Consider the following 54,384-nt stretch of genomic DNA (forward strand, 5'->3'; position numbering starts at 1 on the left):
CCGGGTCCGGGGTTGCAGGCGTCGCAACCACAGCCTCGCTCGACACCCTCGGATGGACAACCTCCATAGCAATGACACCTAGATCCCGATTACGACTTCGGGCGATCCTTAAGCGCCAGATCATCGGCATTCACCACTGGGTCTCGCCGAAGCACCTATTGCGTTACGCGGCCGAGATGACGTGGCGCTTCAACCACCGCGACCTAAGCCACACTGACCGCATGGACACGATCTTCGGCGGCATGGAAGGCCGGCTGCGCTACAAGGCGCTGATCGCGTGAGTGCCGGGGATCGCAAGACAGAGCCGCCGTTCGGGCTCGACATGGATTTCGGGGAGGCGCTTGAGCGCTTCATCGGCACGAGGCCGAACGAGGTTGAGAAGAGCGTTGAACGTGCTAAACAAAAAATGCCGCCGCAGGATGCACCCCCGCGACGGCCAGCACGTCAGCGACGTGCGCCCCTAAAGGGGCAGCCTAAGCAGCGCTAGCAGCAGCGCCAGTACCCGTTCACATGCTCCAGCCGATTGAACCGGATGCGGGTGTGGGGACGGACGTAATGACAAACGCGATAAGGCATCGTGCCCTCCATGGTGAAGGCACGTTGCGCCGATGCGCGAGACGCACTAAGGTAGCACCCTGGTGAGGGTACTTAGCGCGCCTCGCCTCCTGACAGCCGGCAGTGCCACATCCACACCGGCAGTCACCTGAACGGCCCGGCTTTGGCGACTGGTACTCGCCTCTGTCCGGGCCGTGTCGTTCAGGACGGCTCGCAACCATAGCGACTCTCCACACGCCACACAAGGCACTGCGTTTCGCCATCCGTGGGAACGTGATATCGTCTCTCCAATCTATGGAGAGGGCGATGAGCGCCGAGTTCGTCCGAGCACTAGAGACCGAAATAGCCAAGCTTCGAGAGACGCTGGAACGCGACATTCGGTTCTTGCGCCTTCGGGAGTTGGAGCGCGTTCGGGATTTGTACGCACCTCCCAAAGATGGAGAAATGCCATCTTTGGCTGAGTTTGGAACGAAGGGTGAAAGGCTACGAACGAAGCCGCCGGTGCGGCAGGCTTCACCGGAACGCACAAGAGCTATTGAGACAGCGCGCCTCTTTGTGACGAACCGCGCGGGTCCGGTCCCAACTGCCGACATCTATGAGCATCTCACCGGGCTTGGGATCACGATCCGTGGCGAAAATCCGGTGAACAACCTCAGCGCCATGCTGTCCAATTCAGGGGCCTTCAAGGCGAACGGTCGAGCAGGTTGGACCTTACGCCAGCCAGACGATGCGGAAACGCCTGATGAGGAAGAAGAGGAAGAGGATCAGGACAGTTTAGAACGGCGCGCTCTCGAACAAGCGGAGCGTAGCGTCGAGATCCTGAAAGAAGATTTGGACGATGAACTTCCGCCGCCCTCGTCTCCACGGCCTCCACCTCCGCCTCCAGCAGAGCGTCGGGCGTCATCCTCACGCGGAGGCTACGATCTAGACGACGACATTCCCTTCTAGAACGGCCTAGCGCCGGGCGTTTTCGTGCGCGATGCTGCCGCGCATGGCGAAGCGGATTGTTCGATGGAAAGACGAGTGGCGACGGCGCGGGCCCGGCGTTCCTCGCGATGTCGCGGTATGGATCGACGTAGGCGCTTTGGACGCCGCGTAGCGATTGGATAAGGGCTACCACCTACCTCTCGGCGCCCCGGCGTCTCGCCATAAGTACGTCGCGTTCGGCACGTAGTTCGCGACGACGCGAGAGTGGGTCGGAATGCCGGTTGTCGGAATGACCGGCAACGCTGCGGACTTTACCAATGGCCGCCATCGCTTCGCATGGATGCGGGATCACGGCGTTGAGGCGTTGCCAATCGCTTGTGAACCCGGCGAGGCTGATGATTTGCGACGGCGATTTGGGACCGCCGCGCGCGTCTGAAGACTGTGTGTGCTCGTGTCAGACCGGCGCGTGATCGCACGAAACGACATCGACAACGTCACTTAGGAACGTGTCGATTTTGGCCGTCGCCCGGTTCGGCCATGGGGCCATTTTCGGCTCCTTGCCACGGGCTTCATATCTGACCTCGGTAGCATCAAGCTTAAGGATACGCCGAACCTGACCATTTGCAGTTACGTAGCACTTGTCCTCAGCAAGATCTGATCTCTGTACGGCCATACGGCCCTCCCTGCCGCGCCGTTCTGGCGCGAGGTGCGCCATTTAGACGGCCGGTCAGGCCGGGTCAAGCACGTATATAGGTCACTCTAGGCCTGCACGGGTGCGATGGACAAGTATTCCAGACTTCGCCGCGCAATCTGAGCTTGAGGAAGACTTCTCGAACACTTACTGACCGTATCGGTAAGAAACGGCGACGCTCCTACGCGACCCGCCGCATCACCAACGACGCATTCGTCCCCCCGAACCCAAACGAGTTCGACAGCACGACATCCACCTGCTTCCGCTTCGCCTCGAACGGCACCAGATCGATCTTGGTGTCGACCGAGGGGTTGTCGAGGTTGAGCGTCGGCGGAATGACGTTGTCGCGCAGGACGAGGATCGAAAAGATCGCCTCGACCGAGCCGGCGGCGCCGAGCAGGTGGCCCACCGAGCTCTTGGTGGACGACATGGTGGCGGTTGCGGCGGCGTCGCCCAGAAGGCGCTCCACGGCCTTCAGCTCCAGCTCGTCGCCCATGGGCGTCGAGGTGCCGTGGGCGTTGATGTAGCCGATCTCGGACGGGGAGATCCCGGCCCGCTTCACCGCGGCGCTCATGCAGCGGAAGGCGCCGTCGCCGTCCGGCGAGGGGGAGGTGATGTGGTAGGCGTCGCCCGAGAGGCCGTAGCCCACCACCTCGGCGTAGATCTTCGCGCCGCGGGCCTTGGCGTGCTCGTATTCCTCCAGCACCACGATGCCGGCGCCCTCGCCCATGAGGAAGCCGTCGCGGTCGCGGTCGTAGGGGCGCGAGGCCTTTTCCGGCGTGTCGTTGAAGCCCGTGGTCAGCGCCCGGCAGGCGGAAAAACCCGCGATCGAGAGGCGGTTCACCGGCGATTCGGCGCCGCCCGCCACCATAACGTCGGCGTCGCCGAGCGCGATCAGGCGGCTCGCGTCGCCGATCGCGTGGGCGCCCGTGGAGCAGGCCGTCACCACGGCGTTGTTCGGACCTTTCAGGCCGTACGCGATCGAGACCTGGCCGGAGGCGAGGTTGATGATCCGGCCCGGGATGAAGAACGGCGAGATCCGGCGGGGCCCCTTCTCGTGCAGGGTCACGGAGGCGTCGTAGATGCCGCCGATGCCGCCGATGCCGGAGCCGATCAACACGCCGGTGGCGCACTGGTCCTCGTGGCTCTTCGGCGCCCAGCCGGCATCCTTCAGCGCCTCGTCGGCCGCCGCCATCGCGTAGACGATGAACGGATCGACCTTGCGCTGCTCCTTCACCTCCATCACGAGGTCGGGGTTGAAGGTGCCGTCGGTGCCGTCGCCGAAGGGGACCTGCGCGGCGATCCGGCAGGGCAGGTCGGCGGATTCGAAGCCGCGGATCGGGCCGGCGCCGCTGTCGCCCGCGATCAGCCGGCTCCAGGTGTGCTCCACCCCGCAGCCCAGCGGCGTGACCATCCCCAGACCCGTGACCACCACCCGCCGCATCGCACTCGTCCCGTCTTGGATCGCGCATCCGGGCCGCCGGAGCGCATCGTCTATAACGGCCGGAGGCGGATTCGGTCCCGGCTCCGAGCCTTCAAACGCATGACGGCGCGGGGGCTGTTCCGCCTCACCCGCGCCGCGTGACTCGAAAAATCCCGGCGCTATCAGGCGGCGGAGTTCTTCTCCAGGAACTTCACGGCGTCGCCGACCGTCTGGATGGTCTCGGCCGCGTCGTCCGGGATCTCGACGTTGAACTCCTCCTCGAAGGCCATCACCAGCTCGACCGTGTCGAGGCTGTCGGCACCGAGGTCGTCGATGAAGTTGGCGCTCTCGACCACCTTCTCGGGCTCGACGCCCAGGTGCTCGACGACGATCTTCTTCACGCGCTCAGCGATATCGCTCATCGGTCTTCCGTCCTCGTCCTTTAAGTCTGTCAGTCTTCTCGGGGTGGTGCGTTGACCGCGTCGCGCCCTTGCGGGCTTGTTGAGCGGCCGGTGTCCGATTGCGCGTGCTTCTGACGGTGAACCGGCAAGGTGCACCGAGATGCCCCCACCGGGAGGCCCTTGGACTGAAAACCCGCTGAACCGTCAACCCCCTGCGCGGCTGCGGGGGGTTGGTAGCACAGGGCTCCCGCCCTGGCGAGGGGCCGTTCAGAAACCCTTCACGGGTGTGGCGTTTGCGTGCCGGAGCACTTGATTCGCGCCGGTCCAAAGGCCGCCCGGACCAGTATAGTGGCCCTAGTACATCGCCATGCCGCCATTCACGTGCAGCGTGTGGCCGGTGACATAGCCGGCCTCCGCGGAGGCGAGATAGAGGCAGGCGGCGGCGACCTCCGCGCCCTCGCCGAGTCGGCCGGCCGGCACCCGGGCCAGGATGCCCTCGCGCTGCTTCTCGTTGAGCGCGTCGGTCATCGGCGAGGTGATGAAGCCGGGCGCGATGCAGTTGACCGTGATCCCGCGGGAGGCGACCTCGGCGGCGAGCGCCTTGGTCAGGCCGACGAGGCCGGCCTTGGCGGCGGCGTAGTTGCCCTGACCGGGATTGCCGGTCGAGCCCACCACCGAGCCGATATTGACGATCCGCCCGAAGCGGCGGCGCATCATGCCCTTCACGGCGGCCCGCGACAGGCGGAAGGCGGCGGTGAGATTGACCGAGAGCACCTGCTCCCATTCCTCGTCCTTCATCCGCATGAACAGGTTGTCCCGGGTGATGCCGGCATTGTTCACGAGGATGTCGAGCGGGCCGATCGCGGCCTCGGCGGCCGGGACGAGGCCCTCCACGGAGTCCTTGTCGGAGAGGTCGGCGACCACCGGGCTCGCCCGCTCGCCGAGGTCTGACGCCAGCGCCTCCAGGGCCGCCTGCCGGGTCCCCGAGAGGGCGACGGCGGCACCCTGCGCGTGCAGGGTCCGGGCGATCGCCTGCCCGAGGCCGCCGGTGGCGCCGGTGACGAGGGCCTTCCGGCCGGTGAGATCGAACATGCGGGGCTCCTCTGAAATAGATTGGGTTTCAAAAGGCCGGAGCCTTTTGCGGGTGCAGGGCGGAGCCCTGCGAAGATCCGTCAGGGCTCCGCCCCGACACCCCGCCAAAGGGCTGAAACCCTTTGGAAACCCGTTACAGCGCGAAGGCCGCGACGTCCGCGGGCGTGCCGATCGCGGTGGCCGAAGCCTGCGGCGCGATCCGCTTGACGAGGCCGGTGAGCACCTTGCCGGCGCCAAGCTCATAAAACTTGTCGACGCCCGCCTCCGCCATCGCGGCGACGCTCTCGCGCCAGCGCACCGTGCCGGTGACCTGCTCGACCAGGGCCTTGCGGATCGCCTCCGGCTCGGAGACCGGCGCGGCCGCGATGTTGGCATAGAGAGTGACCCGCGGCGCCTTCAAGGGCACGGCGGCGAGCGCGCGGGCCATGGCCTCGGCGGCGGGGGCCATCAGCCGGCAATGGAACGGCGCCGAGACGTTGAGCATCACGGCGCGCTTGATCCCGCGGCCGGTGGCGAGGCCGATGGCCCGCTCCACGGCGGCCCGGTCGCCCGAGAGCACCACCTGTCCGCCGCCATTGTCGTTGGCGACATCGCAGACCGCGCCGCCGCCGGCCTCCTCGGCGAGGGATCGCGCCGTTTCGAGATCGGTGCCGATCAAAGCCGCCATCGCTCCGGCACCGGGCGACACCGCTTCCTGCATGGCCGCTCCGCGCAGGCGCAGGAGCTTCGCGGCATCGGCGATGGTCAGGCTGCCGGCGGCGGCGAGCGCCGCATATTCGCCCAGCGAATGGCCGGCCACGCAGGCGACGTCGCGGGCGAGGTCCAGGCCGCGCTCGGCCTCCAGCACCCGCAGCACCGCGAGGCTCGCCGCCATCAGCGCCGGCTGGGCGTTGGTGGTGAGGGTCAGTTCCTCGACCGGCCCCTCGAACATCAGCCGCGACAGGTTCTGGCTCAAGGCGGCATCGACCTCGTCGAGCACGGCCTTGGCCTGCGGGAAGGCCGCCGCGAGGTCCCGCGCCATGCCGACCGCCTGGCTGCCCTGGCCGGGGAAGATGAGTGCGCGCATATCCGGTCTTGATCGCTCCGCGGCGCGCGAACGCCGCCCATGTCGGCTGAACCTGTGGAATGGCGGGCGGACTGGCACCCGTCGCCGCGGGTGTCAACAATGCGCCGCACCATGCCGCGGCCGGGGAACGGGGCGTGCGCCCTGCGCAAGCCGCTGTGCTTGTTGCACAACGGCATCCGGTGTAGGGTGGGCTCATACCCGACATCACCCGTCGCTCAAGCCCAAGGAGCCGCCCCGCATGGCGCGCGTCACCGTCGAAGATTGCATCGAGAAGGTCGAGAACCGGTTCGAGCTGGTCCTGCTGGCGAGCCACCGCGCCCGCCTCCTCGCCGCCGGTGCCCCGCTCACCGTCGACCGCGACCGCGACAAGAACCCCGTCGTGGCCCTGCGCGAGATCGGCGACGAGACGATCACGGCCGACGACCTCAAGGAGCAGCTGATCCACTCGATGCAGAAATACGTCGAGGTGGACGAGCCGGAGGCCGAGACCGTGCCGCTGCTGTCGAGCTCGCCGGCCGCCGCCGCGGTGGCGCCGCAATCCTCCAGCGACGATTCGGCGGTCCAGTTCGACCGCATGAGCGAAGAGGACCTGCTGCGCGGCCTGGAAAACCTCGCCCCGCCGGTCGAGACCGACGACGAGGGCGAGTGAGCCGGACACAGTGGGCCTGGACGCGCACGACCTGACCGCAACCGGACCCGGCGGAGACGCCGGGTTCTCTCGTTCCGATGCCGAGACCGTCGCACCGGGTGGTTTTCCGCCCCCGGGGGCTGGCGCGGGCGCGGCGGTTGCGGAACAATCGCGCGTGAACCCGACCCCGCGTCCCACCCAGGAGCCGACCCCGTCCCGGCGGATGATGCGCCAGTACGAGCTGGTCGAGCGGGTCAAGCGCTACAACCCCACCGCCGACGAGGCGCTGCTCAACCGCGCCTACGTCTACGCCATGCAGGCGCACGGCACGCAGAAGCGCGCCTCGGGCGATCCGTTCTTCGCGCACCCGCTCGAAGTCGCCGCGATCCTCACGGATCTCCACCTCGACGACGCCACGATCGTGGCCGCGGTCCTGCACGACACCGTGGAGGACACCGAGGCGACGCTCGAAGAGATCCGCCGGCTGTTCGGGCCGGAGATCGGCGCGCTGGTCGACGGCCTGACCAAGCTCAAGCGCCTCGACCTCGTCTCCAAACAGGCGGCCCAGGGCGAGAACTTCCGCAAGCTGCTGCTGGCGGTCGCGGCGGATGTGCGCGTCCTTCTGGTCAAGCTCGCCGACCGCCTGCACAACATGCGTACCCTCCAGCACATGCGGGAGGACAAGCGCCACCGCATCGCGCAGGAGACGCTGGACATCTACGCGCCGCTCGCCGGCCGGATGGGCATGCAGGAGCTGCGCGAGGAGCTGGAGGATCTGGCCTTCCGCAACCTGGAGCCGGAGGTCTACGCCACCATCACCCAGCGGCTCGCCCGGCTCACCGCCAAGTCCGAGAGCGTGGTCGAGACCATCGCGCAGGTGCTCACCGAGAAGCTCGGCGCGCAGGGAATCACCGCCGAGGTCAGCGGCCGGCAGAAGCGGCCGTTCTCGATCTGGTCGAAGATGGAGCGCAAGTCGGTCGCCTTCGAGCAGCTCTCCGACATCTTCGGCTTCCGGGTGGTCGTCGACACCGTGCAGGAGTGCTACGCGGCGCTCGGCATCGTCCACACCAGCTGGCCGATGGTCCCGGGACGGTACAAGGACTACATCTCGACCCCGAAACAGAACGATTATCGCTCGATCCACACCACGGTGATCGGCCCCCAGAGCCAGCGCGTCGAGTTGCAGATCCGCACCCGCGCCATGGACGACATCGCCGAATACGGCATCGCCGCGCACGCGCAGTACAAGGAGTTGGGTCGCCGCGAGGGCGAGGGCAGCGTCCATCCAAGGCTCGCGGCCGAGAGCGGCGCCTACCAGTGGCTGCGCCGGACCATCGAGCTGCTCGCCGAGGGCGACAGCCCGGAGGAATTCCTGGAGCACACCAAGCTGGAGCTGTTCCAGGATCAGGTGTTCTGCTTCACCCCCAAGGGCCGGCTGATCGCCCTGCCGCGGGGGGCGACGCCGATCGACTTCGCCTACGCGGTCCACACCGACGTCGGCAACAGTGCGGTGGGCGCGAAGATCAACGGCCGGATGGCGCCCCTGCTGCACGAACTCGCCAACGGCGACGAGGTCGAGATCATGCGCTCGGACGGCGCCTCGCCGCCGGCCGCCTGGGAATCCCTGGTGGTGACCGGCAAGGCGCGGGCGGCGATCCGGCGGGCGACCCGGGCCGCGGTGCGCCGGCAATATGCCGGCCTCGGCCGCCAGATCCTGGACCGGGCCTTCGAGCGCGCCGCCAAGACCTTCTCGGAGGACAAGCTGCGCGGCGCCCTGCCGCGGCTCGCCCGCGCCAGCACCGAGGACGTGTTCGCCGCGGTCGGGCGCGGCGAGATGTTCTCAGGCGATGTGGTCCGGGCCGTCTATCCGGATCACCGGGACGAGCGCCGGCCGGCTGCCGCGCCGGGACCGACCGGCGGCGCCGGCCGGCTCGTCCGCTCGGCCGACCAGACGATGCGGCTGACCTTCCCGGGGGCGGAGGGCAAGGAGGGCGACACCGAAGGTCGCAGCGACGCGATCCCGATCCGCGGCCTCGCGGGCGATCTGCCGGTGACCTTCGCGCCGAACGGCGGCGCCGTCCCGGGCGACCGGATCGTCGGCATCCTGACCCCCGAAGTCGGCGTCACGGTCTACCCGATCCAGTCCGCGGCGCTCGCCGCCTTCGACAACGAGCCGGAACGCTGGCTCGATGTCCGGTGGGACACCGAAGCGCTCGGCGGCGAGCGCTTCCCCGCCCGGCTGGCGCTCAAGTCGATCAACGAGCCCGGCGTGTTCGCCCAGATCGCCCAGGTGATCGCCGACCATGACGGCAACATCGACAACATCTCGATGAAGCGGCGCACGCAGGATTTCACCGACATTACCATCGACCTGTCGGTCTGGGACCTGCAGCATCTCAATGCGATCATCGCGGAATTGCGCGGCAAGCGCGCGGTCAACAGCGTGGAGCGGGTGAACGGTTGAATCCGCCCGGCCGGCCGCGCATCTCAAGTTTACGCATCCGGCGCCGACAAATCTTATGAGGACAGTCGGCAACCTCACCAAGACAGGCAGATCCCGCTCTTCAGCCTGGCATCACCGCTCTTATCGGCAACAACCAAGCCGTAAAGCTTGACACGGGCGCGTTTGAGACGAATGGTCAAACCGCCCGGGCGACGGTCACCGGAGAACGACCGCGCTTTTTGCCCCGGATTGCAGAGCATAGCGACGATCGACCGAGCCGACCCGTCCCTGGCCCCGGGCTACGGTCGGAGCTTGGCCGTTCCTGAAGACGATTTCCCGTCCTCCCGAATGTTTCAGGATTTGAACTGTTCATGACAGCAACTCAGCGCAGCGCCATCTTTATCGACGGCGCCAACCTCTACGCGACCACCAAAGCCCTCGGATTCGACATCGATTACAAGAAACTCCTTAAGGAATTCCAATCCAGAGAGAATCTTCTTCGCGCATTTTACTATACTGCAATGATCGAGGACCAGGAATACTCCTCGATCCGCCCATTGATCGACTGGCTGGACTATAACGGCTACCGCGTCGTGACCAAGCCGGTGAAGGAATTCACCGATTCCATGGGCCGGCGGAAGTACAAGGGCAATATGGACATCGAGCTGGCGATCGACGCCCTGGAGCTCAGCGCCCATATCGATCACATGATCCTGTTCTCGGGCGACGGCGACTTCCGCTCGCTGGTCGAGGCGATGCAGCGGCGCGGCGTCAAGGTGACGGTGATCTCCACGATCCAGACCCAGCCGTCGATGATCTCCGACGAGTTGCGGCGGCAGGCCGACGAATTCGTCGATCTGGCGAGCCTCGCGGGACGGATCGGGCGCGAGCCGAGCGAGCGGCCGGCGCGAGCCGCGGGCGACTCGTCGAGCCGCTACCGCGGCGAGGGCCGCCCGAGCCCGAGCCTGGAGAACCGCTACGGCATCCGCCAGCCGGAGGCCGAGGAGGAGTAGGGCTTCAGGCGGCTGTTCGGTCGAGCCAGTCGAGGACCTGCCGGGCGCTCCGGTCCGGCGGGAAGACCGGATAGAACAGGTGCGTGACCACGCCGTCGTCGATCACCAGGGTGAGGCGGCGCAGCAGCACCTGCCCGCCGGCCTCGAAGGCCGGCAGGCGCGCCGCCATCGCGAAGGCGCGATGCGGATCGGATAGCAGCGGGAAGGGCAGGCGCAGCCGCTCGGCGGCCTCCCGCTGGTAGGCGCTGGTCTGGGTCGAGAGACCGTAGATCTGCGTGACGCCGCGGGCTGTCAGCTCGGCATGGTGATCGCGGAAGTCGCAGGCCTGCGGCGTGCAGCCCCGGGCTCCGGGAATCGCATCCCAGTCGGGCGTGAGACCCGGCTTTCCCGGTTCCCCGGTGCGGGGATAGGCATAGACCACGGTGCGGCCCGTGAGCCGGGCGAGCGAGATCGTGCTGCCATCGGTGGCGGTCAGCGCCACGTCGGGCAGACGCATGCCACGCAGGTGATCGGCCGCGCCGTCATCCGCGGGGACGGGGAGGTCGGCGGGTAGGACATCGTGATGTGCGGACATGGACGACTCCCCTGATGGAGCGAACCTAGATCGATCCGTAGCGAAGGTGAATCGCCTGTCGATCGTTGGGATGCCCCATGCCGGCGCACGATCGCAGCAGCGTGCCACGATTGTTCAATCTGCAATGCAAAAGCATTACCCTCCCGAACGGGGAGCGGGAGGGCACGATCACGATCGCGAAGGCCGATCCCCAGGCCGCGGAGGATCCGGCGCTCGGCCCGTTCCTGACCCTTCTGGAGCAGGACATCGCGGGGCGGCGGCAGGCCATCAAGGCGGTCTCGGATGATCTGTATCGGCACGCCGTCGCCCTGGTCGACGGCGTCGAGGTCGACCTGGACAGCGTGCTTCCGAGTGACGAGGGGTGAGCGACGCAGCACTGATCGTCAACGGATGGGCGATCTACGCGCATCCGCTGTTGCTCGACGCTCTGGAAGGCTTCGTCGCTGAGGTCGAAGCGGCCAGGACGAAGGATCCGGACGGGTACCGGAAGAAGCGGAGCGCGAAGCTGCTTGCGGCCGCCCTGAAGCTCGCCTTCGAACTTATCCCCGCGGATCCGGCCCGAACCGAGTACCGTCAGGGCGACACGCTCGGGGGTGGGCACAGGCATCGGTTTCGCGTCAAGTTTCGCCAGCAGTATCGGCTCGCCGTCCGCTACAGGGACGCGGACGGGCGCAAAATGATCGTGCTGGCCTGGGTGAATGACGAACAGACGCTTCGGGCCTATGGAAGCCGAACGGACGCCTATACGGTCTTCCGGAAGATGCTGCGTTCCGGGAACCCGCCCGACGACTGGGCTGGCCTGCTGAAAGAAGCCAGCGACGCGGCGGCGCGCCTCCGTCTCGGCGGCGTCCGCTCCTCCCGAACCTGATCGGCCAGTCGAACTCCTACCCCCGGTCCCGCAGCAGCCGGGCCCGGTCGCGCTGCCAGTCGCGCTCCTTGGCGGCCTCGCGCTTGTCGTGGGCCTGCTTGCCCTTGCCGAGGCCCAGCTCGACCTTCGCGCGCCCCTTGTCGTTGAAGTAGATCTTGAGCGGGATCACCGTGTAGCCCTGGCGCTGGGTCGCGCCGATCAGCTTGTCGATCTGGCGGCGATGCAGCAGCAGGCGGCGCGGGCGCTTGGTGTCGTGGTTGAAGCGGTTCGCCTCCAGATATTCCGGGATGTAGGCGTTGAACAGCATCAGGTCGTTGCCGGAGGGGCCGGCATAGGATTCGCCGATCGTCGCCTTGCCGCCGCGCAGGGACTTCACCTCGGTGCCGGTCAGCGCGATGCCGGCCTCGAGGGTGTCCTCGATCGTGTAATGGTAACGCGCGGCGCGGTTGTCGGCGACGATGCGCCGGCCGGGCTCCGGTTTCGGGGCCATTCTTCGTGACTCTCTTCAGCCTTCCAGCAGGCCGGCATGCCGCAGGGCGTCGTCCACGATGCGGCGCGTCGCCTCGGAGACCGGAACCATCGGCAGCCGCAGCTCCTCGGCGATATGGCCGAGCCGGGCCAGCGCGTACTTGACCGGCGCCGGGTTGGCCTCGGCGAACAGGCCGCTCTGGAGCGGGAACAGCCGGTCCTGGAGGGTCAGCGCCTTGGCGTAATCGCCCGCGAGCGAAGCCTCCTGCAGGTCGGCGCAGAGCCGGGGGGCGACGTTCGCCACCACCGAGATGCAGCCGTGGCCACCCTGGGCATTGTAGCCGAGCGCCGTCGCATCTTCGCCCGAAAGCTGGATGAAGCTCTCCCCCATGGCCTGTCGCTGCTGGCTGACGCGGTCGATCTTGGCGGTCGCGTCCTTCACGCCGGCGATGTTCTTCAGTTCGAAGAGCCGGGCCATCGTCTCGACGCTCATGTCGACGACGGAACGCGGCGGGATGTTGTAGATGATGATCGGAATGCCGATTGCATCGTTGACGGCCTTGAAGTGGGCGTAGAGGCCCTCTTGCGTCGGCTTGTTGTAGTACGGCGTCACCACCAGGACGGCGTCGGCGCCGGCGCGCTCGGCGTGCCGCGCCCGCTCGATCGCCTCCGCGGTGGAATTGGACCCCGCGCCCGCCACGACCGGCACGCGCCCGCCCGCCTCGTCGATGCAGGCCTCGACCACCCGGTCATGCTCGGCATGGGTCAGGGTCGGGCTCTCGCCGGTGGTGCCGGTCGGCACGAGGCCGTGGCTGCCCTGCTCGATCTGCCAGCGCACGAGTTTGCGGAAGGCGGCCTCGTCGAAGGCGCCGTCGCGGAACGGCGTCACAAGCGCGGTGAGCGAGCCCCGCAGGCGGCTCCCGGTCATCTCGGTCATCTCAGGCGTCCCAACGGAGTCCGGCGGTCTCGGCGCCGCGCGTGGTCCGCACCTTACGGGCGCGGACGGGCAGACATAGGCGGTCGCGCCACGGCGCGCAAACAGATCGTCGCGACGGTTAACGCGATCTTTATGGTCGCCGCCCGATCCTCGGCCTTTCCCGCCCCGGTGACCAGCAGGGGGACCCCGTGATCCGATCCGCGGCCACGACGCCCGCCCCGAAGCGGACCTCCCTCGCCGCCGCCGTGCTGATCGCCACGGTCGGCGTGGCGCTCGCCGGTCCGGACGCGCCGGCGACGCAGCCGACCCCGCCGGCGAGCGACGCCGCCCTCTCCACCGCGCGGATCCGCGGCGCCGAAAAAGCCGTCGATCCGGTCGCCGCCGACGCCCTGAAGCTCGATCCGGTCCACGCCTCCGACGACAAGGGCGAGGATTCCGCCCGGGCGTTGCCGGCGGCGGCCTCGGCCTACGCGTCGGCCGATCCGGACGCCCCCGTGGCCTTCCCGACGCCCGACGCCGCCGTCGCCCCGGCGGCTCCGGTTCCCGAAGTGCCCGACCCCGCGCGGCCGAAAATCTCCGGCGACACCGATCCGACGCTGCTGCGCGGCGCCATCGATCTCTACCGCAAGGGCCGGGTCGCGGACGGCGACCGGATGCGCGACGGCTTCACAGACCCGGCCGCGAAGGCGCTGCTCGAATGGGTGGCGATCCGCGCGGGCGCCGGGATCGGCTTCAACCGCACGGTCGCGTTTGCCCGGGCCAATCCGGACTGGCCGGCGGGTCCCCTGCTGCGCCGCCGGGCCGAGGAGGCCTTGCTCTCCGAGCGCAAGCCCCCCGCCACGGTGCGGGCCTTCTTCGCCACGGCGAAGCCCGCGAGCGCGCCGGGCAAGTTCGCCCTGGCCCTGGCGCTCCGCGCCGACGGCTACGAGGCGGATGCCGCCGAGATGATCCGCGACCTCTGGCGCAGCGAGAGCTTCGGGCGCAGCCTGGAGGCCAAGGTGCTCGACGCCTTCCCGGAGGCGCTCACCCGGGTCGATCACCGCTACCGGATGGAGCGGGCGCTCCTGAAGGACGATTGGGAGAGCGCGGGCCGGGCGGCCGGCTATGCGGGGGGCTCCTATGCGAGCCTCGTGCGCGCCCGCCGGGCGGTGGAGGACAAGTCCTCCGGGGCCGCCGCGGCGCTCGCTGCCGTGCCGCCGTCGCTGCGGGGCGACGCCTCCTACATCTTCTCCCGGGCGCAGTATTTCCGCCGGGCCGACAAGCCCGAGGAGGCGGCCGCCGTGCTCGCGTCGGCGCCGAGCAACCCGGACGTTCTGGTCGATGGCGACGAGTGGTGGGTCGAGCGCCGGATCGTGGCGCGCAAGCTCCTCGACCTCGGCGACGCCAGGACCGCCTACAAGGTGGCCAGCGCCCAGGCGGCGCGCACGCCGGAGAAGCGGATCGAGGCCGAGTTCCACGCCGGCTGGATCGCCCTGCGCTTCACCGGTGATCCGGCCGCCGCCGCGCAGCATTTCGCCCAGATGGCCACGATCGCCGAGAGCCCGATCTCGGTGGCGCGGGCCGCCTACTGGCAGGGCCGGGCGGCCGAAGCCCTCGGCCAGAAGGATGAGGCGAAGCGCTTCTACGAGAAGGCCGCCCTGCAGCCGATCGCCTATTACGGACAGGTCGCGCGGGCGCATCTCGGCCAGACCAGCCTGCCCCTGCGGGCGCCCGCGGAGCTCGAAGGGGCCGAGCGGCAGGCCTTCGAGGGCCGGCTCTACATCCGGGCCCTGCGCCTGCTGGGCGAGGCCGGGATCAAGGATCTCGCCCTGCCGCTCTATATCGACGCCGCCCGGGACCTCACCGACCCGCGCGAATTGCAGGCGCTCGGCGACCTCGCCACCGACATGAAGGATCCCCGCGCCCTGGTGGCGATCGGCAAGCTCGCGGTGCAGCGCGGCCTGCCCCTCGACGCCCATGCCTATCCGACGATCGGGATCCCGGATTACGAGACCTTCACGGCGGTGCCGCAGGTGGAGCGGGCCATGGTCTACGCCATCGCCCGGCAGGAGAGCCAGTTCGATCCCCGGGCGCAATCGGGCGTCGGCGCACGGGGCCTGATGCAGATGATGCCGGCCACCGCCCAGCGCACCGCTCGCCGGGTCTCGGCCTCGTTCGACCTCGACCGCCTGACCAGCGATCCCGCCTATTGCGCCAAGCTGGGGCAGGCCCATCTCGGCGAGCTGATGGAGGATTGGCGCGGCTCCTACGTGCTGGCCTTCGCGTCCTACAATGCGGGCGGCGGCAACGTGAAGAAGTGGATCGACGCCTACGGCGACCCGCGCAAGCCGGGCGTCGACGTGATCGATTGGGTGGAGCGCATCCCCTTCACCGAGACGCGCAACTACGTGCAGCGGGTGATGGAGAACCTGCAGGTCTATCGCTCCCGGCTCGACAGCCGCAGCGCCCTGCTGATCGACGGCGATCTCCATCGCGGGGCGCGGTAGCTTCGACGGCGCGGCATAGCTTTTGGTTGTGTCCCCAGCGCGAGGCTCCCTAGAAGATGGTCCCGTTGACCGGCCCGGGCGGGCCATCGCTGCCGAAAGGATCGCCATGCTGCGTTCGAGACTGGGTTTCGCCGTCCTGCTGAGCACCGCGCTCGCGGCCGCCGCGCCGGCCCTGGCCCAGGAGGCCTCCACCGCCGAGCAGACGATCGACGCGATGAACACGCTGTTCGGCAAGCATCCGGGCGCGCGGGCCAATCACGCCAAGGGCGTGGTCGCCGAGGGCAGCTTCACCCCGTCGCCGGAGGCCGCGGTGATCAGCAAGGCGTCCCTGTTCCAGGGGCCGGCCGTGCCGGTGACGATCCGCTTCTCCGACGCCACCGGCGTGCCGACCATCGCGGACGGCGCGGCCAACGCCAACCCGCACGGCCTGGCGCTCAAGTTCAAGCTCGCCGACGGCTCCGAGATGGATGTCGTCACCAATGCGCTGAAATACTTCCCGGTCGCCACCGGCGAGGAATTCCGCGACCTCCTGAAGGCGGTCGCCGACAGCGGGCCGGACGCGGCCCATCCAACCGCGCTGGAGCGCTTCGCCGCGTCCCACCCGGCCGCCGCGACCGCGGGCGGGACCGCCAAGACCCCGTCGAGCCTCGCGCGGCAGACCTATAACGGCGTCAACGCCTTCATCCTCGTGGACAAGGACGGCAAGCGTCAGCCGTTCCGCTACCGGATCGAACCGGTGCAGGGCGAGGAGATCCTGTCGCCCGAGGACGCGGCCAAGCGCGATCCGGATTTCCTGATGGGTGAGATCGGGCCGCACGTCGCCAAGGAGCCGGCGCAGTTCCGCGTCCTGGCGCAGCTCGCTCAAGCCGGCGACCCGACCAACGACGCCACCAAGCCCTGGCCCGACGACCGCAAGACCGTCGATCTCGGTACGCTGACCGTGTCGAAGGTGGTGCCGGACAGCGTTGAGGCCGAGAAGGCGCTGCTGTTCATGCCGAACAACCTCACCGACGGGATCGAGGTCTCGGACGATCCGCTGATCGACGCCCGGGTCCAGGCCTACGCGGTCTCGTTCAGCCGGCGTTCGCAGTAGCCGACCGGGTCAGCGGGTGGTGCCGGCGGCGGGGGCCGACGACGGCTTTGTCCCGCCGGTCTGCGCCTTGTCGGAGCCCGTGCGGGCTCCGTCCCGGGTGGCGCCCGTTCCAGTCAATCCGCCGGCGCCCATGCTGGTCGTGGGCGGGCCGTCCCTGCGGTCGGCGGCGGAGCCCGCACCCTTGCCCTCCGCGGCATAAGCGGCGCCCGCGGCGCAGGCGACGATCCCGGCGAGCAGGAGGGTGCGTGTCAGGCGTCTCACGGGACCTCCGCGGTTCATCGGCGAGGCGGGCTTGCGGAACCAACCGGACGGGTCCGTGAGCGTTCCCAAGCGCCGGCCGCTCTGGGATCCCAAAGGGCTGTGCCCCAGCCCTTTTAAGGTGTTTGGGCTAGCTGCGAAAATCGCAAGTCGTGGCTCTAACATCCTGAAAGAGCACCGCCTTTTCCCCTCCCCCTTGTGGGGAGGGGCCAGGGGTGGGGGTGGTGCAGGATGAGGCGCAGCGGTGCCGTCTGCACCACCCCCACCTCCAACTCCTCCCCACAAGGGGGAGGAGAGTGCGCTTGGCCCCTGTCTCGTTGCTTCCGCAAACACCTTAAAAGGGCTGGGCTGTGCCCTTTGGCGGGGTGTCGGGGCAGAGCCCGACAGCGGGCGAAGCCCGACAGCGGGCAGAGCCCGACAGCATGGCTCCGCCCTGCACCCGCGAAAGGGCTCGCCCTTTCGAAACCCGGATTGTTTCGAGCCTTCCGGCCCCAATGCCATCAGCTTGCGTCGCGCAGCCCCGCCGCGGCGTGACGGCCGCGGCGCTCGGCCGGGTCCTGAAAGACGCCCGACCACAGGCCGAGGCGCCGCCCCCAGGCCCGGTCGGCGGCGGCCGCATAGAGGGGCGCAGCGTCGCGCGCGGGCACGGCGAGACCCTGAGCGACCATCCAGGCGCCGAGATCCTCGTCACCGATCCGGCACAGGGCCACGACCGCCTCCCCGCCGCCCCGCGGCTCGCAGGCGACCGCCGCGCCGCCGATATGGCTGGCCAGCGCCCGGGCGGCCGCCCGGCCGCAGGCGTAGATCCGGTCCTGCGCGTCCGAGCAGGTCTGGTCGGCATCCGGCGCGACGATGCCGGACAGGCTGACCTGACGCGCACCGACACGGAGGGTCCCGCCATCGATCACCTGGGCGGGGCCCTGCAGGACCTCGCCCGCCCGGGCGGGTGCGTGCCAGGCGAGGCCGCCGGCCAGGAGCGCCGCCAGCAGCGGCAGGCGCGACCGGCCGGCTTTGTCGTCCGGGCAGAGGAGGGTGCCGGCGATGCCGGCTGCACAGGCGAGGAGGGCACCGAGGATCAGCGACATGGTGACAGGTCTCCGGAAGGGGTATGCCCCCTTGTGCCGAAGCCTCACCCCGCCACCCTGACGGCGCCTGTCAGCCTCCCGTCAGGTCGAACGCGCTACCGCGTGCCCGCATGAACACCCGCCGCGCCGCCTGTCTCTGCCTGCTCGGCCTCCTCGCCGGCGCACCCGCATCCGCCTCCGAGGACGCCGACCGCGCCCGCCAAGCCCTGGAAAAGGGCGAGATCCGCCCCCTCGACGAGATCCTGCGCGCGGCGCAGGCCGCAGTGCCGGGCGACGTCGTGTCGGTCGATCTCAAGCACGACGACGGGCGTTGGCGCTACAAGCTGCGCATCCTCGGCGCCGACGGGAAGCGCCGGACCGTGAAGGTCGATGCCGGCTCGGCGAAGGTCCTGGACGATGACGACGATGATTGAGCCGGGCAGGGGAATCGCGTGCGCGTCCTGATCGTCGAGGACGAGCCCCGCATCGCCGCCGACATCCGCGCGGGGCTGGAGCGGTCGGGCTACGTCGCCGACGTGGTCACGGACGGCGCGGCGGCGTGGTTCCGCGCCGAGACCGAGCCCTACGACGCCATGGTGCTCGACCTCGGCCTGCCGCGCCTCGACGGGCTCGGTGTGCTGCGGCGGCTGCGGGCCGCCGACATCGCCCTGCCGGTGCTGATCCTCACGGCGCGCGACGGCTGGCGCGAGCGGGTCGAGGGCATCGATGCCGGGGCCGACGACTACCTCGTCAAGCCGTTCCGCATGGAGGAGCTGGTGGCGCGGCTCCGGGCGATCCTGCGGCGCACCGCCGGCCACGCCTCGCCGGTGCTCCGGGCCGGCGCCGTGGAGCTCGACACCCGCACCCGGGCGGTCAGCGTCGACGGCCGACCGATCGATCTGACCGCCCTCGAATACCGGCTCCTGTCGTTCCTGCTGCACCGGCCGGGGCAGGTCGTGCCGGCGGGCGAGCTGCTCGACCACCTCCACGGGGTCGGCACGGAGCGCGAGGCCAACGCCCTGGAAGCCCTTCTGACCCGCCTGCGGCGCAAGCTCGGACCGGGGGTGATCGAGACAAGGCGCGGCCAGGGCTACTGCGTTCCGGCGCCGGACGGCCCGTGAGGCGCCATTCGCTGCGCCTCCGGCTCGGCCTCGCGGCGGCGGCGCTGATCGCCCTGGCGCTCGTGCTCGCCGGGATCGGGCTGACCGTGATCCTCGACCGGGTGCTCGACGCCCGCACCGCCGACGGCCTCGACCGGACCGCCAAGCTGATCGCCGGACGGGTCAGCCTCGCGCCGGACGGGAGCCCGATCCTCTCCCGGGAGCCCCCGGACCCGCGCTTCGCCACGCCCTATGGCGGCCTGTACTGGCAGGTAGAGGCGGGATCGCACATCCTGCGGTCGCGCTCGCTCTGGGACAAGAGTCTGGATCCGGACAAGGCTGTCGCGTCGGGCACCGTCGACACGACGGGGCCGGATGGCGGCCGGCTCATCGCGGTGGTCCAGCCCCTCACGATCGGGCCGGGCGGCGCCGAGACCGAGCTGCGGGTGATCGTCGCGGAGGACCGGCGCAACCTCGCGGCGAGCCGGACGACCTTCCTGCGCCTGCTCGTCCCGGCGCTCGTGGCCCTGTTCGGCGTGCTGACGCTGGCGATGACGCTGTTCGTGCGCCGGGCTCTGGCGCCGTTCCGGGTGCTGCAGGCGGATCTCCTGGCGGTCCATGCCGGGACGCGGACCCGGCTGCCGGAGCACTTTCCCGACGAGGTCCGGCCCCTCGTCCACGACCTCAACCGGCTGCTCGACGCGCAGGAGCGCGCACTGGTCCGCGCCCGGGATGCGGCCGCCGACATGGCCCACGGGCTCAAGACGCCGCTCGCCGTGCTCGACGCCCTGGCGCGCCGGTCCGAACCCGCCGACCCGGCCCTCTCGGCCGAGATCGCCGAGCAGGCGCGGGCGATGGGCGGCCAGGTGGAGCGGGCGCTCACCCGGGCGCGGATCGCCGCCTCCGGCGACCTGCGGCGGCGGTCCTGCCGGGTCGCCCCGGTGGCGGAGCGCTTGGTCGCCACCATGTGCCGGCTGCCGGAGGGGGATTCCCTCGACTGGGCAATCTCGGTCCCGGAGACGCTGGCCTATCCGGGCGAGGAGGGCGAGCTGATGGAGGTTCTGGGCAACCTCCTCGACAATGCCCGCAAATGGGCTCACCGGCGGGTCCGGATCACCGGCGCGGCGGCGGGTGATCAAAGCCTCGCCGTCGAGGATGACGGCCCCGGCATGAGCCCGGCGGCCATCGCCGGCATCGGCCGCGGCCAGCGTTGGGACGAGACCCGGCCGGGCACGGGATTCGGCATCGCCATCGCCCGGGACGTGGCCGAGGCCGCGGGGGCGCAGCTGGAATTCGGGCGCTCGGCGCTGGGGGGCCTGCGGGCGGCGTTGCGCTGGCCGGGCGGGTAGGGCGGCCCTCGACCGCTCACCGCCGCGGCTTCGCCCGGCCTTCAACCGGCCGGCTGAGGCGCATGAGCAGCGCGCTCAAGGTCCGGGCGCAGGCCCGGGTCGTGCGGCCCTGCGTGGCGATGGTCAGGTCCGGGTGCTCCGGCGCCTCGTAGGGTGCCGAGATCCCGGTGAAGCCCGGGATCCGGCCGGCGCGGGCCAGCCGGTACAGGCCCTTCGGGTCGCGGGCCTCGCACAGGCCGAGCGGGGTGTCGACGAACACCTCCACGAACGGGATGTCGCCCGCGATCCGCCGGGCCAGCGCCCGGTCGGCGCGATAGGGGGAGATCAGCGAGACGATCACCACCGAGCCCGCCTCGGCCATCAGCCGCGCCACCTCGGCGGTGCGCCGGACATTCTCGGACCGGTCCTGCGCCGTGAAGGTCAGGTCGGCGTTCAGCCCGTGGCGGAGGTTGTCGCCGTCGAGGACCGCACTGTGCCGGCCGCCCGCAACGAGCGTCCGGTCGGCCGCCGCCGCGAGGGTCGACTTGCCGGCCCCCGACAGGCCGGTCAGCCACGCGATGACCGGCCCCTGGCCGAGGCGCGCCCACCGTTCCTCCCGCGCCTGCAGGGGGTGCCACGTCACGCGGCTCGAAGGCGCGCCGGTCGGGATCTTCTGCAAGACGCACATATCCACCGCCTGGGGCATCGTCCGCGGGCGCGGCTGCCGGTGATCGAACATCGCGAGGGAGGGCCGGGCCGCGTCAGGGCACGCGCCAGGCCGGGTATCCGGCGGCATCGCCGAGGCGCTCCTTGAACTCCTCCAGGAGGTAGGCCGCCCGCCGACGCCAGGCGGGGGGCGGCCGGAAGGCGACGTGATCCATCGCCGCCTGCACCATCGCGGCGACCAGGGCCTCCGTCTCCGGGGTGACAGGCCCGGCGGCGAGCTCGTTCGGGGGGGCGGCCGGCGCGGCCTCGACGACCGCATCCCAAGGCCGGCCCCAGCAGACGGCGGCGAAGCGTTCGTTGGCACCCGCGTAGCGCGCCGCGACCCGGGCCAGACCCTCCGGCGCATCGCCGCGGAACCGTTCCGCGTCGAATCCCCGCGCCCAGGCCCAGCGATCGAGGACATGGCCGAGCTGCCGCGGATGCCCGATCACCTGCCGGTGCACGCCGAGCCGGTACAGGCGGCGCGCGGCCTCGACGGCGAGCGGCCCCGAACTCCGGTTGGTCCGGTATTCGAGATCGGCCGGGGTCAGCAGCGGCGCGAGGCGGTCGCGCAGGCCGAGATCCCCGATCAGCCGCGCGAGCAGCGGCGCGTCCGACCGGCGGTCGCGGAACGGCACCGCGGTCACGCGGCCCTGGGACGCCCGGCGCCAACGCTCCAGCAGGCCCCCGTAATCGTAGCGTCCGGACGTCCCCTCGACGGCCAGGAAGCCGCGGAAGGTGCGGCCCTCGAAGACGACCTGCGTCCGCAGCGCGTAGGCCGAGGCCAGCTGCTCCCCCTGCGGCTTGACGACCAGCGCCGTCTCCAGGGCGAAGCCATGCCGCGCGCAGATCCCGGCCAGGATCTCCGGCACCCGCCAGCGCGCCCGCTGGACGGCAAAATCCTCGTAGGAGAGGATCAGAATGTCCGCCCGGGTCGTGGCGAGGGCCTCGTCGAGCCGCGCGAGGCCGGCGCGGCGCTCCGCCTCGGGACGTCGCCGGTCGAGCCCCTGGCCGAGCCGGTGGTGATTGACGTCGAGGCTCTCGGGCGCGCCCGGCGGCATCAGCTTCGGGTAGCAGATCCCGACCGCGTCGAGGCGGGGACGCAGCCGCGCCAGCACCTCCTGGAACGCGGTGGAGCCGGTCCGCGGCATCCCGATATGGATGATTGCGCGTCGCACGTGTCCTGTCGACCCTGCTGGAATCTAAGACTTCGGCCGATGTCGGCACGGCAGGGCGCAGTCCACGCGCGAGCGCGGACGGGCTTATCCGGAACGACAGCCGATTAGATCCGTAATCACGGTCCGATCACGGGAACGCGACCAGAAATAGCCAAGCTCCGTTTCTGGTCTATTTCAGATGAAGCCACGAACGAATATCGGTTGCACGGCGCGGCGCCGCGGATACGCGCAGGCTGAGAGGCGGGATGTCCGATCGCGGACGCCGGCGGCCGTCCCGTGGAACAGCGCCCTAGCGGCCGCCCTCGGCGCCGTCGCGGCGGAGCAGGAACACGCCCTGCGCGCCGAACAGGTTCCAGACCCACCAGGGCATCGAGAACCGCATCGGCCGGCCGCGGGCGTTGAGCGCCGTGGCGTGCTCGATCCGGGCACCGATCAGGCGGCAGAGCCCGACGAAGTCGCGGATCGTGCAATGGTGGATGTTGGGCGTCTCCCACCACGCATCCGGCATGATCTCGGTGATCGGCATGCGCCCGCGCAGGGCGAGTTCCGACCGGACCCGCCAATGGCCGAAATTCGGAAACGAGATGATCACCTGCCGGCCGATCCGCAGCAGGTGCTCCAGCACCACCCGGGGGTTGCGGGTCGCCTGGATGGTCTGGGACAGGACCACCACGTCGAAGGCGCCGTCCGGATAATTGGCGAGGTCGGTGTCGGCGTCGCCCTGGATCACCGAGAGGCCCCGGGCGAGGCAGGCATTCACGCCCTCGCGCGACAGCTCGATCCCGCGCCCGTCGATGCCGCGCCGGTCGCGCAGGAGCGCCAGCAGCGAGCCGTCGCCGCAGCCGATGTCGAGGACGCGGGCGCCCGCCGGGACGAGGCCGAGCACGACGAGGTGGTCGACCCGCGGCGCGCCGTTCTCCCCGGCATGGGGGAGGGCATCCGCGCTCTCCCAGGGCGCGCCGTGGTCGATCTTGCCCAGGAAGAGTTTGTCCGCCGAACCGCTCATAGGCCGCGCGCCCGGGCTGCCGCGTCGATGAAGCCGCGGGCGGCGGAGAACATCGCCGGCTCGTCGAGCAGGAAGGCGTCGTGGCCCTTGTCGCTCTCGACCTCCACGAAGGCGACCGGCGCCGCGGCGGCGTTGAGCGCGTGGACGATCGCCCGGGACTCCCGGGTCGGGAACAGCCAGTCCGAGGTGAAGGAGATCACGCAGAAGCGGGTCCTGGTGCCCCGGAACGCGTTGGCGAGCACGCCGCCATGGTCCTCGGCCAGGTCGAAATAATCCATCGCCCGGGTGAGATAGAGATAGGCGTTGGCGTCGAACCGCTCGACGAAGCTCAGGCCCTGGTGGCGCAGGTAGCTCTCGATCTGGAAATCGGCGTTGAACGAGAAGGTCGGCGCCGAGCCGCCCTGGAAGCGGCGGCCGAACTTCCGGTGGAGCGCCGGCTCGGAGAGATAGGTGATGTGCGCGCCCATCCGGGCGACGCCGAGTCCCTTGGCGGGGCGCGTGCCCTCCTCGAGATAGCGCCCATCCGCCCAGGCGGGATCCGCCATGATCGCCTGACGGCCGACCTCGTGGAAGGCGATGTTCTGCGCCGAATGGCGGGGGCCCGTGGCGATCGGCATCGCGGCGAAGACGCGCTCGGGATAGAGCGCCGCCCATTGCAGCACCTGCATCCCGCCCATCGAGCCGCCGATGCACAGGAACAGATCCTGGACGCCGAGATGCTCCAGCAGCATCGCCTGCGCCCGAACCATGTCGCGGATCGTCACCAGCGGGAAGTTCAGCCCGTAGGGCCGGCCCGTCGCCGGGTCGATCGAGGCCGGGCCGGTGGAGCCCATGCACGAGCCGATGACGTTCGAGCAGACGACGAAGTAGCGGTCCGTGTCGATCGGCTTGCCGGGGCCGACCAGGGTCTCCCACCAGCCGGGCTTGCCGGTCACCGGATGGGTGTGGGCGAAGTACTGGTCGCCGGTGAGCGCATGGCAGATCAGCACCGCGTTCGAGCGCGCGGCGTTGAGGGTGCCGGCGGTCTGGTAGGCGATCTGGAAGGGCGCGAGTTCGACGCCCGCATCGGTCAGCAGCGGCCGGTCCGCACCGAATCGGGCGACCGGGCTCTTCGGGTCGAGCGCCTGCGAGCGCTCGGAGGCGCGTCGGGCCGGCTCGTCGATCGGGTCCGGCCGGAGGGCCGTGTCCGGTTGGGTGTCCATGGCGGGTCTTGACGACCGTGTTTCCGGGCAGGCCCGAGCCGGGAGAGCACGGTTTCGCCTGACGCGCCGCCCTCGCCCGATGCGGCCAGCGAGGCTTGGGAGGTAATGCGCGGGGCGGCGAGCGTCAACGCGCGCCGCCGGTGCAGCTTGACCGGCCGCCGGCTTCCCAGTCGGACAGAGCGGCTGTCCAAACGGTCCCGGCCGGCCGGTCCGCCGGCGCCGACGCCAGGGCCCGCTTGGCCCGCATCCAGGCGGGCTCGACCATGCAGGACGCGCCGTCCCGGACGATGTCGAAAAACTGGCTCATGTTCCTCTCCGTTCGGTGATGACGGAGGTCTAGATCACGTCCGCAAGCGCGACGGTGCGGCCGAGCACGTGCTGCTCGGTTCTACGTGATGGGCGCAGCCATCAGCGCCAGCCCCAGGGCCGGCAGCGCGACCGCGAGGGCGGCCCGGGCATCGAGCCGGTCGGCCCCGACCCCCGCCCACCAGTGCCGGCTCGCCGCGCTCTCGATCAGGATCCCGGCCAGCACGAGGGCGCAGCCGGCCAGCGCCTGTAGCGAAACCATGACAACCTCATCCTCCACCGCCGGTCCGTGCCCGGCCGTCGAATCCGGTGGGCAAGTCGGTCCGGTGCCTGACGGTTCCTCAGCGGATCGCCGCCGCGCAGGCGGCGAAGATCAGGGCCGCCCCGGCCGCGGTGATGCAGCCATTGGCCCAGGGCGCGGCCTCCGCGCGCCGCAGGCGGCAATCCGCGGCGACCGAGGTGAGGATCCCGATCAGGAACAGGCTGCAGGGGATCAGGTCACCGGCCATTCTCGATCCATTCACGCACACGCAGGGCGCGGCGCGCCCGTTGCGCCCTGTCTCCGGATTCAACAGGCCGAAACGTGGCGCGTGCCCCGCGGCATTTGCGCGTCGCCGGTTTTGCCGCGGCCGGCGCGGGCGGATCGTCGCCGTCAGAGCTGGGCCTGGGCCGGCGCCGTGCCGAAATCCTCCGGCCCCATGTCGAGCAGGTCGTTCGGCGTCTCGGTCCGGTCGTAGGCTTGGCTGGCCGCGGCCTCGATCGCCGCCTGGTTGCGGGCGAACAGGTCGAGGGGCGCCACGTCGGCCCCCGCGCCGAAGCGCTGGCGCAGCACCGGGATCGGCACGTCGATCCCGATCACGCGCTCGCCGTTGGTCATGGCGAAGCGGATCAGGGTGTCGTCGGCGGGCAGGATGTGGGCGCCGCCGTCCAAGTAGCGTGTGAGGGGCATGGCTTCCGTCCTTCGCGGTCGGGTGAGACCGGAAGAGGTAGGGCGGTGCGGGCCTGCGGGGATGGAGCCGCCATCCTGCCGCCGCGAGCAGGCCCGGGTTCACCGGCAAAGGAAATGTTGTAGACGGGCGCGAACAATCCTCCGCACCGCGCAGATCGAGTCGCCCCGCAATGTCCGCCCCGCAGCCCGCCCGCCCGGAACCGCGCCCCGGTGTCCTGGCGATCGACACCTACGTGCCCGGCAAGAGCGGGCGGCCCGGCGGCGGCAAGGTCTACAAGCTCTCCTCCAACGAGACGCCGCTCGGCCCGAGCCCGGCGGCTTTGGCCGCGCTCCACGAGGCGAGCGCCAAGCTCGAGACCTACCCGGACGGGCGCGCCACCGTCTTGCGCGCGGCAATCGCCAAGCGCTACGGGCTCGACCCCGAGCGGATCGTCTGCGGCGCGGGCTCGGACGAGCTGCTCTCGCTGCTGGCCTACGCGTATGGCGGGCCGGGGACCGAGGGCATCTACTCGGAGCACGGATTCCTGGTCTACCGGATCGCCATCCTGGCCTCGGGCGCCGAGCCGGTGGTGGCGCCCGAGCGGGACTTCACCACCGATGTCGACGCGATCCTCGCCCGGGTCACGGAGCGGACCCGGATCGTCTACGTCACCAACCCCAGCAACCCGACCGGCACCTACCTGCCCTTCGACGAGATCCGCCGCCTGCATGCCGGCCTGCCGCCGCAGGTGCTGCTGGTGATCGACGGCGCCTATGCCGAGTACGTCCGGGCGAACGACTACTCGGCCGGGCTGGAACTCGCGCTCGAATCCGAGAACGTCGTGATGACCCGGACCTTCTCGAAGATCCACGGGCTGGCCGCCGTGCGGATCGGCTGGATGGTGGCGCCGGCCCATGTCGTGGATGCGGTCAACCGGATCCGGGGCCCGTTCAACGTCTCGGGGCCGGCGATCGCCGCCGGCTCGGCCGCCATCGCCGACGAGGCCCACATGGCGGCGGCCGCCGCCCACAACGCGGAGTGGCTGCCCAAGCTCATCGAGGGCGCCCGCGCGCTCGGCCTCACGGTCACGCCGAGCGTGGCGAATTTCCTGCTGATCCACTTCCCCGACGAACCCGGCCGCTCGGCCGCGGATGCGGACGCGTTCCTCACCGAGCGTGGGCTCATCACCCGCCGGGTCGCCGCCTACGGGCTGCCGAACGCCTTGCGGGTGACGGTGGCGAGCGCCGAGGCGAACACCGCTTTCCTTGCGGCTTTGCGCGATTTCGTACGAGGCGCAAATGCCTGAGCCCTTGCCTGAGACCAAAGCCCCGCCCCTCGGCCGCCTCACCATCGTCGGTCTTGGGCTGATCGGCTCGTCGATCGCCCGGGCGGCCCGGCGCTACGGCCTCGCCCGCACGATCGTGGCTTTGGACCGGGACGAAGCCGTGCGCGAGCGCGTCCGCGAACTCGGCATCGCCGACGTGGTCACCGGCGACCCGGCGGAGGGCGCGGCCGACGCCGACCTCGTCATCCTGTGCGTGCCGGTGGGTGCCATCGGGGCGGCGGCGGCCGAGATGATGCCGCATCTCAAGCGCGGCGCGATCGTGTCGGATGTCGGCTCGGTGAAGGGCGCCGTGGTGGCGGCGATCCGGCCGCACCTGCCCGAGGGCGTCGCCCTGGTCCCCGGCCACCCGGTCGCCGGGACCGAGTTCTCGGGGCCGGATGCCGGCTTCGCGACCCTGTTCCAGGGCCGCTGGTGCATCCTGACCCCGCCCGAGGGCACCGACCCGGCGGCGATCGAGACCGTCCGCGCCCTCTGGGTCGGGATGGGCGCCAATGTCGAGACGATGAGCGCCGAGCACCACGACCACGTGCTCGCCATCACCAGCCACCTGCCGCACCTGATCGCCTACAACATCGTGGGCACCGCGGCGGAGCTGGAGGAGGCGACGCAATCCGAGGTGATCAAGTTCTCGGCGAGCGGATTTCGCGATTTCACCCGCATCGCCGCCTCGGACCCGACCATGTGGCGCGACATCTTCCTCAACAACCGTGACGCGGTGCTGGAGATGCTCGGCCGGTTCAACGAGGATCTCTCGGCGCTCGCCAAGGCGGTGCGCTGGGGCGACGGCGAGGCGCTGCACGCGATGTTCACCCGCACCCGGGCGATCCGGCGCAGCATCGTGGCCTCGGGTCAGGAGACCGCGGCGCCGGATTTCGGCCGGCCGCGGCCGCCGGAGGAATAGGGGGCTGGCCGCCTCGCGGATTCACACCTCACCCGTCGCAGAAGAGGAGCAATTGGCTCCGCGCATCTCCCTCCCCCGCAGAGGGGGAGGGAGGGCGCCTCACTCCGTCACACAAGCGGGAGAGGGTGCCCGCAGCCTCACGCCGGCGGGCGGTTGACCAGCACCGGCTGTGCCGCCGTCCGCTCCGGGAACAGGGCACGCAGGGCTTCGAGCTTCGGCGCATCGTTGGCGGCGATGTACGGGTGCCCGGGGTGCAGGGCCATGAAGTCCTGGTGGTAGGCTTCCGCCGGGTAGAAGGCGGCACCCGGCTCGATCCGGGTGGCGACCGGGCGCGCGTAGGTTTTCGCCGCGTCGAGCTGGGCGATGTAGGCCTTGGCGATCCGGGCCTGCTCGGCATCCTGCGGGAACAGGGCCGAGCGGTACTGGTGCCCGGTATCGGGGCCCTGGCGATCGACCTGCGTCGGGTCGAGGGCGACCGAGAAGAAGATCCGCAGCAGCTCGTCGTAGCGGATCTGGGCCGGATCGTAGGTGACCGCCACGGCCTCGGCATGGCCGGTCGCGCCGCTGCTGACCGTCCGGTAATCGGCGTCGGCCCGGGTGCCGCCGGCATAGCCCGAGACCGCGCTTGTCACCCCGCGGACGTGCTGGAACACCCCCTGCACGCCCCAGAAGCAGCCACCCGCGAACACCGCCACGTGCGCGCCCGGCGCCTCGGCCGAGTGGGTCGCGGGCTCCGGCAGGCGGCGGGGCGCCTCCTCGGCCAGCGCCGGCAGGCGCGGCAGCAGGATTGCGGTCGCGAGGCCGAGCCCGAGGACTGCCCCGAGGATCGGGCGGATCGTATCGCGAAGAGCCATGCTGTCCTCCTGGCGGATGCTGCAAGACCTTTCGCCCTCGGGCGCGATCCGGTTACGCGCGCGGCAGGCCGCATTGCGGCGGCGGCCGCATGGGTCTAGGCACCCGGCAAACCTTTAATCTGCGCGCAGGACCCGTCCCGTGACCATCGCCCCCGAGCCCAACTCCTTCCGCACCGGCCCCGACGAGCGCGGCCGCTTCGGCATCTTCGGCGGCCGGTTCGTGGCCGAGACGCTGATGCCGCTGATCCTCGAACTGGAGGCGGCCTACGAGGCGGCCAAGAAGGATCCGACCTTCCAGGCCGAGATGGAGTCCTACGGCACCCACTATATCGGCCGGCCGAGCCCGCTCTACTACGCCGAGCGCCTCACCGAGCACCTGCGCGCCAAGACGCCGGCCGGGCAGGGGGCCAAGGTCTATTTCAAGCGCGAGGAGCTGAACCATACCGGCTCCCACAAGGTGAACAACGTGCTGGGCCAGATCCTGCTGGCCCGCCGCATGGGCAAGCCGCGGATCATCGCCGAGACCGGCGCCGGCCAGCACGGCGTCGCCACCGCGACGCTCTGCGCGCGCTTCGGCCTCAAATGCGTTGTCTACATGGGCGCGGTCGACGTCGCCCGGCAGGCGCCCAACGTGTTCCGCATGAAGATGCTCGGCGCCGAGGTGGTCCCGGTGGAATCCGGCACCAAGACCCTCAAGGACGCCATGAACGAAGCCCTGCGGGACTGGGTCACCAACGTCGCCGACACGTTCTACTGCATCGGCACGGTGGCGGGGCCGCACCCGTACCCGGCGATGGTGCGCGACTTCCAGTCGGTGATCGGCCGGGAGACCCGCGAGCAGATGATCGCGCAGGAGGGCCGGATCCCGGATTCGCTGATCGCCTGCATCGGCGGCGGCTCGAACGCCATGGGGCTGTTCCACCCGTTCCTGGACGACCGCGAGGTCGAGATCTTCGGGGTCGAGGCGGCGGGCCACGGGGTCGAGAGCGGCCTGCACGCGGCCTCGCTCACCGGCGGCAAGCCGGGCGTGCTGCACGGCAACCGCACCTACCTGCTGATGGACGGCGACGGCCAGATCGCCGACGCGCACTCGATCTCGGCGGGCCTCGACTATCCGGGCATCGGGCCGGAGCACGCGTGGCTCCACGAGATGGGCCGGGTCACCTACCTGTCGGCGACCGATTCCGAGACGCTGGAGGCGTTCAAGCTCTGCTCGATGCTGGAGGGGATCATCCCCGCCCTGGAGCCGGCCCACGCCCTCGCCAAGGTTCTGGAACTCGCGCCCCAGCGCCCGGCCGAGCACCTGATGGTGATGAACCTGTCGGGCCGCGGCGACAAGGATATCCCGCAGGTCGCGGAGATTTTCGGGACGAAGCTCTGAGGAGGTCTCAGCCCTCGGCCTGCCTGTTGCGCGATCGAAGGCCGGGCCTCACCCGGCCTCGATATCGGTGAGCGGAAAATCGTTGCCCTTGCAGAGCAGCGGGACTTGGTGGGCGCGGGCACACGCGTAGGCGAAACAGTCGCCGAAGTTGAGGCTGGCGGGATGCCGGCCCTTCCCGAAACGGTCGTAGGCGTCGAGGGCTCCGTCGGCCGCTTCGGGCGGGACGGCCAGGATCCGAATGCCGGCGTGGTCGAGATAGGCGCGCACGGCGTCGCGGGCATCCGGAACCGTGAGGTCGAGGTGGCGCGCCACCGCCACGGCGGTCTCCCAGACGGCCAGGGGCGAGGTCATGCGGCGGCGTGCCTGCTGCAAACGGGCCACGAGGGTGTGGGCGTCAGGCTCGTCGATCAGAATGGCCGTGAGGGCCGAGGCGTCCACGAACATCGGGATCTGCGTCACCCGCGCTCGTAGAGCCTGTCGATAAACGCCTTATCGACAGGCTTCGGATTCGGTCCGGCTCGTTGATGGAGCGCGCGGACGAAATCCGACGTCCACGCGACCAGATCCTGTTTGCCGGTCTGGCGCACGATCTCGTTCTGGAGTGCGCGCCGGACTGCGTCCGTCTTGCTTGTGCCCAGCAGGGTCATGAGTTGGGTCGCGAGCGCATCGACCTGCGGATCCTTGACGTAGAGCGGCACCCATAGACCTCTGGAATATCCCGGATATCCCTATGGTATATCTTCGGTCGCGGCAAGGCGGAAGGTCGAAGCCTTGGTACGGCGGATCCACGCCTTCGGCCGCCTCACCGCACCGTCACCTGATCCTTGATCCGTTCGTAGACGGCCCGGCTGAGTACCCGCTTCGACAGGAGCTGATCCACCGACGCGTAGGGGCGCTTGGCGACGATCGCCCGGCCGATGGCGCCCCCGCCCCGCAGGCGGTTGAGATCGGCCACCGAGGCGGTGTTCAGGTCGACCACCGCCAGGGCCCGGGGCCCGGCACTGTCCTCCGCCCTGTCGATCTCGGCCTGTCCGGCCGCCTCCTGTCGCTGTGGCTGAGCCGGATCGGCCGGGAAGGCGAGGGCGTCTGACGGCAGCTGCACCGGGGCGGCGGGCGCTGCGGCCGTCTGAGGCGGAGCGGCGGCCTGGGGTGGGGCGTTGCTCCCCGGGTCAGATCCGGCCGCCGGGTCCGGGGCGGGCGGCGGCGGGGCCGGCTGGACGACGGCCGGCGACTCGGCCACCTGAGCGGGCGGGGGCGCGGCGGTGGACACCGGCGCGGGAGGCGGGCTCGGCAACAGGAATTGCACCACCGCGGCGAGGATGCCGGCGATGATGAGGAGAATAGAAATTCTGAGGATTGCAGGTCCGCTGAGCACGCACCACTCGACGAGGTCTACGCCACTATAATGCTACAGTTTATGCTTTCGTCGCGTATCGGCCAACCGGTCGGCGTTCTTCCCCACGGGATGACGCCGCGATGACGGAGCGGACGGCCCGCCCGGGAGCACGCCTCGGCGCCCTGCGCCACCTGCCGACCCTGGTCCGGGAGATCGCGGCCGCGAGCCCGCTCCTGCTCGCCGCGAGCCTGTCCTTGCGGCTCCTGGCGGCCTGCCTGCCGGTCCTGTCCCTGTACCTCGCCAAGCTGATCCTCGACGGGATCGTGGCCGAGCATGCCCGGCCGGCCCCGGATCCGGGGCTCGCCGCGTGGTTCGCCGATCCGGGCCGGGCGCGGCTCGCGGGGCTGGTGGCGGCCGAACTCGGGCTCGCCCTGGCCTCGGATCTCGCCGACCGCCTCACGAGCCTCACCGAGACCCTGATCGGCGACCTCTACGCCAACGCGGCCTCCTTGCGGCTGATGGCCCATGCCGCGGCCCTCGACCTCGCGCAGTTCGAGGACAGTGCGCAGCAGGACCGGCTGGAGCGGGCGCGCCGGCAGGTCAGCGGCCGCACCGGCCTCATCGGCACGGTGCTCTGGCAGTTCCAGTCGGTGGTCACCCTGGCTTCCCTGGCGGCCGGCGTCGCGGCCTTCACGCCGTGGCTGATGGTCCTGATCGCCGCCGCCCTGGTGCCGGCCGTGCTCAACGAGTGGCACTTCACCCAGGCCGGCTACCGCCTCGCGTGGTTCCGCAGCCCGGAGCGGCGCCGCCTCGACTACCTGCGCTACGTGGGCGCCAGCGTCGAGACCGCCAAGGAGGTCAAGCTCTTCGGCCTGTCGGGCTACGTGACCGGCCTCTACGCGCAGGTGGCCGGGCGGCTGCTCGCGGAGAGCCGGAGCCTCGCCGTCGCCCGCGCCCGCTGGGGCTTCGTCTTCGCGAGCCTCGGGACGCTCGCCTATTACGGCGCCTACGCGGTGATCGTCTGGCGGACCGTGGCGGGCGCGTTCTCGGTCGGCGACCTCGCCTTCCTGGCCGGCGCCTTCCAGCGCCTGCACGGCGGCATCAAGGAGATGCTGCTCGGCTTCACCCAGATCACGAACCAGGCGCAGTATCTCGACGATTTCTATTCGTTTTTCGAGATCCGGCCGCAGATCCGGACGCCCGCTCACCCGCGTCCTGTGCCGAGTCCGATCCGGGAGGGGCTGGTCTTCGAGGATGTGGGCTACCGCTATCCCGGCACGGACACCTGGGCGCTGCGCCATCTCTCCTTCGCGGTGCGGGCCGGCGAGACGGTGGCGCTGGTCGGCGGCAACGGCGCCGGCAAGACCACGATCGTCAAGCTGATGACCCGGCTCTACGACCCCCACGAGGGCCGCGTGCTCCTCGACGGCGTGCCGCTGCCGGATTACGACCTCGATGACCTGCGGGCGCGGATCGGCGCGATCTTCCAGGATTTCGTCCGGTTCGACCTCACCGCCGGGGAGAACGTCGCGGTCGGCCGGATCGGGGCCGCCGCGGATGCGGACCGCATCGCCGCCGCCGCCTCGCGGGGCCTTGCCGCGCCGGTGATCGAGCGCCTGCCGGAGCGCTACGCCCAGCCGCTCGGCAAGCGCTTTGCCGGCGGCCTCGACCTTTCGGGGGGCGAGTGGCAGAAGATCGCCCTGTCCCGGGCCTACATGCGCGCGGCCGAGATCCTGATCCTCGACGAGCCGACCGCCGCCCTCGACGCCCGGGCCGAGCACGACGTGTTCGCGCGGTTCCGGGACCTCTCGGCGGGGCGCGCCACGGTGCTGATCTCGCACCGCTTCTCTACGGTGCGGATGGCCGACCGCATCCTGGTGCTGGAGGCCGGCCGGGTCCTGGAGGAGGGGAGCCACGCCGCCCTGATGGCCCGGGGTGGCCGCTACGCCGAGTTGTTCACCCTCCAGGCCGAGGGCTACCGGTAGTCCCCAGGATTGCCCGATTCCCGGAGCCTGCTATCTGCGGCGGACTGAGAGCCTCTCGCAGAACTTCCGCTGCGCTGTCGCGGCCAGAGGGAGAACGCCCGGTGCCCGGGCCTTTTGTGAGGCGCTCCGAACCGAGGTCATCCATGCGCCTGCGCCTCCATCGACTGCTGACGGCCGGCCTCCTCGTCTCCGCCTGGAGCGCGCAGGCGGCCCCCGTCGTCTCCGAGCCGCCCGGCCCCGCGCCCGGGGCCCCGAGCCAAGCTCCGGCGCCCGCTCCGGCGCCCGGGATCGTGCTCGCCAACCACCGGGCCGTCTACGACCTGTCGCTCGACGAGGGCGGCAGCAGCCGTTCGGTCGAGAGCGCCCGCGGGCGGATCGTCATCGACTTCCGGGGCGATGCCTGCCGCGGCTACACGATGCTGACCCGGCAGGTGACGGAGCTGTCCTCCGGCGAGACCGGGTCCCGCCTGTCCGACATGCGCAGCACCACCTTCGAGGGCGGGCAGGGCCGCGAGTTCCGGTTCAAGACGACGACGCTGACCAACAACCAGCCCGCCGCACCGGTGGACGGGACCGCCACCGAGCAGGGGAACGCCGTCACCGTGAAGCTCAAGGGGGGCGCCAAGCCCTTCACCGTCGAGGGACCGGTGCTGTTCCCGAGTGAGCATATGCGCCGCCTGATCGAGGCCGCGCGGGCCGGCCAGTCGACCCTCTCGGTCAAGGTCTTCGACGGGTCCGACGACGGCAGGAAGGTCTACGACACCTTCGCGGTGATCGGCCACACGGAGACGGCCCCGGCGCCGGCCTCCGGCTCCACCCGGGACAAGCCCCTGCGCGAGGGCGCGATCGCCGGCATGCCGCACTGGCCGGTCCGCCTGAGCTACTACACGGAGGGTGCCGGCGAGCGCACGCCGATCTACACCCTCGGCTTCGACCTCTACGAGAACGGGGTCAGCGGCGCGCTCAAGCTCGATTACGGCGACTTCGCCATCCTGGGCGACATGACCGCCCTCGACATCGACGCCACAGCGGGGAAGGGCGACAAGGAGGCGGCCAAAGACGCGGGCAAGGGCTGCACGCCCTGAGGACGGATCGAGGACGGGTCCGCGGCACTCCCTCCCCCCCTTCGCGGGGGAGGGGTTTGCGCGAAGCCCTGCCTCACGCCCATTCGTCGTCCGGCCGCGGCGACAGGCGGTGCCACGCCGCGGCGATCCGCTCCGGCTTCACGTCGAGCCCCTGTGCACAGGCGAGGAGCACGTTCTCGTCGCCCATCACGTGGTCGAGGACGCCGACCAGAAAGCCCGGCTCCCGGACGCTGGCGCGCAGCGTCTCGAGGTCGAGACCGGTCGCCGCCAGGAACGGCAGGAGTCGGTCCTCCTCCCCCGTGATCCACAGCAGAACGTCGAGGGCCAGCCGCTCCGCGGCCTCATCCCCTTGAAGAGGTTTGCCATTCATCAACATGTGAACGCTACAAAGGTGATGGAGGGGCTTCACCGCCCGCTAATCATGATCGGCGCGCACCGGGACATCGGATCATGAAGAAGACGGTGCTGATCGTCGAGGACAACGAGTTGAACATGAAGCTGTTCAACGACCTCCTGGAGGCGAACGGCTACGCGACGCTCAAGACCGCCCACGGCATCGAGGCGATCGAGCTGGCGCGCGCCCACCATCCCGACCTGATCCTGATGGACATCCAGCTTCCGGAGGTCTCGGGCCTCGAAGTCACCAAGTGGCTCAAGGAGGATGACGACCTCAAGTCCATCCCGGTCATCGCCATCACGGCCTTCGCCATGAAGGGCGACGAGGAGCGGATCCGCGAAGGCGGCTGCGAGGCCTATCTCTCGAAGCCGATCTCGGTCGCGAAGTTTTTGGCAACGGTTCGCGCCTATCTTGAGCCGCGGTGAGTTCCGAGGGGCACACCGTTGAGGCGGTCCCCCGCGCGATCCGGGGGGCCGCCTGAACCGTCTGTCCCGATGCGCGGCCGTATCGCGACCCGCCCGTCCCGGGCCGCCCTGCCGCGCGTCAGCGAGGAACCATGTCGGCCCGCGTCCTGATCGTCGACGACCTGTTCCCGAACGTGAAGCTTCTGGAAACGAAGCTCGGGCTGGAATATTTCGACACCCTCGCCGCCATGAACGGCCGGGACGCCATCGCGATCTGCGAGAAGGGCCTGTGCGACCTCGTCCTGCTCGACGTGATGATGCCCGGCATGGACGGGTTCGAGGTCTGCCGCCATCTCAAGGGCAACCCGGTCACGGCCCATATCCCCGTGGTGATGGTCACGGCCCTCGACCAGCCCTCGGACCGGCTGCGGGGCCTCGACGCGGGCGCCGACGACTTCCTGACCAAGCCGGTGGACGACACCGCCCTGTTCACCCGGGTGCGCAGCCTCGTGCGGCTCAAGGCGGTCACCGACGAGTTGCGTCAGCGGGCGCTGGCGTCGCGCGAGTTCGGGATCGGCGATCCCCTGGCGCGCGCCGCCGCCGAGACCGGCCTCGACGCCCGGATCCTGCTGATCGAGGACCGCCCCGGCTCGGCCGAGCGCTTGGCCGGCGCCCTGCGCCAGCACCATGCGGTGACGATCGAGCCGGATCCCCAGGCCGCCCTGGTGCTGGCCGCCGAGGGGGCGTTCGACCTCGCCCTGGTGAGCCTCGACCTCGACGGGTTCGACGGCCTGCGCCTGTGCAGCCAGCTCCGGTCGCTGGACCGGACCCGGGCCATGCCGCTGATCATGCTGGCGGAGGCGCATGACCGCGCCCGGGTGGTGCGCGGGCTCGATTTCGGCGTCCACGACTTCCTGATGCGCCCGGTCGACCGCAACGAGCTGATGGCCCGGGCGCGCACCCAGGTGAAGCGCAGGCGCTTCACCGACGCCCTCCGGGGGGCGATGCAGGCCTCCCTGCAGCTTGCCGTGACCGACGCGCTCACCGGGCTGCACAACCGGCGCTACCTCGACAACCATCTCGGCGCGCTGTTCGCGGAGCCCGGTGCCCGGCATTCGGCGCTGGCCACCCTCATCCTCGACATCGACCATTTCAAGCGGATCAACGACGGTTACGGCCACGAGGCCGGGGACGAGGTGCTGCGCGGCTTCGCCGACCGGGTCCGCCAGCACACGCGCCCGGTCGACATCGTGGCACGCTACGGCGGCGAGGAGGTGGTGGTGATCCTGCCGGAGGCCGGCCTCGCCGAGGCGCAGGCGATCGCCGAGCGCATCCGCGAGCGGGTCGAGGCGGTGCCGTTCCCGGTGCAGCGCGCGACCCGCTCCATCGGCGTGACGGTCTCGATCGGCGTCGCCGTGCGGCACCCGGACGACGCGGATCCCGGCGCCATGCTCCGGCGGGCCGATCTCGCCCTCTACCGGGCCAAGGCGGCGGGGCGGAACCGCGTCGAGCACCAGGCCGCCTGACGCCGTATCCCGCGGGCGATTCCGGCCGTCCGTCCCCGGGCCGGGCTCAGCTCAGATCCTCCCAGCCAACCTTCGTCACCGCCCGCGCCGCCTTCAGCCGCGCCACGGCGGCGAGGGTCCAGGCCCGGTCTTCGCCCCGGTGCGAGCCGAGGCAGCGCAGGCTGCCGCCCTCCGCCCCCTGAACCAGCGTGCTGGCCTTCACCGCGAGGCCCAGCGCGTCCAGCTCGGCCAGCAGAGCCGCCGGGTCGGCATCCGGGCCGAATTCCAGGGTCATCGTGCCGTAGCTGCGCCGGCGCAGGATCGCCTCGAGCCGGCGCAGGGCCTGGAGCGTGATGAGCCCCGCCAGGGTGGCGGCGAGGCCGATCGGCCATGCGCCGCTGCCGAAGCAGAGCCCGATCACCGTGGTGAGCCACAGGGTCGCCGCCGTGGTGACCCCGCGCACGATGTTGCCCTGCTTCAGGATCGTGCCGGCGCCGATGAAGCCGATGCCGCCGAGCACGCCCTGCGCCAGCCGCATCAGGTCGAGCCGGGTGAGGCCGCCCCCGGAGCCGGCATTCTGCGCCAGCAGCCAGTCGGCGAGCAGCATCGCGGTGCAGGCCGAGAGGCAGATCAGCACCAGGGTCCGCAGGCCGGCCGGATGGCCGAGCTCCTCCCGGTCCCAGCCGAGCACGAAGGCCGCCAGGAAGCTCAGGCCGAGACGGACCGCGACCGTGTCCAGGGTGGGATCGCCGCTCATCGCGCCCATCCCGCACAAGTTGTAGTTTTCGGACAGAGCGCAAGTTCCGCACAAGTTCCGGTGGTGTGGTGAACAGGTTTGGACCCGTCGAAGAGCAGCCGGCGCCCGGCGGATCGGTGAAAAGTCTGTCGCATGACCGCGACGTATGGCGTCCCGCTTCGCCAGGAAGCTCGGATCCGGCAGATGAACGCGAATTTAATGTCCGGTCGCGCACACAGCATCGAGACACGCGTTATCGAGCGCCGTATGCATTGACTGCACGGCGAGGAGCGGAAAACCGAATGGACATGCAGGTGCCGGCACGATCCGGCCGCGATACGAGCGTGCTGGAGCATCGCCGGCTGTGCAAGATCGCCTCCTCGCCGCACGCCTATGTCCGCGGCACCACGGCGCGCTTCTACGAGCTGCTCGCCCGGATGCCGGCCGGGACCCTGCCCGAGGGGCCGCCGGTCTGGATCTGCGGCGACGCGCATCTCGGCAATCTCGGCGCGGTGGCCGACGCAGACGGGCGGATCGGAATCCAGATCCGCGACCTCGACCAGACCGTGGTGGCGAACCCGGCCTTCGATCTGGTGCGGCTGGCGCTGTCCCTGGTCACCGCGGCGCTGAACGCGACGCTGCCCGGCATCGTCACCGCCCGGATGATGGACGCGATGGCGATCGGTTACGCCGAGGGGATCGCCGATCCCGCGGGCGCCGAGCGCGACGTCGCCGAATCCGACATCGTCGCCACCACGAAGCGTCGGGCGCTCGGCCGGCGCTGGCGCCACCTGTCCAACGAGCGCCTGAAGGGCAAGACCGACCGCCTCCCGCGGGGGCGCCGGTTCTTCGACCTCGAGCCGGAGGAGCAGGATTCCGTGACGGCGCTGTTCCGGGATCCGGCGGTGCGCCGGCTCGTCCTGGCGCTCGGCAGCGGCGCGGAGGATGCCGAGATCCGGCTCCTCGATGCCGCCTACTGGATCAAGGGCTGCAGCTCGCTCGGCCGCCTGCGCTACGCCGGCCTCGTCGAGATCCGCGGCGCCGCGCACCCGCACCGCGCGCTCCTCGACGTCAAGGAGGCGGTGCCGCACCTCGCGCCGGCCGCCGGCGGCGCGGCCATGCCGGCCGACCCTGCCGAGCGCGTGGTGGCGGGCGCCCGGGCGCTGTCGCCGCATCTCGGCGAACGGATGGTCGCGGGCCACGTGCTCGGCAAACCCGTCACGGTCCGCGAGCTGATGCCGCAGGATCTCAAGATCGACGCCGAGCAGTTCTCCCGGCGGGAGGCGGTCCGCGTCGCCGGCCACCTCGCCGCGATCCTCGGCCGGGCCCATGGCCGGCAGATGGACGAGGCCACCCGGCGGGGCTGGATCGACACGGTGCGCGCCCCCGGCCCGGGCCCCGACGCGCCCGGCTGGCTGTGGTCGGTCGTCACCGAGCTGATGGGCGCCCACCAGCGCGGCTATCTGGAGCATTGCTACCGGATCGCCCGCGAGGACCTGTCGCACGGCTAAGCCGGCCCGGCCCCGGCCAACAGGCCGGTTGACACCAATCCCGCCATCGCCAACACCTCGCGCCCGCCGCGCCTCCGCGCGGCGGATCCCGGGAAGACCTGTGACACGATGGCGGTGACGCGCACCTATCTCGACTTCGAGAAGCCCGTGGCCGAGCTGGAGGCCAAGCTCGAGGAACTGCGCGCCGTGGGCGAGCGCGACGGCGCGGTGTCGATCTCCGAGGAGGTCGGCCGGCTGGAGGCCAAGGCCGGGCAGGCGCTGGCCGAGATCTACGCGAACCTCACCCCCTGGCAGAAGACCCAGGTGGCCCGCCACCCGCAGCGGCCGCATTTCGTCGATTATTGCGGCGGGCTCATCACAGAGTTCACCCCGCTCGCGGGCGATCGCAGCTTCGGCGAGGACGCCGCGATCCTCGGCGGCTTCGGCCGGTTCCGCGGACGGCCGGTGCTGGTGCTCGGCCAGGAGAAGGGCGCCACCACCGAGGCGCGGCTCCGGCACAATTTCGGCATGGCCCGGCCCGAGGGCTACCGCAAGGCGGTCCGGCTGATGGAGACCGCGGATCGATTCGGCCTGCCGGTCCTCGCCTTCGTGGATACGGCCGGGGCCTATCCGGGGATCGAGGCGGAGGAGCGCGGCCAGGCCGAGGCCATCGCCCGCTCCACCGAGGCGTGCCTCGCGCTCGGCGTGCCCAACGTCGCCGTGGTGATCGGCGAGGGCGGCTCGGGCGGCGCGATCGCGCTCGCCACCGCCAACCGGGTGCTGATGCTGGAACACGCGATCTACGGGGTGATCTCGCCGGAGGGCGCCGCCTCGATCCTGTGGCGCGACCAGGGCCGCGCCGCGGACGCCGCCACCGCCATGAAGATCACCGCCCAGGACCTCCTGCGGCTCGGCGTCATCGATGCGATCATCCCGGAGGCCACCGGCGGGGCGCATCGCGACCGCGAGGCGGCGATTCGCGCGGCCGGCGACGCGATCGCCGAATCGCTCGCCCTGTTCGAAGGCCTCGGCCCCGACGAGATCCGCGACCGGCGCGCGGACAAGTTCCTGGCGATCGGCCGCACCCTGTGAGCGAGCCCGGAGCGACGGGGGGGCTGTTCGGCGCGATCGGGCGGCTCCTCGGCCGGCGCGACGCGCGGGAACCGGGCCCGCACAACCACATCTCCCTGGGCTGCAACTGCCAGATGGCGCACGTGCTAAAGACCCTGGACCTGCGCCAGTGGTCGGGCCCGCTCGACTGGATCTTCTCGATGCCCGGCATGGCCCGGGACTGCCTCGCGGACGATTTTTCCGCCCTCCTCGACCGGGACCAGCTGGAGAGCATCCCGGAGGCGGAGCGGCGCGGCCCGGACATCTGGCGCGGCCGGCACCGGCTCTACCGGGAGCGGCACGGGCTCGAATGCGTGTTCAACCACCACGATCCGGCGGCGAACGCGGCGGATTACGCCTTCCTCTCCGAGGGCGTGCGGCGGATCCGGGCGGCGCTGGACACGCCGGGCACTGACAACCGGCTGTGGATGATGACCCATCTCCACACGCCCCGGGACGTGATCGAGGCGGTCGATGATCGGCTTCAGGCCCGGGCGAGCCGCAACCACCTGACCTTCCTGCAGCTCGAGACCGGGCACCCGCGGATGGCAGTCGTGGAGGCCGTCGATCTGCGGCCGACGCTGCGCTGGCTCACCGTGCAGACGCCCTCCGAGCCGGTCGGCCTGCGGCTGGCCGACCCGGCCGACGACGCGGCGCTCGTGGAGATCATCCGCGCGGAGGCGGGGCGGCGGCCGGCGCTGTTCGGGTGAACGGGGCGGGCGGCGTCAATGCGTGGCGCGCGACAGGGCGACGATTGCGCCCACGATGACGATCGTCTGGAAGCCGATCGATCCGATCACCCCCTTCATGATGTCGAACGCGGCCTCGGCCAGATCCGTCTTCGTCACGCGATTCGTGAGGTCGGCATCGCGGCTTTCGCGGATCGCGGTGGTGATCGCCTCGGCCTGATCCTCGGACAGGCCCGTGGCCTTGAGCCTGCGCACGAGCGCATGTGTATCAAGCGAGAGAGCCGTCATGGATGACGTCGGCGGTCCCAGGCATAGGGCTTCGTTCGGCCAATCCCGATCGGTGGCCGCCGATAAGGTGGCGCCTACGCCCGTCGAAGGCAACCGGCTCACGGTCCTGCGCCGCCCCCGCGCATCCGCTCCGCCAGGAAATCCACCAGCACCCGCACCCGGGCCGGCATGGCGGGGCCGCCGACGAACACCGCGTGGATCGCCTCGCGGTCCTGCGGGTTGAACGGCTCCAGAAGTGGCACCAGCCGGCCTGCCGCGAGATCGTCGGCGACGTGGAAGGTCCCGACCCGGGTGATGCCAACGCCGCGCAGGGCGAGCTGCACCAGGGTCTCGCCGTTGTTGGCCGCGAGGGAGCCGGTGACCGGCAGGACGAAATCGCGGCCGGCCTCGCGGAACGGCCAGCCGGGCTCGCTCCGGCGGAAGGTGAAACCCAGGCAATTGTGGTCGGCGAGGTCGGCCGGCCGGCGCGGTGTGCCGGCCCGGGCGAGATAATCCGGTGCGGCCACCACCGTCCGGCCGGTCTCGCCGAGGCGGCGGGCGGTGAGCGGGCTGTCGGCCAGCGGCCCGAACCGGACGCCGACATCGGCCCGGCCGCCGAGCACGTCGACGATCTCGTCGCTGAGGTCGATCTCGACGGTGATGCCGGGATAACGCGCGACGAAATCGGCGAGCAGCGGCACGATCACGAGCCGCCCATGCGCCGTGGCGGCGCTGACCCGGACCCGCCCGCGCGGGCAGCCCCGGTCGGCGAGCGCGGCTTCAGTCTCGGCGAGATCCGCCAGGATGCGGCGCGCCGCCCGCCCGTAGGTCTCGCCCTCGGCGGTGAGACGCAGGGTCCGGGTGGTCCGCACGAGGAGCTGCACCCCAAGCCGTCCCTCGATCCGGGCGACGATCCGGCTGACCGCCGAGGGCGTCAGGCCGAGCCGGCGCGCGGCGCCCGACAGGCTGCCCGCCTCCGCCGCCGCCACGAACACCGCCATGTCGCCGGCGCGGTCGGTCTTGTCGCGCAGCATTTGTGTTTCCTGCGCACAGATCCTTCTCCGCTCCGCAGGCTACTGCCCCAACGTCGAATCAGACAACTGCGTTTCCGGAACAACCGGAGACCAGAGCCATGGCGCTCAACCCACCCCTGCTGGCCCTCGCGATCGGCGCCTTCGGCATCGGCGTGACCGAGTTCACACCGATGGGCATGCTGCCCCTCATGGCCGGGGATCTCGGCGTCTCGATCCCCGCCATGGGTCTCGTGGTCAGCGCCTACGCGCTCGGGGTCCAGATCGGCGCGCCGGTGATGACGCTCGCCACCGCCCGGGTCCCCCGGCGGCGCCTGCTCATCGGGCTGATGGCGATCTTCACCCTCGGCAATCTGATGGCGGCGCTGGCCGACAGCTACGCCATGGTGATCGCCGCCCGGCTCGTGACGTCGCTGAACCACGGCGCGTATTTCGGGGTCGGCGCAGTGGTCGCCGCCGGGCTCGTGCCGCCGGAGCGACGGGCAGCCGCGGTGGCCGCCATGTTCTCGGGGCTCACCATTGCGCTGGTCGGTGGCGTGCCGCTCGCGGCCTGGGCGGGCGAGGCGCTCGGCTGGCGCACGGCGTTCTGGGGCATTGCGGGGATCGGCGCGGTGACCATGCTGGCGCTGCGCCTCGCCCTGCCGGAGCTGGAGGCCGAGGTCGGATCCGACCTGTGGGCAGAGCTGCGGGTGCTCGGGCGCGGGCCGGTGCTCGGCGCCCTCACCCTGACGGTGCTGTCCGCCAGCGCGATGTTCACGGTGTTCACCTACATCGTGCCGCTCCTGCGGAGCGAGACCGGCGCCGCGACGCCGTTCGTCACGGCGATGCTGGTCCTCTATGGAATCGGCCTGACCGCGGGCAATGCCCTCGGCGGCCGGCTCGCCGACCGATCCGTGGACGGCACGATCATCGGCTCCCTCGTCGGGATCATGGCCGTGCTGGCGCTGTTCGCCTGGGGTCTGCGCTGGGAGGCAGGCGCGGCGGCCCTGATCTTCCTCTGGGGGGTGGCGACCTTCGCCGTCGTGCCGCCGCTCCAGACGCGCGTGATGGAAAAGGCGGGCGAGGCGCCGAGCCTCGCCTCGGCGGTGAATATCGGCGCCTTCAATCTCGGCAACGCGATCGGGGCGGCGATCGGCGGCGGCGTGATCGACGGCGGATTCGGCTACCGGTCTGTACCGCTTGCCGGGGCCGCCCTGGCCGGGGTCGCCCTGCTGCTGATCCTGTGGCTGCGCCGGGGGAGCCGGACCCGGGCCGCAGCCGGCGCAGCCTGCGGATAGATACGCCATCCCCAGAGACAGCGGTGCAGTGTTGCGCGCACGTCCTTGCGGTAAGAAAGGCGCAAGCTTAACGAGCCTATTGGGTTGGGGAGTGGCGTCCGACGGTTGCCGAAAAGGCCCGCGGGCGCACGTAGGACGATTGAGGTTCCCCATGACGGCGCGTCTCGCGACTGCGCGGATGCTGGCGGCCGCTTCCCTGCTGGCCCTTTCTCTCGCGGCCTGCCAGGACGGATCCGGGATCAACGGGCCGAGCGCGCGCAGCCTCGCGCCGGTCGCCCCGCAGACGGTCGCCCTGATGCAGTCCAAAGGGATGCAGCAATCCGACCCGATCCTGGTCCGCGCCTTCAAGAAGGAGGCGGAGATGGAGGTCTGGAAGAAGGGCAGCGACGGCCGCTACGCCCTCCTGAAGACCTACCCGATCTGCCGCTGGTCGGGCCAGCTCGGCCCCAAGAGCCGCGAGGGCGACCGCCAGGTTCCGGAGGGATTCTACACGATCACCCCGGGCCTGATGAACCCGAATTCCTCGTATTATCTCTCGTTCGATACCGGCTTCCCGAATGCCGTCGACCGGGCCAACGGGCGCACCGGCAAGTACCTGATGGTGCACGGCACCTGCTCGTCGGCGGGCTGCTTCGCCATGACCGACGCGACCATCGCGGAGATCTACGCCATCGCCCGCGACGCGTTCATCGGCGGGCAGCGCAGCTTCCAGTTCCAGTCCTATCCGTTCCGGATGACGGCCGAGAACATGGCCAAGTTCCGCAACGACCCGAACATCGCCTTCTGGCAGAACCTCAAGGAGGGCTCGGATTATTTCGAGGCCCTGCACGAGGAGCCGAAGGTCGGCCAGTGCGGCACCAAGTACGTGTTCGGGGGCGCCGACGCGGCCGCCGGCTCGTGCAAGCCGAGGGTCGAGCCGGAGGTGGCGGAGAAGCGGGAGCGCGACGCGCGCGCGGTCGCCGACCTCGTCGCCAAGGGCACGCCGGCGGTGCGGGTGGTCTATCAGGACGGCGGCCAGAACCCGGTCTTCCGGCCGCCGGCCAACACGAGCGCCTTCGCGAGCCTCGGCGGCACCGAGACGGTGCTGCCCTACGACGCCAAGGAATACGGGCGGCACAATCTCGGCGACGTGAGCCGGCCGGAAACCCTGGCGGCTGGTCCGCAGGAGATCGAGGTGGGTCCGAAGGGCCAGCCGGTGATGCTGGCCGGCGTCGAGACGGCGGCTCCGGTCAAGGCCGCCAAGGCGGGCCGGGGCAAGGACAAGGAGCCGGCCAAGCCCGCCGTCGCGACCCTCATGGCGAATCGGGCGGAGCCCGACGCCAAGGTCGAGACGACCGCGGCGCTCCCCGAGAAGCCCGCCCGGATCGCCGTGGCGGACGCGGACGGGGATCCGAGCAGCTACCAGAAGCTGTTCGGCAAGCTGTTCGCCAAGGACGATCCGGCCGCCCAGCCGACCCCGGCGGTCGCCGCCGCCATCGCACCCGAACCCGTCACGCTCGCGCACGGCGCCGAGACGGCGCCGCCGAAGCCGGCCGCCAAGGCGCACATGATCAAGGCGCACATGTTCAAGACCGCGAAGGCCGAGGGCAAGGGAGACGGCAAGGTGGCCGACAAGGGGGCCGACAAGGCCAAGCCCTGAGCGGAAGCGGCCCCGGCCCCGCGACGCGCGGTCCGGGGTTACGGGCTGACGGGCAGGGTTCGGCGGAACAGGCCGCGCATCGCCGCCCAACCCCGCTCCGCCGCGGCGGGGTCGTAAACCGGAAAGTCCGGCATCATCCAGCCGTGCGCGGCGGGGTACGTCTCGGCGGTGAACCGCACGCCGGCCTCCGTCAGGGACCTCTCCAGCCGCTCGGCCATCGCGGGCGGGTAGCTGCCGTCGTTCTGCGCCGCGCCGATATAGACCTCCGCCTTCAGCTTCGGCGCGAACAGGTGCGGGCTCGTCGGCGCGTCGGTCGCGAGGTTGCCGCCGTGAAAGCTCGCGGCCGATGCGAACCGGTCGGGGTAGGTCCCGGCCGAGGCTAGCGCCATGCCGCCGCCCATGCAGAACCCCACGGCGCCGATCCCGCGGCCGGCAATGTCGTCGCGCGTGTCGAGGTAGCCGAGGAAGGCCTCCGTATCCGCGGCGGCCCTGTCGTTCCCCGTCGTGGCCATCAGGGGGCCGAGGATGGCGCGGAAATCGCCTTTGAACACCTCCTCGGGCACGAACGGACCGTAGGGACCGTAGCGGTAGAAGAGATCCGGCAGCAGGACGACAAGGCCGGTCGCGGCAAGCTGCTCAGCCATGTCGAGCAGCGCCGGCCGCATGCCGACGGCATCCATGTAGAGGATCACCGCCGGCCACGGGCCTTTGCCGGCCGGTGTGACGACGTGCGAGCGGCAATCCCCGTCCCGCGTCCGGATCGTGACGTGTTCGGTCGGCATCGGATGCTCCCGGGCCGGACATCCGCGATGTCCGCTGCGACGGCGTTACGTCAACGAGCGGCTCAACCGCAAATCGCCCGAGATCGACGAGATCACGCGTTCTGCGCCGCACACAGCCGCGCCCGTGCACGGGTGCCGCGTCCCGCCTGACGCTTCAGAGCAGCGGTCGCTCGCGGTTCATCAACCACAGGGCGTGAACGGTGCCCGGAAGCCAGCCGAGGATCCAGAGCAGGATGTTCAGCAGGAACTGCAGCCCGAAACCGTTGGTGACGAGGACCGCGATCGGCGGGATGAAGATGGCGAGCAGGATGCGGATCAGACTGGACACGGACACTCCGGGGCTGAAATCCTGAGGGCGTCACGCTCAAACGAAGCGCCACCGTGTCCGTTCCCGAAGAGCCTCGGGGCAGGCGCCCGACGATCCCGGGGCCGCCGCACCGGCCGAACGACGCGCGGAGTGGCGAGCGGCAGCCCTGCCGGCCTCCCGGGTCAGAGGGCCTTGCCGCCCGGCATGTCCTTCGCGCGCGCCGCCATCGCTTCCATCATCCAGAGGGCATGCCGTCGACTCTCGATGCCCGGCAAGGCGCGATAGGCCCGGACGATGCGGAGCAGCATCGCCACGCTCCCATACACGCTGGGGCGCCGCGAACCCGCATCCCGGTCCCGTCCCCGCCGGGGGCTCAGGAAGGCGCCGATGTCGGTTCCGTTCGCCGCCGCGATTCTCTGCAGCAAACTTAAGGTCCACTCATGCGTATACATATGGATCTTCTGCCCTGTGCCTCAGTTTGACTTGCAGTAATACTCTTTATTATTCATCTATTGCTCGCAATTTGCATAAATGATATCGCTTTAGGTGTCTTACTACCCCCTTATCACAAATCATGCGCCGATGACGAGCATCAGTCAAATTGCCTTCGATATTTTGGAAAAAATACGGAGCGCACAATCCGTAGACGACATACAAAATGAGCTGTCAATCAACAGAAGCACCTTTGGATACGACGCATTTGTTATTGGATATCTTCCGAGATCATCAAGGCAGGTTCTTCAAGATTGCACTTCGATCTCAGGTTGGCCGCGCGAGTGGGAGCAGCGTTACCAAGCCAGGGGCTTCATCCACGTCGATCCCGTCCTGAGACACCTGAAGGGCGTCATCGATCCCTTCTTCTGGCATGAGGCGCCGGCCGGTCAGGCCGAAGGCCGCATCGTGATGGAAGAGGCGCGCGTGTTCGGATTGCGCCAGGGCTTCTGCGTCCCGTTCCACCAGCACGACGGCAGCGAGGCCTGTATCAGCTTCGGCGGCGCGCGCCTCGAACTCTCCCCGGACGAGCGCGCCGCCCTGCACATGATCGCGATCTATGCCGCGTCCACCGCGAAGGCGATCACCCAATGCCAGGTGCAGGTCGAGGCGGGCGCGCGGACGCAGGGCCATCTGACGGCCCGCGAAGTGGAATGTTTGAAATGGTCGGCGGCCGGGAAGACCGCCTGGGATATTTCTGTCATTCTCTCAATATCGAGAAGAACCGTCGAACATCACCTGACCAGCGCCTGCACCAAATTACAGGCGGTCGGCCGAACCCATTGCGTGGCGGAGGCCATAAGAAGGAAAATAATTTCCTAACAATCTCCGTCAATCAGATCTGTAATTTTTCCCATACCCAATATACGTCTTGAAGTGCACATTTTCCGTGTGATCAAACGGAGAATTGCCATGTTTTCGATCATATCAGGCGACATTGAGCGAGAATATCCTGCTGAATTCGATCGGATCTACAGCTTCCGACATGCCTATTTCGTTGAAGAGCTGGGCTGGGAAGCGTGCCGCCGATCGGACAATCGGGAACGCGACCAGTTCGACGGCCCCGGCAGCATCCACGTGATCGGCAGGGACGGGGGCGCTATCGTGTCCTACGCGCGCCTCCTGCCGACGACGCGGCCTCACCTGCTCTCCCATCTGTATCCCGAACTCCTGCAGGGCGCGACAGCCCCGACGGGACACCGGATCTACGAGTGGACGCGCCAATCGGTCCTCCCCCAGAAGCGGGAGTTGAGCACGGCGAACGCCTTCTCGAACGCGTTCATGGGCGCCGTCGCCCACGTCGCGGAGGCGCTCGATCTGGAAGGCCTCCTCGTTCAGACCCACCCCGCCCTCGTCGGACGGCTGATCGAGACCGGCTGGGACGTCGAGACGCTGGCCCTGCCGACGCTCTACGCGGGCGCGCTCATCGTCCCGGTCTACGCCCGGATCACCGCCCGCACGCTGGAGGCGGCCGATTCCGCCTTCGCGGCCTGGCCCGGCTCACGACTGAGGATCCAGGGGGCACTCCCGAACGGCGCGCGGGCTGAAAGAGCTCGCCTCGTCTCCTGACAACCGCTTTCCGAACTCGAAAGGCAGAACCGATGACGTCATCCGCGACACACAGCGTCCTGTTCTTCCGCGCCTTCCGAGAGGCGGCGCTCCCCATCCTCGACTCCCTGGTCGATGAGCTCTGCGGCTCGCCGCATCTCCCCTTCCAGCTGGCGACGACCCTAGAGGATATCGGTCAGCACTTCATCCGCCTCGCGGAGCAGGTCAACGACACGTTGGACCAACGCGGCCTGCTGGGCGACGAGGTCGATGCCGACCTGACCGTCGAGTCCCGGATCGACAATCTGCTGATGTGGATGTGCGACAGCGGCTTGCCGACCCTGATGAACGCGGCCGGACCGGGTGCCCAGCCGATCTCGATGCTGAAGCACGAGGCCGTTCGGGAGGCGGTCCGGCTCGCCCTGGTCATGACGCAGTCCCTGCCGGTCGCGGTCAAGCCCGCACCCGACCCCGGCCAGAGCATGCAGACCTGATCCGCGCCGCCCTCGGCCTCACGGCTTGCCGGTCGGCGGCGTGATGGCCGCGGGCACGTTCGTGGCCTGCTTCTCCGGGTTCTTCACCTGGCTGTAGGCGACGTTGGCGAAGGTGCCGATCACGGCGGGCCAGCTCGGCTTGCCGTATTGCGGATCGTCGCGGCCGACCTTGCAGAAGGCGGTCGTGAGGGCATTGACGATGTCGTCGTCCGTGGCGCCCGTGGAGGCGCCCTTGATCTGCGGCACCAGCCGCACGAGCGTCGGCACGAAATCCTGCTGCTTCACGCCCTTCAGGGAGTTTTGCACGCCGAGCTGGTCGAAGGCGGCCTTCAGCTTGTCCTGCTCGATCTCGGCGCAGGGCGCGGTGCCGGCCAGCATGGTCTTGGTGGCGGCCCGCGCCTCCGAGGCCTTGTCGCCGGTCACAGGCGGCGCCTTGTTGCCCCAGGAATTGCGGATGTAGTCGGTGACGTTCTTCACCTCGACATCGGTCATCTGCTGGCCGATCGCCACCATCGGGGCGAGGCCGCTCTGGGCCGCGAGACCGCCGTAGATCACCCGCAGCACCGTCTCGGGTCCGTCCGACATCACCGAGGTGTTGCCGGCGAGCGCCGGGACCGCGCCCTGGATGCCCTTGCCGTCGGGCTGGTGGCAGGAGGAGCAGTAGGTCAGGTAGGTCGAGGCGCCGGGCGCACCCGCCGTGTCGAACACCGCGAGGTCCTTCGGCTTGTAGGTCTGCTTGGCGGGGACCGTGCGGAGATACGCGACCATGGCCTTCAGATCCTCCTCCTTCACCTTGGAGAGGGATTCCATGATCGTCTGGCGCATCGGGCCGGCCGCGACACCCGGCCGGTCGCCCGGTGCGGTGCCGGTCTTGAGGTAGGTCACGACCTGCTCGTCGGTCCAGGCGCCGATGCCCTGGTGGCCGTCGGGCGTGATGTTGGGCGCGTACCAGCCATCGATCACGCCGCCGCCGAAGCGGCCCGCGAAGCTCGAATTGCCGACGAGCTTGTTCTCGTTGTGGCACATGGCGCAGTGGCCGAGCCCCTCCACGAGGTAGGCGCCGCGGTTGACCTCCGCGCTGGCGTTCGGATCGGGCTTGAAGCGCTCGTCCGTGAAGAAGGCGGTCCGCCACGTCACCAGGGCCGTCCGGACGCTGAACGGGAACGGGATCTGGCTCTCCTGCCGCTTCTCGTTCACCGCCGGGACGGACTGGAGGTAGGCCCAGATCGCCCTGGTGTCGTCGTCGGTGACCTTGGTGAACCAGCCGAACGGGAAGGCCGGATAGAGATAGCCGACAGTCTTGCTGTAGCCGTGCCGGAACGCCTGGTCGAAGTCCTCGTAGCTCCAGTTGCCGAGCCCGGTCTCCTTGTCGGGCGTCAGATTGGGGGTCATGATCGTGCCGAAGGGCATGCCCAGGGCGTAGTTGCCGGCGAGGTACTTGCCGCCCGGCGCCGTGTGGCAGGCCGCGCAATCGCCCATCGTGACGAGGTACTTGCCGCGCTCGATCTGATCGGACGACCCGTCCTGCGCCAAAGCGGGCGTCGCGAGGATCAGGCTCGCCAGAATCGGGGCGGAGGCCCATCCGGAGGGGAGGGCGTTCGTGCGCTTCATGGCATCCTCTCCCAAGCGGACTTTAGAGTTGTTTCAAGCGGGGGACGCGCGTGAACGCGGCCGTTTGCGGCGTTGTTCCGGCCCTGTCCCGGCTGCGGCGTTGTGCCGTGGCGGCCCGGAACCGGAGGTTGAGATCGGCCAGATGGGCGACAAGTCCGGCGAGCATCCACCCGGCGACCGTGACCCAGCCCGCCCCGACCAGCGCCGCCCGCAGGGCCAGCATCAGCGCGGCTCCGGAGGCGAGATTGGCCAGCAGGGACGGCAGCGGCAGCCCCCTCCGGCGGGCGATCCAGACCAGGAGGAGCGCTTCGCCCGCGACGAGCAGCAGGATCGCGTCGATGATCCGGCCGGAGGCGAACCAGGATGCGAACGCCGACGCGAGGGAATCCGCCATCACGCGGGCTCCCCGAAGGGCGCATTCAGGCGCACGATCCGCAGGTTCAGGCAGGCGGCGACGCTGACCCAGGCGAGATAGGGCAGGTTCAGGAGCCCCGCCGCGGTGGCGACGCGACCGGTGACCAGGACCAGCACGGCGATCGACAGCCACAGGGCGGCGACCTCGGCGAGCGCCCAGTCCGGCCGGCGGAACCGGAAGAACAGCACGCTCCAGGCGATGTTGAGCAGCCCGTTCACCGCGTAGGCGGCGAGCAGCACGCCCCTTGCGGCCGGATCGGGATCGGCATTCCAGACCATCACGGCGGCGATGGTGGTGAGCAGGAAGATGACGGTCCAGACCGGCCCGAAGGCCCAGTCCGGCGGCTTCCAGGCCGGGACCCGCAGGCGCCGGTACCACGCATCCGTCCGGGTCGCGAGACCGCCGGCCAACGCCACCAGCACGGCCGCGAGTGCCGCCACCGCAGGCGGCGCCCAGCCGGCGCCAGGTTCCAAAAGAGTCACGGTGAGACCCAGCGGAACAGATGCGCGAGATCCTTGAAGAAGATCCGCGCGTGGGCGGCGGGCCTCGCCCGGACCAGCTCCTTGTTCATGTAGCTGTCCCAGGTGAGCTGCTGCACGTCCTTGTCGCGGCAGATCGAGACGAAGCGCTCGCGCAACCCATCGCTGCGGTACCAGACCCACTGCATCATCCCGAGGATCCAGAACACGCGGCCGTGCAGCTTCATGAAGCTTTTCCGCGCGCGCGCGAGGGCCCGGACGTCACCGGTTGCCAGGAAGACCTTCGCGGCCTCGGCGGAGAGACGCCCGCCCAGCATCGCGTAGTAGATGCCCTCGCCGGAGGCCGGTGCGACGACGCCGGCCGCATCGCCCGCCAGCAGCACGTCGCGGCCGTTGTCCCACCGCTTCAGGGGCTTGAGGGGTAGGGGGGCGCCCTCGCGCCGCACGGTCTCGGCCTGATCGAGGCCGGTGGCGGCGCGCAGGGCGCGGATCGAGGAGCGCAGGGAAAAGCCCTTCTTCGCGCTGCCGGTGCCGATGCTCAGCGTGTCGCCGTGCGGAAAGATCCAGCTGTAGAAATCCGGCGAGTGGCGGCCCTGGTAGTAGACGTCGCAGCGCGTCGCCTCGACCGATCCGGCCCCCGGGGCACCGGCCTGCGGCACCCGCAGGATCTCATGGTAGGCGAAGACCTGCCGCATCCGGTCGTGGCCCGGCACCTCGGCCCGGCCGACCGGCGAGCAGGCGCCGTCAGCGCCGATGACGAGGCGCGCCCGGACGGCGTGGCGGGCAAGCGCCGCGCCCGTGCCGGTGGTGAAATGGACGCGCGCCCGCCCGTCATCGGGCCGGGTGATCGTCTCGAAGGCGGCCTCACGCAGCTCGGCGCCGGCCTGTTCGGCCCGGGCGCGCAGCCACGGATCGAAAAGCTCGCGATCGACCATGCCGACGAAGCCCTCGCCCACCGGCATGTCGACCGCCTTGCCGCTCGGCGCCACCATGCGCGCGGACCGGATCTTCGCGACCAAGAGTAAGTCGGGGATGGCGAAATCGCGGATCAGCCGGGGCGGGATCGCGCCGCCGCAGGGCTTGATCCGGCCGGGCTTGTCGAGGAGCAGCACCGTATGGCCCGCCCGGGCGAGGTCGGTCGCCGCCGTGGCGCCGGCGGGACCGCCGCCGACCACCACGACGTCGTAGAGCGCTTCGCCGCCGCCGCTTCTCCCTCCTCCCGCAGAGGGGGGAGGGGCAAGGCGGCGGCCATCATCCAACCGAGCCATGGCGTCACCTCGCGCTGAAGGCAGGATCGAGCGATACCGCGCCCGGTGCCGGAGACGATTCGAGCCGGGCCGCCAGGGCGACCGCGACGAGGAACAGCACGCCTTCCGCGGCGAACACCGCCGCGTAGGCCTGGACCGGCTCGGCCGTCACGAGCCGCACCGCATCCACCGCGACCGCCCCGAGGAAGCCGCCGGCCCCGAAGGCGATGCCCTGTGCGGCGCCCCAGACGCCCATGCGGGTGCCGCGCTCGCGCGCGTCGCCGCGTCCGGCGAGCGCCATCATCGCGCCGATCGCCGCGACCGCGTAGGCGCCGTTGGCCACCCCGAGGGCGAAGACCGTCGCCCGCAGGGAAAAGTCCGAGCCGGCACCCGCGCCGCCCGCCAGGGTGAAGAGCGAAGCCGCCGAGCCGGCGCAGCCGAGGCCTATCCAGAGCCGCAGGGAGGCGAGGGGGGTGCCGCGGGCCGCGAGCGTAACGGCCGCCACCAGCAGCATCCCGGCCAGCACCCCGCCGTGCTGGAGCCCGGTGAGCTTGGTGGTTGCGCCCGGGCTCATGGCGAAGACCAGCCCGGCATAGGGCTCCAGGATCAACTCCTGGGCGCTGTAGGCCAGCATCGAGACGAAGACGAACACCGTGAAGGTCCGGGCCACCGGATCGGCCAGGACATGGCGCAGCACGGCGAGGAACGGCCGCCGCGCCTCGGCGGGCTCCGGGGCCCGGGTCGGCAGGCGGCGCTCCACCCCGGCGACCGCGAGCGCCGCGACGCCGAAAGCGGCGAGCGAGACCGTGCCGGACACCGCGACGAGCCGCAGCCCCGAGAACGGATCGAGGAAGTGGCCGGCGAGCGGCGCCGTGACGGCGAATCCGACGATCATCATCACCCAGACCACGGTGGCAGCCGCCCCCCGCCGGGCCGGGGCGACGCCGCCGGCCAGCAGCACGAGGAGCGCGGTGCCGGCGGCGCCGACACCCATCCCGACGCAGAGAAAGGCGAGGGCGGCGAGCGCCAGCCCGAGGGCGAGATGCGTGGCGGCGAGCGCGGTGCCGCAGGCCGCCCCGAAGCCGCCGAGGCAGAGGGCCGCCATGCCGCCGAGGATCCATGCGGTGCGCCGGCCGCTCCGGTCGGAGCCGTAGCCCCAGCGGGGGCGCAGCACCTGCACGGCGTAGTGCAGGGCGACCAGCAGCCCCGGCACGAAGGCGGGCAGGGCCAGTTCCACCACCATCACGCGGTTGAGGGTCGCGGTCATCAGCACGACGACGCTGCCGAGCGCCGTCTGCACGAGGCCGAGGCGGACGATCTGGGGCCAGGAGAGGCCGCTCTCCGGATCGGAAGCCATCACGCCCCTCCCACCAGCGGCCGCAGCGCGAAGGCGGCGACCAGCATGCCGAGGACGTAGAGGGTGGTGCCGGTGCCGTTGTACCACGCCGCCCGCGCCCGGGGATTCTCCAGGAACCGGACCATCAGGGCGACCTGTCCGGCGAGCAGGGCCGCCACGATCCCGGCGTGCCAGTACCGCCCCCAGCCGACGAGCAAGCCGATCACCGCCAGCTGCGGCAGGGCCATGACCAGGCAGGCGAAGCGCGCGGCGCGCTCCGAGCCCATCTGCACCGGCAGGGATAGGAGCCCCATGCGCCGGTCGCCCTCCACCGACTTGAAGTCGTTGAGCGTCATGATGCCGTGGGCGCCGGCGGCGTAGAGCAGGGCCACGACCAGCACCCGGCGGTCCGGCAGGGCGGCGGCCATCACGGCGGCGCCGGTGAACCAGGGCAGGCCCTCGTAGCAGAGCGCCACCGCGGCGTTGCCCCACCAGCCGTT

At 70.3% G+C, this 54,384-nt stretch carries 61 protein-coding genes (1 of these 61 only partly in view); 27 read left to right on the forward strand and 34 right to left on the reverse strand.

The features are described 5' to 3' along the window. Positions 1-281, forward strand: a 281-nt coding sequence (locus FVE89_RS31635) for a transposase (protein ID WP_210254043.1), incomplete at its 5' end; no start/stop codon positions are given. Between the two features lie 580 nt (positions 282-861). Further along, positions 862-1,503: a hypothetical protein gene (locus FVE89_RS03270; protein WP_160532707.1), complete on the forward strand. Its 642-nt coding sequence runs from the start codon at positions 862-864 to the stop codon at positions 1,501-1,503. A gap of 851 nt (positions 1,504-2,354) precedes the next feature. Here the strand turns inward: FVE89_RS03270 and fabF are convergent. The 4 genes from fabF to fabD form a co-directional block, all read right to left on the reverse strand. Continuing rightward, positions 2,355-3,617, reverse strand: a complete 1,263-nt coding sequence (gene fabF / locus FVE89_RS03275) for a beta-ketoacyl-ACP synthase II (RefSeq protein ID WP_160532708.1) — start codon at positions 3,615-3,617, stop codon at positions 2,355-2,357. Between the two features lie 161 nt (positions 3,618-3,778). Next, entirely contained in the window at positions 3,779-4,018 is a 240-nt protein-coding gene (locus FVE89_RS03280; protein WP_007559070.1) for an acyl carrier protein, read from the reverse strand. 333 nt (positions 4,019-4,351) lie between these two features. After that, positions 4,352-5,089, reverse strand: a complete 738-nt coding sequence (gene fabG, locus FVE89_RS03285; RefSeq protein WP_160532709.1) for a 3-oxoacyl-[acyl-carrier-protein] reductase — start codon at positions 5,087-5,089, stop codon at positions 4,352-4,354. Between the two features lie 133 nt (positions 5,090-5,222). Continuing rightward, positions 5,223-6,155, reverse strand: a complete 933-nt coding sequence (gene fabD / locus FVE89_RS03290; protein WP_160532710.1) for an ACP S-malonyltransferase — start codon at positions 6,153-6,155, stop codon at positions 5,223-5,225. 238 nt (positions 6,156-6,393) lie between these two features. On the opposite strand from fabD, the gene rpoZ reads away from it, so the two are divergent. The 3 genes from rpoZ (at position 6,394) to FVE89_RS03305 (ending at position 10,239) form a co-directional block, all read left to right on the forward strand. Continuing rightward, on the forward strand, positions 6,394-6,804 hold the full coding sequence (gene rpoZ / locus FVE89_RS03295) for a DNA-directed RNA polymerase subunit omega (RefSeq protein WP_160532711.1): 411 nt from the start codon (positions 6,394-6,396) through the stop codon (positions 6,802-6,804). Between the two features lie 202 nt (positions 6,805-7,006). Beyond that, a complete protein-coding gene (locus tag FVE89_RS03300; RefSeq protein WP_160532858.1) occupies positions 7,007-9,247 on the forward strand; it encodes a bifunctional (p)ppGpp synthetase/guanosine-3',5'-bis(diphosphate) 3'-pyrophosphohydrolase in 2,241 nt (746 codons plus the stop codon). Positions 9,248-9,597: 350 nt separating this feature from the next. Beyond that, a complete protein-coding gene (locus tag FVE89_RS03305) occupies positions 9,598-10,239 on the forward strand; it encodes an NYN domain-containing protein (RefSeq protein WP_160532712.1) in 642 nt (213 codons plus the stop codon). A 4-nt stretch (positions 10,240-10,243) separates the two neighbouring features. Here FVE89_RS03305 and FVE89_RS03310 read toward each other — a convergent pair whose 3' ends face one another. Further along, positions 10,244-10,813: a peroxiredoxin gene (locus tag FVE89_RS03310; protein ID WP_160532713.1), complete on the reverse strand. Its 570-nt coding sequence runs from the start codon at positions 10,811-10,813 to the stop codon at positions 10,244-10,246. 77 nt (positions 10,814-10,890) lie between these two features. Between FVE89_RS03310 and FVE89_RS03315 the strand changes: the two genes are divergently transcribed. Continuing rightward, a complete protein-coding gene (locus tag FVE89_RS03315) occupies positions 10,891-11,178 on the forward strand; it encodes a type II toxin-antitoxin system PrlF family antitoxin (protein WP_160532714.1) in 288 nt (95 codons plus the stop codon). Next, a complete protein-coding gene (locus FVE89_RS03320) occupies positions 11,175-11,681 on the forward strand; it encodes a type II toxin-antitoxin system YhaV family toxin (RefSeq protein ID WP_160532715.1) in 507 nt (168 codons plus the stop codon). The genes FVE89_RS03315 and FVE89_RS03320 overlap by 4 nt, the downstream gene beginning before the upstream one ends. A 16-nt stretch (positions 11,682-11,697) precedes the next feature. On the opposite strand, the gene smpB is transcribed toward FVE89_RS03320, so the two are convergent. Continuing rightward, positions 11,698-12,171: an SsrA-binding protein SmpB gene (gene smpB / locus FVE89_RS03325; protein WP_160532716.1), complete on the reverse strand. Its 474-nt coding sequence runs from the start codon at positions 12,169-12,171 to the stop codon at positions 11,698-11,700. Positions 12,172-12,186: 15 nt separating this feature from the next. Further along, the gene (gene dapA / locus FVE89_RS03330; RefSeq protein WP_160532717.1) at positions 12,187-13,086 is read right to left on the reverse strand and encodes a 4-hydroxy-tetrahydrodipicolinate synthase; all 900 of its coding nucleotides are present in this window, start codon (positions 13,084-13,086) and stop codon (positions 12,187-12,189) included. Between the two features lie 188 nt (positions 13,087-13,274). On the opposite strand from dapA, the gene FVE89_RS03335 reads away from it, so the two are divergent. After that, a complete protein-coding gene (locus tag FVE89_RS03335; protein WP_160532718.1) occupies positions 13,275-15,572 on the forward strand; it encodes a transglycosylase SLT domain-containing protein in 2,298 nt (765 codons plus the stop codon). A 106-nt stretch (positions 15,573-15,678) separates the two neighbouring features. Next, the gene (locus FVE89_RS03340) at positions 15,679-16,665 is read left to right on the forward strand and encodes a catalase family peroxidase (RefSeq protein ID WP_160532719.1); all 987 of its coding nucleotides are present in this window, start codon (positions 15,679-15,681) and stop codon (positions 16,663-16,665) included. 9 nt (positions 16,666-16,674) lie between these two features. Here the strand turns inward: FVE89_RS03340 and FVE89_RS03345 are convergent, their stop codons facing one another. Together FVE89_RS03345 and FVE89_RS03350 are read right to left on the reverse strand one after the other, a co-directional pair. Beyond that, entirely contained in the window at positions 16,675-16,926 is a 252-nt protein-coding gene (locus FVE89_RS03345; RefSeq protein ID WP_160532720.1) for a hypothetical protein, read from the reverse strand. A 497-nt stretch (positions 16,927-17,423) separates the two neighbouring features. Next, entirely contained in the window at positions 17,424-18,008 is a 585-nt protein-coding gene (locus tag FVE89_RS03350; RefSeq protein ID WP_160532721.1) for a thermonuclease family protein, read from the reverse strand. A gap of 110 nt (positions 18,009-18,118) precedes the next feature. Between FVE89_RS03350 and FVE89_RS03355 the strand changes: the two genes are divergently transcribed. The 3 genes from FVE89_RS03355 to FVE89_RS03365 are packed head-to-tail and all read left to right on the forward strand — an operon-like array spanning position 18,119 to position 20,436. Continuing rightward, the gene (locus FVE89_RS03355) at positions 18,119-18,421 is read left to right on the forward strand and encodes a PepSY domain-containing protein (protein ID WP_160532722.1); all 303 of its coding nucleotides are present in this window, start codon (positions 18,119-18,121) and stop codon (positions 18,419-18,421) included. Positions 18,422-18,439: 18 nt separating this feature from the next. Continuing rightward, on the forward strand, positions 18,440-19,108 hold the full coding sequence (locus FVE89_RS03360) for a response regulator transcription factor (protein WP_160532723.1): 669 nt from the start codon (positions 18,440-18,442) through the stop codon (positions 19,106-19,108). Continuing rightward, positions 19,105-20,436 (forward strand): sensor histidine kinase, encoded by a 1,332-nt coding sequence (locus tag FVE89_RS03365; RefSeq protein WP_160532724.1) that lies wholly within the window; start codon positions 19,105-19,107, stop codon positions 20,434-20,436. The genes FVE89_RS03360 and FVE89_RS03365 overlap by 4 nt, the downstream gene beginning before the upstream one ends. 16 nt (positions 20,437-20,452) lie before the next feature. Here the strand turns inward: FVE89_RS03365 and cysC are convergent, their stop codons facing one another. The 8 genes from cysC to FVE89_RS03400 form a co-directional block, all read right to left on the reverse strand. Continuing rightward, complete coding sequence (gene cysC / locus FVE89_RS03370; protein ID WP_160532725.1) at positions 20,453-21,103, reverse strand: adenylyl-sulfate kinase; 651 nt, start codon at positions 21,101-21,103, stop codon at positions 20,453-20,455. A gap of 73 nt (positions 21,104-21,176) precedes the next feature. Next, entirely contained in the window at positions 21,177-22,298 is a 1,122-nt protein-coding gene (locus FVE89_RS03375) for a hypothetical protein (protein ID WP_160532726.1), read from the reverse strand. A gap of 289 nt (positions 22,299-22,587) precedes the next feature. Next, positions 22,588-23,304: a methionine biosynthesis protein MetW gene (gene metW / locus FVE89_RS03380; RefSeq protein WP_160532727.1), complete on the reverse strand. Its 717-nt coding sequence runs from the start codon at positions 23,302-23,304 to the stop codon at positions 22,588-22,590. Continuing rightward, positions 23,301-24,506: a homoserine O-acetyltransferase gene (locus FVE89_RS03385; protein WP_160532728.1), complete on the reverse strand. Its 1,206-nt coding sequence runs from the start codon at positions 24,504-24,506 to the stop codon at positions 23,301-23,303. The genes metW and FVE89_RS03385 overlap by 4 nt, the downstream gene beginning before the upstream one ends. Positions 24,507-24,630: 124 nt before the next feature. Continuing rightward, positions 24,631-24,813: a hypothetical protein gene (locus FVE89_RS03390; protein ID WP_160532729.1), complete on the reverse strand. Its 183-nt coding sequence runs from the start codon at positions 24,811-24,813 to the stop codon at positions 24,631-24,633. Between the two features lie 81 nt (positions 24,814-24,894). Continuing rightward, a complete protein-coding gene (locus FVE89_RS03395) occupies positions 24,895-25,074 on the reverse strand; it encodes a hypothetical protein (protein ID WP_160532730.1) in 180 nt (59 codons plus the stop codon). Between the two features lie 79 nt (positions 25,075-25,153). Next, on the reverse strand, positions 25,154-25,321 hold the full coding sequence (locus tag FVE89_RS30430; protein ID WP_202130568.1) for a hypothetical protein: 168 nt from the start codon (positions 25,319-25,321) through the stop codon (positions 25,154-25,156). Positions 25,322-25,464: 143 nt separating this feature from the next. Continuing rightward, a complete protein-coding gene (locus tag FVE89_RS03400) occupies positions 25,465-25,761 on the reverse strand; it encodes a hypothetical protein (protein ID WP_160532731.1) in 297 nt (98 codons plus the stop codon). Positions 25,762-25,931: 170 nt separating this feature from the next. Between FVE89_RS03400 and FVE89_RS03405 the strand changes: the two genes are divergently transcribed. Then, positions 25,932-27,047 (forward strand): histidinol-phosphate transaminase, encoded by a 1,116-nt coding sequence (locus FVE89_RS03405; RefSeq protein ID WP_160532732.1) that lies wholly within the window; start codon positions 25,932-25,934, stop codon positions 27,045-27,047. Continuing rightward, positions 27,040-27,987: a prephenate/arogenate dehydrogenase family protein gene (locus FVE89_RS03410; protein ID WP_160532733.1), complete on the forward strand. Its 948-nt coding sequence runs from the start codon at positions 27,040-27,042 to the stop codon at positions 27,985-27,987. The genes FVE89_RS03405 and FVE89_RS03410 overlap by 8 nt, the downstream gene beginning before the upstream one ends. A 137-nt stretch (positions 27,988-28,124) precedes the next feature. On the opposite strand, the gene msrA is transcribed toward FVE89_RS03410, so the two are convergent. Continuing rightward, positions 28,125-28,841, reverse strand: a complete 717-nt coding sequence (msrA, locus tag FVE89_RS03415; protein ID WP_160532734.1) for a peptide-methionine (S)-S-oxide reductase MsrA — start codon at positions 28,839-28,841, stop codon at positions 28,125-28,127. 139 nt (positions 28,842-28,980) lie between these two features. On the opposite strand from msrA, the gene trpB reads away from it, so the two are divergent. Further along, the gene (gene trpB, locus FVE89_RS03420) at positions 28,981-30,222 is read left to right on the forward strand and encodes a tryptophan synthase subunit beta (protein ID WP_160532735.1); all 1,242 of its coding nucleotides are present in this window, start codon (positions 28,981-28,983) and stop codon (positions 30,220-30,222) included. Between the two features lie 48 nt (positions 30,223-30,270). On the opposite strand, the gene FVE89_RS03425 is transcribed toward trpB, so the two are convergent. The 3 genes from FVE89_RS03425 to FVE89_RS03435 form a co-directional block, all read right to left on the reverse strand. Next, positions 30,271-30,666 carry a type II toxin-antitoxin system VapC family toxin gene (locus tag FVE89_RS03425; RefSeq protein ID WP_160532859.1) on the reverse strand — a complete coding sequence of 132 codons (396 nt, stop codon included), beginning with the start codon at positions 30,664-30,666 and terminating at the stop codon, positions 30,271-30,273. A gap of 11 nt (positions 30,667-30,677) precedes the next feature. Then, positions 30,678-30,920, reverse strand: a complete 243-nt coding sequence (locus FVE89_RS03430) for a type II toxin-antitoxin system VapB family antitoxin (RefSeq protein WP_160532736.1) — start codon at positions 30,918-30,920, stop codon at positions 30,678-30,680. Between the two features lie 104 nt (positions 30,921-31,024). Beyond that, positions 31,025-31,324, reverse strand: coding sequence for a helix-hairpin-helix domain-containing protein (locus FVE89_RS03435; RefSeq protein WP_348644665.1), 300 nt, complete (start codon positions 31,322-31,324; stop codon positions 31,025-31,027). A gap of 374 nt (positions 31,325-31,698) precedes the next feature. Here FVE89_RS03435 and FVE89_RS03440 point away from each other — a divergent pair, with 374 nt between their 5' ends. Together FVE89_RS03440 and FVE89_RS03445 are read left to right on the forward strand one after the other, a co-directional pair. Then, entirely contained in the window at positions 31,699-33,543 is a 1,845-nt protein-coding gene (locus FVE89_RS03440) for an ABC transporter ATP-binding protein (protein ID WP_160532737.1), read from the forward strand. A 143-nt stretch (positions 33,544-33,686) separates the two neighbouring features. After that, a complete protein-coding gene (locus tag FVE89_RS03445; RefSeq protein WP_160532738.1) occupies positions 33,687-34,628 on the forward strand; it encodes a cell envelope integrity EipB family protein in 942 nt (313 codons plus the stop codon). Positions 34,629-34,701: 73 nt separating this feature from the next. On the opposite strand, the gene FVE89_RS03450 is transcribed toward FVE89_RS03445, so the two are convergent. After that, positions 34,702-34,998: a DUF3572 domain-containing protein gene (locus FVE89_RS03450; protein WP_160532739.1), complete on the reverse strand. Its 297-nt coding sequence runs from the start codon at positions 34,996-34,998 to the stop codon at positions 34,702-34,704. Positions 34,999-35,078: 80 nt separating this feature from the next. Here FVE89_RS03450 and FVE89_RS03455 point away from each other — a divergent pair, with 80 nt between their 5' ends. Together FVE89_RS03455 and FVE89_RS03460 are read left to right on the forward strand one after the other, a co-directional pair. Then, positions 35,079-35,450, forward strand: coding sequence for a response regulator (locus FVE89_RS03455; protein ID WP_007560977.1), 372 nt, complete (start codon positions 35,079-35,081; stop codon positions 35,448-35,450). Positions 35,451-35,581: 131 nt separating this feature from the next. After that, positions 35,582-36,955 carry a PleD family two-component system response regulator gene (locus FVE89_RS03460; RefSeq protein WP_160532740.1) on the forward strand — a complete coding sequence of 458 codons (1,374 nt, stop codon included), beginning with the start codon at positions 35,582-35,584 and terminating at the stop codon, positions 36,953-36,955. 46 nt (positions 36,956-37,001) lie between these two features. Here FVE89_RS03460 and FVE89_RS03465 read toward each other — a convergent pair whose 3' ends face one another. Further along, positions 37,002-37,691, reverse strand: a complete 690-nt coding sequence (locus tag FVE89_RS03465) for an MgtC/SapB family protein (RefSeq protein WP_160532741.1) — start codon at positions 37,689-37,691, stop codon at positions 37,002-37,004. 281 nt (positions 37,692-37,972) lie between these two features. Between FVE89_RS03465 and FVE89_RS03470 the strand changes: the two genes are divergently transcribed. From FVE89_RS03470 to FVE89_RS03480, 3 genes are all read left to right on the forward strand, one after another. Further along, positions 37,973-39,181, forward strand: a complete 1,209-nt coding sequence (locus tag FVE89_RS03470) for a DUF2252 family protein (RefSeq protein WP_160532742.1) — start codon at positions 37,973-37,975, stop codon at positions 39,179-39,181. A gap of 108 nt (positions 39,182-39,289) precedes the next feature. Then, complete coding sequence (locus tag FVE89_RS03475) at positions 39,290-40,252, forward strand: acetyl-CoA carboxylase carboxyltransferase subunit alpha (RefSeq protein WP_160532743.1); 963 nt, start codon at positions 39,290-39,292, stop codon at positions 40,250-40,252. After that, complete coding sequence (locus FVE89_RS03480) at positions 40,249-40,980, forward strand: DUF1796 family putative cysteine peptidase (protein WP_160532744.1); 732 nt, start codon at positions 40,249-40,251, stop codon at positions 40,978-40,980. Before FVE89_RS03475 ends, FVE89_RS03480 begins: the two co-directional genes overlap by 4 nt. A gap of 15 nt (positions 40,981-40,995) precedes the next feature. Here the strand turns inward: FVE89_RS03480 and FVE89_RS03485 are convergent, their stop codons facing one another. Together FVE89_RS03485 and FVE89_RS03490 are read right to left on the reverse strand one after the other, a co-directional pair. Beyond that, positions 40,996-41,349: a CCDC90 family protein gene (locus FVE89_RS03485; protein WP_246730478.1), complete on the reverse strand. Its 354-nt coding sequence runs from the start codon at positions 41,347-41,349 to the stop codon at positions 40,996-40,998. Further along, entirely contained in the window at positions 41,346-42,260 is a 915-nt protein-coding gene (locus tag FVE89_RS03490) for a LysR family transcriptional regulator (RefSeq protein WP_160532745.1), read from the reverse strand. Before FVE89_RS03490 ends, FVE89_RS03485 begins: the two co-directional genes overlap by 4 nt. Positions 42,261-42,358: 98 nt before the next feature. Here FVE89_RS03490 and FVE89_RS03495 point away from each other — a divergent pair, with 98 nt between their 5' ends. Together FVE89_RS03495 and FVE89_RS03500 are read left to right on the forward strand one after the other, a co-directional pair. Continuing rightward, positions 42,359-43,534: an MFS transporter gene (locus FVE89_RS03495; RefSeq protein ID WP_160532746.1), complete on the forward strand. Its 1,176-nt coding sequence runs from the start codon at positions 42,359-42,361 to the stop codon at positions 43,532-43,534. A 151-nt stretch (positions 43,535-43,685) separates the two neighbouring features. Beyond that, complete coding sequence (locus FVE89_RS03500) at positions 43,686-45,173, forward strand: L,D-transpeptidase family protein (RefSeq protein ID WP_160532747.1); 1,488 nt, start codon at positions 43,686-43,688, stop codon at positions 45,171-45,173. A gap of 38 nt (positions 45,174-45,211) precedes the next feature. Here FVE89_RS03500 and FVE89_RS03505 read toward each other — a convergent pair whose 3' ends face one another. The 3 genes from FVE89_RS03505 to FVE89_RS31480 all read right to left on the reverse strand — a co-directional run bounded on the left by FVE89_RS03505 (position 45,212) and on the right by FVE89_RS31480 (position 46,570). Continuing rightward, positions 45,212-45,955, reverse strand: a complete 744-nt coding sequence (locus FVE89_RS03505) for a dienelactone hydrolase family protein (protein ID WP_160532748.1) — start codon at positions 45,953-45,955, stop codon at positions 45,212-45,214. 154 nt (positions 45,956-46,109) lie between these two features. After that, a complete protein-coding gene (locus FVE89_RS03510) occupies positions 46,110-46,283 on the reverse strand; it encodes a YqaE/Pmp3 family membrane protein (protein WP_160532749.1) in 174 nt (57 codons plus the stop codon). Between the two features lie 161 nt (positions 46,284-46,444). Further along, positions 46,445-46,570 (reverse strand): hypothetical protein, encoded by a 126-nt coding sequence (locus FVE89_RS31480; protein ID WP_281408945.1) that lies wholly within the window; start codon positions 46,568-46,570, stop codon positions 46,445-46,447. 274 nt (positions 46,571-46,844) lie between these two features. Here FVE89_RS31480 and FVE89_RS03515 point away from each other — a divergent pair, with 274 nt between their 5' ends. The 3 genes from FVE89_RS03515 to FVE89_RS03525 all read left to right on the forward strand — a co-directional run bounded on the left by FVE89_RS03515 (position 46,845) and on the right by FVE89_RS03525 (position 48,796). After that, positions 46,845-47,576, forward strand: a complete 732-nt coding sequence (locus FVE89_RS03515) for a LuxR family transcriptional regulator (RefSeq protein ID WP_160532750.1) — start codon at positions 46,845-46,847, stop codon at positions 47,574-47,576. 90 nt (positions 47,577-47,666) lie between these two features. Beyond that, complete coding sequence (locus FVE89_RS03520; RefSeq protein ID WP_160532751.1) at positions 47,667-48,323, forward strand: acyl-homoserine-lactone synthase; 657 nt, start codon at positions 47,667-47,669, stop codon at positions 48,321-48,323. Between the two features lie 32 nt (positions 48,324-48,355). After that, on the forward strand, positions 48,356-48,796 hold the full coding sequence (locus FVE89_RS03525) for a hypothetical protein (protein ID WP_160532752.1): 441 nt from the start codon (positions 48,356-48,358) through the stop codon (positions 48,794-48,796). Between the two features lie 18 nt (positions 48,797-48,814). On the opposite strand, the gene FVE89_RS03530 is transcribed toward FVE89_RS03525, so the two are convergent. The 6 genes in view from FVE89_RS03530 to chlG are tightly spaced (at most 22 nt apart) and all read right to left on the reverse strand, a layout consistent with a single transcriptional unit that may run on beyond the window. After that, a complete protein-coding gene (locus tag FVE89_RS03530) occupies positions 48,815-50,407 on the reverse strand; it encodes a c-type cytochrome (protein ID WP_160532753.1) in 1,593 nt (530 codons plus the stop codon). 22 nt (positions 50,408-50,429) lie between these two features. Next, the gene (locus FVE89_RS03535; RefSeq protein WP_160532754.1) at positions 50,430-50,801 is read right to left on the reverse strand and encodes a hypothetical protein; all 372 of its coding nucleotides are present in this window, start codon (positions 50,799-50,801) and stop codon (positions 50,430-50,432) included. Next, complete coding sequence (locus FVE89_RS03540) at positions 50,801-51,304, reverse strand: TspO/MBR family protein (RefSeq protein ID WP_160532755.1); 504 nt, start codon at positions 51,302-51,304, stop codon at positions 50,801-50,803. The genes FVE89_RS03535 and FVE89_RS03540 overlap by 1 nt, the downstream gene beginning before the upstream one ends. After that, positions 51,301-52,569 (reverse strand): geranylgeranyl diphosphate reductase, encoded by a 1,269-nt coding sequence (locus FVE89_RS03545; protein ID WP_246730479.1) that lies wholly within the window; start codon positions 52,567-52,569, stop codon positions 51,301-51,303. The genes FVE89_RS03540 and FVE89_RS03545 overlap by 4 nt, the downstream gene beginning before the upstream one ends. A 4-nt stretch (positions 52,570-52,573) precedes the next feature. Then, positions 52,574-53,905 (reverse strand): BCD family MFS transporter, encoded by a 1,332-nt coding sequence (locus FVE89_RS03550; protein ID WP_160532756.1) that lies wholly within the window; start codon positions 53,903-53,905, stop codon positions 52,574-52,576. Then, positions 53,905-54,384, reverse strand: partial view of a chlorophyll synthase ChlG gene (gene chlG / locus FVE89_RS03555; RefSeq protein WP_160532757.1) — the 3' portion only. 405 nt of this gene lie beyond the right edge of the window; the window shows 480 of its 885 coding nt (coding positions 406-885); its start codon lies off the right edge, out of view; it ends in the stop codon at positions 53,905-53,907. Before chlG ends, FVE89_RS03550 begins: the two co-directional genes overlap by 1 nt.

It is taken from the genome of Methylobacterium sp. 2A (assembly GCF_009806555.1).
Taxonomy (GTDB): domain Bacteria; phylum Pseudomonadota; class Alphaproteobacteria; order Rhizobiales; family Beijerinckiaceae; genus Methylobacterium.

Excerpts from the sequence above, each read along its gene's own strand:
- FVE89_RS03270 (WP_160532707.1), top strand. The coding sequence starts at position 862 with ATGAGCGCCGAGTTCGTCCGAGCACTAGAGACCGAAATAGCCAAGCTT.
- fabF (WP_160532708.1), bottom strand. The coding sequence starts at position 3,617 with ATGCGGCGGGTGGTGGTCACGGGTCTGGGGATGGTCACGCCGCTGGGC.
- FVE89_RS03280 (WP_007559070.1), bottom strand. The coding sequence starts at position 4,018 with ATGAGCGATATCGCTGAGCGCGTGAAGAAGATCGTCGTCGAGCACCTG.
- fabG (WP_160532709.1), bottom strand. The coding sequence starts at position 5,089 with ATGTTCGATCTCACCGGCCGGAAGGCCCTCGTCACCGGCGCCACCGGC.
- fabD (WP_160532710.1), bottom strand. The coding sequence starts at position 6,155 with ATGCGCGCACTCATCTTCCCCGGCCAGGGCAGCCAGGCGGTCGGCATG.
- rpoZ (WP_160532711.1), top strand. The coding sequence starts at position 6,394 with ATGGCGCGCGTCACCGTCGAAGATTGCATCGAGAAGGTCGAGAACCGG.
- FVE89_RS03300 (WP_160532858.1), top strand. The coding sequence starts at position 7,007 with ATGATGCGCCAGTACGAGCTGGTCGAGCGGGTCAAGCGCTACAACCCC.
- FVE89_RS03305 (WP_160532712.1), top strand. The coding sequence starts at position 9,598 with ATGACAGCAACTCAGCGCAGCGCCATCTTTATCGACGGCGCCAACCTC.
- FVE89_RS03310 (WP_160532713.1), bottom strand. The coding sequence starts at position 10,813 with ATGTCCGCACATCACGATGTCCTACCCGCCGACCTCCCCGTCCCCGCG.
- FVE89_RS03315 (WP_160532714.1), top strand. The coding sequence starts at position 10,891 with ATGCCGGCGCACGATCGCAGCAGCGTGCCACGATTGTTCAATCTGCAA.
- smpB (WP_160532716.1), bottom strand. The coding sequence starts at position 12,171 with ATGGCCCCGAAACCGGAGCCCGGCCGGCGCATCGTCGCCGACAACCGC.
- dapA (WP_160532717.1), bottom strand. The coding sequence starts at position 13,086 with ATGACCGAGATGACCGGGAGCCGCCTGCGGGGCTCGCTCACCGCGCTT.
- FVE89_RS03340 (WP_160532719.1), top strand. The coding sequence starts at position 15,679 with ATGCTGCGTTCGAGACTGGGTTTCGCCGTCCTGCTGAGCACCGCGCTC.
- FVE89_RS03350 (WP_160532721.1), bottom strand. The coding sequence starts at position 18,008 with ATGTCGCTGATCCTCGGTGCCCTCCTCGCCTGTGCAGCCGGCATCGCC.
- FVE89_RS03355 (WP_160532722.1), top strand. The coding sequence starts at position 18,119 with ATGAACACCCGCCGCGCCGCCTGTCTCTGCCTGCTCGGCCTCCTCGCC.
- cysC (WP_160532725.1), bottom strand. The coding sequence starts at position 21,103 with ATGTGCGTCTTGCAGAAGATCCCGACCGGCGCGCCTTCGAGCCGCGTG.
- metW (WP_160532727.1), bottom strand. The coding sequence starts at position 23,304 with ATGAGCGGTTCGGCGGACAAACTCTTCCTGGGCAAGATCGACCACGGC.
- FVE89_RS03385 (WP_160532728.1), bottom strand. The coding sequence starts at position 24,506 with ATGGACACCCAACCGGACACGGCCCTCCGGCCGGACCCGATCGACGAG.
- FVE89_RS03390 (WP_160532729.1), bottom strand. The coding sequence starts at position 24,813 with ATGAGCCAGTTTTTCGACATCGTCCGGGACGGCGCGTCCTGCATGGTC.
- FVE89_RS03395 (WP_160532730.1), bottom strand. The coding sequence starts at position 25,074 with ATGGTTTCGCTACAGGCGCTGGCCGGCTGCGCCCTCGTGCTGGCCGGG.
- FVE89_RS30430 (WP_202130568.1), bottom strand. The coding sequence starts at position 25,321 with ATGGCCGGTGACCTGATCCCCTGCAGCCTGTTCCTGATCGGGATCCTC.
- FVE89_RS03400 (WP_160532731.1), bottom strand. The coding sequence starts at position 25,761 with ATGCCCCTCACACGCTACTTGGACGGCGGCGCCCACATCCTGCCCGCC.
- FVE89_RS03405 (WP_160532732.1), top strand. The coding sequence starts at position 25,932 with ATGTCCGCCCCGCAGCCCGCCCGCCCGGAACCGCGCCCCGGTGTCCTG.
- FVE89_RS03410 (WP_160532733.1), top strand. The coding sequence starts at position 27,040 with ATGCCTGAGCCCTTGCCTGAGACCAAAGCCCCGCCCCTCGGCCGCCTC.
- msrA (WP_160532734.1), bottom strand. The coding sequence starts at position 28,841 with ATGGCTCTTCGCGATACGATCCGCCCGATCCTCGGGGCAGTCCTCGGG.
- FVE89_RS03425 (WP_160532859.1), bottom strand. The coding sequence starts at position 30,666 with ATGTTCGTGGACGCCTCGGCCCTCACGGCCATTCTGATCGACGAGCCT.
- FVE89_RS03440 (WP_160532737.1), top strand. The coding sequence starts at position 31,699 with ATGACGGAGCGGACGGCCCGCCCGGGAGCACGCCTCGGCGCCCTGCGC.
- FVE89_RS03445 (WP_160532738.1), top strand. The coding sequence starts at position 33,687 with ATGCGCCTGCGCCTCCATCGACTGCTGACGGCCGGCCTCCTCGTCTCC.
- FVE89_RS03450 (WP_160532739.1), bottom strand. The coding sequence starts at position 34,998 with ATGAATGGCAAACCTCTTCAAGGGGATGAGGCCGCGGAGCGGCTGGCC.
- FVE89_RS03455 (WP_007560977.1), top strand. The coding sequence starts at position 35,079 with ATGAAGAAGACGGTGCTGATCGTCGAGGACAACGAGTTGAACATGAAG.
- FVE89_RS03460 (WP_160532740.1), top strand. The coding sequence starts at position 35,582 with ATGTCGGCCCGCGTCCTGATCGTCGACGACCTGTTCCCGAACGTGAAG.
- FVE89_RS03465 (WP_160532741.1), bottom strand. The coding sequence starts at position 37,691 with ATGAGCGGCGATCCCACCCTGGACACGGTCGCGGTCCGTCTCGGCCTG.
- FVE89_RS03470 (WP_160532742.1), top strand. The coding sequence starts at position 37,973 with ATGGACATGCAGGTGCCGGCACGATCCGGCCGCGATACGAGCGTGCTG.
- FVE89_RS03475 (WP_160532743.1), top strand. The coding sequence starts at position 39,290 with ATGGCGGTGACGCGCACCTATCTCGACTTCGAGAAGCCCGTGGCCGAG.
- FVE89_RS03490 (WP_160532745.1), bottom strand. The coding sequence starts at position 42,260 with ATGCTGCGCGACAAGACCGACCGCGCCGGCGACATGGCGGTGTTCGTG.
- FVE89_RS03495 (WP_160532746.1), top strand. The coding sequence starts at position 42,359 with ATGGCGCTCAACCCACCCCTGCTGGCCCTCGCGATCGGCGCCTTCGGC.
- FVE89_RS03500 (WP_160532747.1), top strand. The coding sequence starts at position 43,686 with ATGACGGCGCGTCTCGCGACTGCGCGGATGCTGGCGGCCGCTTCCCTG.
- FVE89_RS03505 (WP_160532748.1), bottom strand. The coding sequence starts at position 45,955 with ATGCCGACCGAACACGTCACGATCCGGACGCGGGACGGGGATTGCCGC.
- FVE89_RS31480 (WP_281408945.1), bottom strand. The coding sequence starts at position 46,570 with ATGCTGCTCCGCATCGTCCGGGCCTATCGCGCCTTGCCGGGCATCGAG.
- FVE89_RS03515 (WP_160532750.1), top strand. The coding sequence starts at position 46,845 with ATGACGAGCATCAGTCAAATTGCCTTCGATATTTTGGAAAAAATACGG.
- FVE89_RS03520 (WP_160532751.1), top strand. The coding sequence starts at position 47,667 with ATGTTTTCGATCATATCAGGCGACATTGAGCGAGAATATCCTGCTGAA.
- FVE89_RS03525 (WP_160532752.1), top strand. The coding sequence starts at position 48,356 with ATGACGTCATCCGCGACACACAGCGTCCTGTTCTTCCGCGCCTTCCGA.
- FVE89_RS03530 (WP_160532753.1), bottom strand. The coding sequence starts at position 50,407 with ATGAAGCGCACGAACGCCCTCCCCTCCGGATGGGCCTCCGCCCCGATT.
- FVE89_RS03535 (WP_160532754.1), bottom strand. The coding sequence starts at position 50,801 with ATGGCGGATTCCCTCGCGTCGGCGTTCGCATCCTGGTTCGCCTCCGGC.
- FVE89_RS03545 (WP_246730479.1), bottom strand. The coding sequence starts at position 52,569 with ATGGCTCGGTTGGATGATGGCCGCCGCCTTGCCCCTCCCCCCTCTGCG.
- FVE89_RS03550 (WP_160532756.1), bottom strand. The coding sequence starts at position 53,905 with ATGGCTTCCGATCCGGAGAGCGGCCTCTCCTGGCCCCAGATCGTCCGC.